Annotated in this window: 47 protein-coding genes, 7 tRNA genes and 2 pseudogenes (1 of these 56 running past the window's edge); 19 read left to right on the top strand and 37 right to left on the bottom strand. The window is 74.1% G+C overall.

Going from position 1 to position 55772, the window contains the following annotated elements; translation table 11 throughout:
* Positions 1 to 361, bottom strand: the beginning of a protein-coding gene (locus AB0M03_RS28550) for a phosphatidylinositol mannoside acyltransferase (protein WP_363496092.1). Its footprint begins 566 nt before the window's first position; 361 of the gene's 927 nt are visible here — the first part of the coding sequence; its start codon is at positions 359 to 361; its stop codon lies beyond the left edge, outside the window.
* Positions 358 to 1017, bottom strand: a complete 660-nt coding sequence (gene pgsA / locus AB0M03_RS28545) for a phosphatidylinositol phosphate synthase (protein ID WP_363496090.1) — start codon at positions 1015 to 1017, stop codon at positions 358 to 360. The genes AB0M03_RS28550 and pgsA overlap by 4 nt, the downstream gene beginning before the upstream one ends.
* A gap of 259 nt (positions 1018 to 1276) precedes the next feature.
* On the opposite strand from pgsA, the gene AB0M03_RS28540 reads away from it, so the two are divergent.
* On the top strand, positions 1277 to 3319 hold the full coding sequence (locus tag AB0M03_RS28540) for an elongation factor G (RefSeq protein WP_363496087.1): 2043 nt from the start codon (positions 1277 to 1279) through the stop codon (positions 3317 to 3319).
* Between the two features lie 35 nt (positions 3320 to 3354).
* Here the strand turns inward: AB0M03_RS28540 and AB0M03_RS28535 are convergent, their stop codons facing one another.
* The gene (locus AB0M03_RS28535; RefSeq protein WP_363496084.1) at positions 3355 to 3795 is read right to left on the bottom strand and encodes a DUF393 domain-containing protein; all 441 of its coding nucleotides are present in this window, start codon (positions 3793 to 3795) and stop codon (positions 3355 to 3357) included.
* 204 nt (positions 3796 to 3999) lie between these two features.
* On the opposite strand from AB0M03_RS28535, the gene AB0M03_RS28530 reads away from it, so the two are divergent.
* Positions 4000 to 5640: a hypothetical protein gene (locus tag AB0M03_RS28530; RefSeq protein ID WP_363496081.1), complete on the top strand. Its 1641-nt coding sequence runs from the start codon at positions 4000 to 4002 to the stop codon at positions 5638 to 5640.
* A gap of 72 nt (positions 5641 to 5712) precedes the next feature.
* Here the strand turns inward: AB0M03_RS28530 and AB0M03_RS28525 are convergent, their stop codons facing one another.
* Both AB0M03_RS28525 and thrS read right to left on the bottom strand, forming a co-directional pair.
* Entirely contained in the window at positions 5713 to 6273 is a 561-nt protein-coding gene (locus tag AB0M03_RS28525) for an HIT domain-containing protein (protein ID WP_363496078.1), read from the bottom strand.
* A 72-nt stretch (positions 6274 to 6345) separates the two neighbouring features.
* Positions 6346 to 8325: a threonine--tRNA ligase gene (gene thrS, locus AB0M03_RS28520; RefSeq protein ID WP_363496075.1), complete on the bottom strand. Its 1980-nt coding sequence runs from the start codon at positions 8323 to 8325 to the stop codon at positions 6346 to 6348.
* Between the two features lie 300 nt (positions 8326 to 8625).
* On the opposite strand from thrS, the gene AB0M03_RS28515 reads away from it, so the two are divergent.
* Complete coding sequence (locus AB0M03_RS28515) at positions 8626 to 9399, top strand: exonuclease domain-containing protein (RefSeq protein WP_363496072.1); 774 nt, start codon at positions 8626 to 8628, stop codon at positions 9397 to 9399.
* A gap of 74 nt (positions 9400 to 9473) precedes the next feature.
* Here AB0M03_RS28515 and AB0M03_RS28510 read toward each other — a convergent pair.
* The 3 genes from AB0M03_RS28510 to AB0M03_RS28500 form a co-directional block, all read right to left on the bottom strand.
* A tRNA-Val gene (locus tag AB0M03_RS28510) sits at positions 9474 to 9545 on the bottom strand.
* Between the two features lie 206 nt (positions 9546 to 9751).
* Positions 9752 to 9823, bottom strand: a tRNA-Val gene (locus AB0M03_RS28505).
* 54 nt (positions 9824 to 9877) lie between these two features.
* The gene (locus tag AB0M03_RS28500) at positions 9878 to 10297 is read right to left on the bottom strand and encodes a TIGR02611 family protein (protein ID WP_363496127.1); all 420 of its coding nucleotides are present in this window, start codon (positions 10295 to 10297) and stop codon (positions 9878 to 9880) included.
* Positions 10298 to 10540: 243 nt separating this feature from the next.
* Here AB0M03_RS28500 and AB0M03_RS28495 point away from each other — a divergent pair, with 243 nt between their 5' ends.
* The 3 genes from AB0M03_RS28495 (at position 10541) to AB0M03_RS28485 (ending at position 12355) form a co-directional block, all read left to right on the top strand.
* A complete protein-coding gene (locus AB0M03_RS28495; RefSeq protein WP_030268554.1) occupies positions 10541 to 10954 on the top strand; it encodes an SsgA family sporulation/cell division regulator in 414 nt (137 codons plus the stop codon).
* A 283-nt stretch (positions 10955 to 11237) separates the two neighbouring features.
* Complete coding sequence (locus AB0M03_RS28490; RefSeq protein WP_363496069.1) at positions 11238 to 11807, top strand: CGNR zinc finger domain-containing protein; 570 nt, start codon at positions 11238 to 11240, stop codon at positions 11805 to 11807.
* A 50-nt stretch (positions 11808 to 11857) separates the two neighbouring features.
* On the top strand, positions 11858 to 12355 hold the full coding sequence (locus tag AB0M03_RS28485; protein ID WP_363496066.1) for a DsbA family protein: 498 nt from the start codon (positions 11858 to 11860) through the stop codon (positions 12353 to 12355).
* Between the two features lie 21 nt (positions 12356 to 12376).
* Here AB0M03_RS28485 and AB0M03_RS28480 read toward each other — a convergent pair whose 3' ends face one another.
* The 3 genes from AB0M03_RS28480 to AB0M03_RS28470 all read right to left on the bottom strand — a co-directional run bounded on the left by AB0M03_RS28480 (position 12377) and on the right by AB0M03_RS28470 (position 15205).
* Complete coding sequence (locus tag AB0M03_RS28480) at positions 12377 to 13219, bottom strand: GNAT family N-acetyltransferase (RefSeq protein ID WP_363496063.1); 843 nt, start codon at positions 13217 to 13219, stop codon at positions 12377 to 12379.
* A gap of 93 nt (positions 13220 to 13312) precedes the next feature.
* Positions 13313 to 14128, bottom strand: coding sequence for an aminodeoxychorismate lyase (locus AB0M03_RS28475; protein WP_363496060.1), 816 nt, complete (start codon positions 14126 to 14128; stop codon positions 13313 to 13315).
* Positions 14129 to 14149: 21 nt separating this feature from the next.
* A complete protein-coding gene (locus AB0M03_RS28470; protein ID WP_363496057.1) occupies positions 14150 to 15205 on the bottom strand; it encodes a chorismate-binding protein in 1056 nt (351 codons plus the stop codon).
* A gap of 319 nt (positions 15206 to 15524) precedes the next feature.
* Between AB0M03_RS28470 and AB0M03_RS28465 the strand changes: the two genes are divergently transcribed.
* From AB0M03_RS28465 to AB0M03_RS28445, 5 genes are all read left to right on the top strand, one after another.
* Positions 15525 to 15597, top strand: a tRNA-Gly gene (locus AB0M03_RS28465).
* A 39-nt stretch (positions 15598 to 15636) separates the two neighbouring features.
* A tRNA-Cys gene (locus tag AB0M03_RS28460) sits at positions 15637 to 15710 on the top strand.
* A gap of 33 nt (positions 15711 to 15743) precedes the next feature.
* A tRNA-Val gene (locus tag AB0M03_RS28455) sits at positions 15744 to 15815 on the top strand.
* Between the two features lie 28 nt (positions 15816 to 15843).
* A tRNA-Val gene (locus tag AB0M03_RS28450) sits at positions 15844 to 15915 on the top strand.
* 28 nt (positions 15916 to 15943) lie between these two features.
* A tRNA-Val gene (locus AB0M03_RS28445) sits at positions 15944 to 16015 on the top strand.
* Between the two features lie 196 nt (positions 16016 to 16211).
* Here the strand turns inward: AB0M03_RS28445 and AB0M03_RS28440 are convergent.
* Positions 16212 to 16403, bottom strand: coding sequence for a hypothetical protein (locus AB0M03_RS28440; protein WP_363496054.1), 192 nt, complete (start codon positions 16401 to 16403; stop codon positions 16212 to 16214).
* Positions 16404 to 16935: 532 nt separating this feature from the next.
* Between AB0M03_RS28440 and AB0M03_RS28435 the strand changes: the two are divergent.
* A pseudogene (locus AB0M03_RS28435) lies at positions 16936 to 18219 on the top strand (protein kinase); the annotation flags it as partial.
* Between the two features lie 586 nt (positions 18220 to 18805).
* On the opposite strand, the gene AB0M03_RS28430 reads toward AB0M03_RS28435, so the two are convergent.
* The 17 genes from AB0M03_RS28430 to argC all read right to left on the bottom strand — a co-directional run bounded on the left by AB0M03_RS28430 (position 18806) and on the right by argC (position 39714).
* Positions 18806 to 19618 carry an RNA methyltransferase gene (locus AB0M03_RS28430; protein ID WP_363496051.1) on the bottom strand — a complete coding sequence of 271 codons (813 nt, stop codon included), beginning with the start codon at positions 19616 to 19618 and terminating at the stop codon, positions 18806 to 18808.
* Between the two features lie 116 nt (positions 19619 to 19734).
* Positions 19735 to 20970 carry a uroporphyrinogen-III C-methyltransferase gene (gene cobA / locus AB0M03_RS28425; RefSeq protein ID WP_363496048.1) on the bottom strand — a complete coding sequence of 412 codons (1236 nt, stop codon included), beginning with the start codon at positions 20968 to 20970 and terminating at the stop codon, positions 19735 to 19737.
* A gap of 92 nt (positions 20971 to 21062) precedes the next feature.
* Positions 21063 to 24665 carry a nicotinate-nucleotide--dimethylbenzimidazole phosphoribosyltransferase gene (gene cobT / locus AB0M03_RS28420; protein WP_363496045.1) on the bottom strand — a complete coding sequence of 1201 codons (3603 nt, stop codon included), beginning with the start codon at positions 24663 to 24665 and terminating at the stop codon, positions 21063 to 21065.
* A 363-nt stretch (positions 24666 to 25028) separates the two neighbouring features.
* Entirely contained in the window at positions 25029 to 26279 is a 1251-nt protein-coding gene (gene cbiE / locus AB0M03_RS28415) for a precorrin-6y C5,15-methyltransferase (decarboxylating) subunit CbiE (RefSeq protein WP_363496042.1), read from the bottom strand.
* A 135-nt stretch (positions 26280 to 26414) separates the two neighbouring features.
* Entirely contained in the window at positions 26415 to 27047 is a 633-nt protein-coding gene (locus AB0M03_RS28410) for a GNAT family N-acetyltransferase (RefSeq protein ID WP_363496039.1), read from the bottom strand.
* 186 nt (positions 27048 to 27233) lie between these two features.
* Positions 27234 to 28070 (bottom strand): MetQ/NlpA family ABC transporter substrate-binding protein, encoded by an 837-nt coding sequence (locus AB0M03_RS28405; protein ID WP_363496036.1) that lies wholly within the window; start codon positions 28068 to 28070, stop codon positions 27234 to 27236.
* A gap of 88 nt (positions 28071 to 28158) precedes the next feature.
* Complete coding sequence (locus tag AB0M03_RS28400) at positions 28159 to 28893, bottom strand: methionine ABC transporter permease (protein ID WP_363496034.1); 735 nt, start codon at positions 28891 to 28893, stop codon at positions 28159 to 28161.
* Positions 28890 to 29912, bottom strand: a complete 1023-nt coding sequence (locus AB0M03_RS28395; RefSeq protein ID WP_363496031.1) for an ATP-binding cassette domain-containing protein — start codon at positions 29910 to 29912, stop codon at positions 28890 to 28892. The genes AB0M03_RS28400 and AB0M03_RS28395 overlap by 4 nt, the downstream gene beginning before the upstream one ends.
* Before the next feature lie 471 nt (positions 29913 to 30383).
* A complete protein-coding gene (locus AB0M03_RS28390) occupies positions 30384 to 30884 on the bottom strand; it encodes a GNAT family N-acetyltransferase (protein ID WP_363496029.1) in 501 nt (166 codons plus the stop codon).
* A 323-nt stretch (positions 30885 to 31207) separates the two neighbouring features.
* Positions 31208 to 31735, bottom strand: coding sequence for a sigma-70 family RNA polymerase sigma factor (locus AB0M03_RS28385; protein WP_363496026.1), 528 nt, complete (start codon positions 31733 to 31735; stop codon positions 31208 to 31210).
* Between the two features lie 64 nt (positions 31736 to 31799).
* Positions 31800 to 33239 (bottom strand): argininosuccinate lyase, encoded by a 1440-nt coding sequence (argH, locus tag AB0M03_RS28380; RefSeq protein WP_363496024.1) that lies wholly within the window; start codon positions 33237 to 33239, stop codon positions 31800 to 31802.
* Between the two features lie 76 nt (positions 33240 to 33315).
* Complete coding sequence (locus AB0M03_RS28375) at positions 33316 to 34509, bottom strand: argininosuccinate synthase (protein WP_363496021.1); 1194 nt, start codon at positions 34507 to 34509, stop codon at positions 33316 to 33318.
* A gap of 275 nt (positions 34510 to 34784) precedes the next feature.
* Positions 34785 to 35333: an arginine repressor gene (locus tag AB0M03_RS28370; protein WP_363496018.1), complete on the bottom strand. Its 549-nt coding sequence runs from the start codon at positions 35331 to 35333 to the stop codon at positions 34785 to 34787.
* A gap of 23 nt (positions 35334 to 35356) precedes the next feature.
* Positions 35357 to 36556, bottom strand: coding sequence for an acetylornithine transaminase (locus AB0M03_RS28365; protein ID WP_363496015.1), 1200 nt, complete (start codon positions 36554 to 36556; stop codon positions 35357 to 35359).
* A complete protein-coding gene (gene argB / locus AB0M03_RS28360) occupies positions 36553 to 37485 on the bottom strand; it encodes an acetylglutamate kinase (protein ID WP_363496012.1) in 933 nt (310 codons plus the stop codon). Before argB ends, AB0M03_RS28365 begins: the two co-directional genes overlap by 4 nt.
* Positions 37486 to 37504: 19 nt before the next feature.
* Entirely contained in the window at positions 37505 to 38659 is a 1155-nt protein-coding gene (gene argJ / locus AB0M03_RS28355; protein WP_363496124.1) for a bifunctional glutamate N-acetyltransferase/amino-acid acetyltransferase ArgJ, read from the bottom strand.
* A gap of 26 nt (positions 38660 to 38685) precedes the next feature.
* The gene (gene argC, locus AB0M03_RS28350; RefSeq protein ID WP_363496009.1) at positions 38686 to 39714 is read right to left on the bottom strand and encodes an N-acetyl-gamma-glutamyl-phosphate reductase; all 1029 of its coding nucleotides are present in this window, start codon (positions 39712 to 39714) and stop codon (positions 38686 to 38688) included.
* Positions 39715 to 39974: 260 nt separating this feature from the next.
* Here argC and AB0M03_RS28345 point away from each other — a divergent pair, with 260 nt between their 5' ends.
* Complete coding sequence (locus tag AB0M03_RS28345) at positions 39975 to 41192, top strand: beta-ketoacyl-[acyl-carrier-protein] synthase family protein (RefSeq protein ID WP_363496006.1); 1218 nt, start codon at positions 39975 to 39977, stop codon at positions 41190 to 41192.
* Between the two features lie 136 nt (positions 41193 to 41328).
* On the opposite strand, the gene AB0M03_RS28340 is transcribed toward AB0M03_RS28345, so the two are convergent.
* Positions 41329 to 42477 carry a methyltransferase gene (locus AB0M03_RS28340; protein WP_363496003.1) on the bottom strand — a complete coding sequence of 383 codons (1149 nt, stop codon included), beginning with the start codon at positions 42475 to 42477 and terminating at the stop codon, positions 41329 to 41331.
* A gap of 43 nt (positions 42478 to 42520) precedes the next feature.
* Positions 42521 to 43666 carry an SUKH-4 family immunity protein gene (locus tag AB0M03_RS28335; protein ID WP_363496000.1) on the bottom strand — a complete coding sequence of 382 codons (1146 nt, stop codon included), beginning with the start codon at positions 43664 to 43666 and terminating at the stop codon, positions 42521 to 42523.
* 262 nt (positions 43667 to 43928) lie between these two features.
* Between AB0M03_RS28335 and AB0M03_RS28330 the strand changes: the two genes are divergently transcribed.
* Positions 43929 to 44393 (top strand): hypothetical protein, encoded by a 465-nt coding sequence (locus tag AB0M03_RS28330; RefSeq protein WP_363495997.1) that lies wholly within the window; start codon positions 43929 to 43931, stop codon positions 44391 to 44393.
* Between the two features lie 65 nt (positions 44394 to 44458).
* Here AB0M03_RS28330 and AB0M03_RS28325 read toward each other — a convergent pair whose 3' ends face one another.
* The 3 genes from AB0M03_RS28325 to AB0M03_RS28315 all read right to left on the bottom strand — a co-directional run bounded on the left by AB0M03_RS28325 (position 44459) and on the right by AB0M03_RS28315 (position 47571).
* Positions 44459 to 45028, bottom strand: coding sequence for a GNAT family protein (locus tag AB0M03_RS28325; protein ID WP_363495994.1), 570 nt, complete (start codon positions 45026 to 45028; stop codon positions 44459 to 44461).
* Positions 45029 to 45094: 66 nt separating this feature from the next.
* The gene (locus AB0M03_RS28320; protein WP_363495992.1) at positions 45095 to 45946 is read right to left on the bottom strand and encodes a hypothetical protein; all 852 of its coding nucleotides are present in this window, start codon (positions 45944 to 45946) and stop codon (positions 45095 to 45097) included.
* Positions 45947 to 45981: 35 nt separating this feature from the next.
* Entirely contained in the window at positions 45982 to 47571 is a 1590-nt protein-coding gene (locus AB0M03_RS28315) for a serine/threonine-protein kinase (protein ID WP_363495989.1), read from the bottom strand.
* 166 nt (positions 47572 to 47737) lie between these two features.
* On the opposite strand from AB0M03_RS28315, the pseudogene AB0M03_RS28310 reads away from it, so the two are divergent.
* Positions 47738 to 48250: pseudogene (locus AB0M03_RS28310) on the top strand (GNAT family protein); the annotation flags it as partial.
* Positions 48251 to 48377: 127 nt separating this feature from the next.
* On the opposite strand, the gene AB0M03_RS28305 reads toward AB0M03_RS28310, so the two are convergent.
* Positions 48378 to 49769, bottom strand: coding sequence for a PLP-dependent aminotransferase family protein (locus AB0M03_RS28305; RefSeq protein WP_363495986.1), 1392 nt, complete (start codon positions 49767 to 49769; stop codon positions 48378 to 48380).
* A gap of 97 nt (positions 49770 to 49866) precedes the next feature.
* On the opposite strand from AB0M03_RS28305, the gene AB0M03_RS28300 reads away from it, so the two are divergent.
* Both AB0M03_RS28300 and AB0M03_RS28295 read left to right on the top strand, forming a co-directional pair.
* Positions 49867 to 50832, top strand: a complete 966-nt coding sequence (locus AB0M03_RS28300) for a DMT family transporter (protein WP_363495983.1) — start codon at positions 49867 to 49869, stop codon at positions 50830 to 50832.
* Positions 50832 to 51485 carry a GNAT family protein gene (locus tag AB0M03_RS28295; protein ID WP_363495980.1) on the top strand — a complete coding sequence of 218 codons (654 nt, stop codon included), beginning with the start codon at positions 50832 to 50834 and terminating at the stop codon, positions 51483 to 51485. Before AB0M03_RS28300 ends, AB0M03_RS28295 begins: the two co-directional genes overlap by 1 nt.
* A 24-nt stretch (positions 51486 to 51509) precedes the next feature.
* Here the strand turns inward: AB0M03_RS28295 and AB0M03_RS28290 are convergent, their stop codons facing one another.
* Positions 51510 to 52067 (bottom strand): HD domain-containing protein, encoded by a 558-nt coding sequence (locus AB0M03_RS28290; protein ID WP_363495977.1) that lies wholly within the window; start codon positions 52065 to 52067, stop codon positions 51510 to 51512.
* A gap of 477 nt (positions 52068 to 52544) precedes the next feature.
* On the opposite strand from AB0M03_RS28290, the gene AB0M03_RS28285 reads away from it, so the two are divergent.
* Positions 52545 to 53540, top strand: coding sequence for a 2-dehydropantoate 2-reductase N-terminal domain-containing protein (locus tag AB0M03_RS28285; protein WP_363495974.1), 996 nt, complete (start codon positions 52545 to 52547; stop codon positions 53538 to 53540).
* A 287-nt stretch (positions 53541 to 53827) separates the two neighbouring features.
* On the opposite strand, the gene AB0M03_RS28280 is transcribed toward AB0M03_RS28285, so the two are convergent.
* A complete protein-coding gene (locus AB0M03_RS28280) occupies positions 53828 to 54646 on the bottom strand; it encodes an SDR family oxidoreductase (RefSeq protein ID WP_363495971.1) in 819 nt (272 codons plus the stop codon).
* A gap of 231 nt (positions 54647 to 54877) precedes the next feature.
* On the opposite strand from AB0M03_RS28280, the gene AB0M03_RS28275 reads away from it, so the two are divergent.
* Positions 54878 to 55772, top strand: an 895-nt coding sequence (locus AB0M03_RS28275; protein ID WP_363495968.1) for a 3-hydroxybutyryl-CoA dehydrogenase, incomplete at its 3' end; no start/stop codon positions are given.

The following is a 55772-nucleotide window of genomic DNA, read 5'->3' as shown; positions in this document are numbered from 1 at the left end:
TGTGCGGCAGCGCGAGGACCGCCCCGCGGCCGGCCGACATCGCCTCGTCGAGCTGTTCCAGGCCCTTGACCGGCATCGCGTCGGCGATCCGCTGCAGGCTCCAGGTGGGCAGCCGGAACGACTCCATCCAGTAGCGCATGTACGAGCGCATGCCGGCCCGGGACAGCTCGCGCAGCCGCGCCTCGTCCGCCTCGGGGTGCACCCGCCGCAGGTTGGCCTCCAGCTGCAGCACCCCCTTGCCTCGCCCGCGCCAGACCTTGTCCGCGATCCGCATGAACAGGGCGCGCGCCGCCCGCTCGGGCAGGTGCTTCACCACCGCCCAGCCGAGCGCGTACAGCCAGTCGACCAACCGGTCCTTCACGCCGCCCCCTCGACTCCCGCCGTCTCCCGGTCGGCCTCCTGGGCCTCCCGCCGCACCGTCAGGATGCGCTGCATCACCGTCACCAGGCTGCCCGCCGCGACCACCCACAGGGCGAACGGCAGCAGCCACTCCACGTACGGCAGGCCGAACGCGTGGAGCCCCGCCAGACCGGCCGCGACCAGGCTGATCACCAGCCGCTCGGCCCGCTCGACCAGCCCGGAGACGTCCACCGGGAAGCCCAGGCTCTCACCACGGGCCTTGGTGTACGACACCACCTGGCCGCTTGCCAGGCAGAACACCGCAACGGCGCAGAGCAGGTCGTTGTTCCCGGTGCCCGCGTACCACATCGCCAGACCGCCGAAGATCGCCGCGTCGGCGACCCGGTCCAGCGTGGAGTCCAGGAACGCGCCCCACTTCGAGGAGCGCCCGGCCTGGCGGGCCATGTTGCCGTCGACCAGGTCGGAGAAGATGAAGAGGGTGATGATGATCGTGCCCCAGAAGAACTCCCCGCGGGGGAAGAACACCAGGGCGCCCGCCACCGAGCCGGCCGTGCCGATCAGCGTCACCGCGTCGGGGCTGACGCCCCAGCGCAGCAGCATCGCGGCGAACGGCGTCAGAACACGTGTGAAGAAGGCACGCGCGTATTTGTTGAGCATGGCCTTCCCGACCGCTCCGATCCCACCGGTCTCCGCCCGCGGCCCCTGTGCCGCCGGGCGGCCGAGCGGATCGGCCCGCCCGGCCGGACAATGGTATCCACGCTGATCGCGGGGCTCCGCCGCCCCACGCCCCCGAGCAGCCCGCCGGCCCGACCGGCCCACCACGCACGGCCCCGCGGCACCGCCGCCGGGCCCGTGAGCACCGCTTGTGACCCGCGCGAGCGCGCCGCAGCCACCCGCGAACAGCAGGAGAGCAGCCATGGCGGACCGAGCAGCCACCCACACCGCGGCCCCCACCGTCGAACGACCCGACCGGCTCCGCAACGTCGTCCTCCTCGGCGGCACCGGAGCCGGCAAGACCACCCTCGTCGAGTCCCTCGCGCTGACCGCGGGCGCCGTCACCCGGGCCGGCAGCGTCCCGGACGGCACCACGGTCGCCGACCACGAGGAGATCGAGCACCAGCAGCAGCGCTCCGTGCAGCTCGCCCTGGTCCCGCTCGCCTGGCAGGACTGCAAGATCAACCTGCTGGACGCCCCCGGCTACGCCGACTTCGCCGGCGAGATGCAGGCCGCGCTGCGCGCCGCCGAGGCCGCGCTGCTGGTGGTCTCCGCCACCGACCCGGTCTCCGCGCCCACCCTGGCGCTGTGGCGCGAGGTCCGGCTCCGCAACCTGCCGACCGCGATCGTGCTGACCCACCTCAACGCCGTCCGCGTCCACCTCGACGAGGTGCTCGCCACCCTGCAGGAGGCCCTCGGCGAGGGCCACCCCGACACCGTGCTGCAGCTCCACGACAGCGCCCTGCGGGACGGCCGGCTGCTCGGCTCGGTCGAACTGCTCACCGGCCGCACCTACGGCGAGCCCGGCGACATCCCCGGCATCGAGGAGGACCGCAGCCACCTGGTGGAGGCCATCGCCGGCGAGGACGACGCCCTGCTGGAGCGGTACGTCGCCGGCGAGGAGCTGGACGCCGCCTCGCTGGGCGACGCGCTGCGCCGCGAGTTCCTGGCCGGCGCCGTACACCCGGTGCTCGCCACCGCTCCCCCGGCCGACCCCACCGGCACCGCCCCCGGCGCCGCCGAACTGCTCGACCTGATCGCCGCGGTCTTCCCCTCCCCGCTCGACCGCGCCGACGACATGCCGCCCTGCGACCCGGACGCCCCGCTGACCGCCCAGGTCGTGCACACCGGCGAGGACCCGTACGTGGGCCGGCTCAGCCTCGCCCGGGTGTTCTCCGGCACCCTGCGGCCGGACACCACCCTGCACGTGCCCGGCGGCGCGGACGAGAAGGTCTCCGGCCTGAGCTGCCCGTTCGGCAAGCAGCAGCGGCCCGTCCCGCACGCCCTGCCCGGCGACCTGGTCTGCCTGGCCAAACTGACCGGCGCCCGCACCGGCGACACCCTCACCGAGGGCACCGAGGCCCTCGAACCCTGGCCGCAGCCCGAGGCCCTGCTGCCCGCCGCCGTCGAGGCCCACAGCAAGGCCGACGAGGACAAGCTCGCCCAGACCCTCGGCCGCCTCACCGCCCAGGACCCGGCCCTGCGCGTCGAACAGAACCCGGACACCCACCAGCTGGTCCTCTGGTGCACCGGCGAGGCGCACCAGGCCGTCGTCCTCGACCGGCTGCGCAGCCGGTACGGCGTGCACGTCGACACGGTGGACTACCGGGTCGCCCTCCGCGAGACCTTCGCCGCCAGCGCCACCGGCCACGGCCGGCACGTCAAGCAGTCCGGCGGGCACGGCCAGTACGCGATCTGCGACCTGACCGTCGAACCGCTGCCGGGCGGCGGCTTCGAGTTCGTCGACAAGGTGGTCGGCGGCGCGGTGCCGCGCAACTTCATCCCCTCGGTGGAGAAGGGCGTGCGCGCCCAGCTCGCCCACGGCGTGCTCGCCGGCTACCCGATGGTCGACGTGCGGGTCACCCTCACCGACGGCAAGGCGCACTCGGTGGACTCCTCCGACGCGGCCTTCCAGACCGCGGGCGCACTGGCGCTGCGCGAGGCCGCGGCCAACGGCCGCATCCAGCTCCTGGAGCCGGTCGACGAGGTCCAGGTGCTGCTGCCCGACGAGTACCAGGGCGCCGTGCTCAGCGACCTCTCCGCACGGCGCGGCCACGTGCTCGGCACCGAACCCGGCGGGCCCGGCCTGAGCCTGGTCCGCGCCGAGGTGCCCGAACTCGAACTGGTCCGCTACCCCGTCGAGTTGCGCTCCCTCTCGCACGGCACCGGCCAGTTCTCCCGCAGCTACCTGCGGCACGCCCCGATGCCCCCCAACCTCGCCGCCCGCTACGAACACGCCTCGTAGGAGGACGAGCCAGGGGCGCGGGGGCCACCGCGCCCCTAGCTCTGCCTCTGCCGCCGCCGCGGCATGGCGCAGGCGGGTGTCCCGCCCGGTAGGGCGTGCCGGTTGCGGGCGATCCAGCGGTAGGCGGCTTCGGCGAGCGGCCTGACCGGGGGCAGCGCGAGCACTGCGCCCGCGTACGCCCAGGCGCCGCCGGAGCGCATCAGCAGCCGTGCGACCGCCTGTGCCCCTCCGTACACCCGGCCGCCGGGGGTGACCCACAGCACCTCCAGGCCGGCCCGCTCCTCGGTGACCAGGCCCCGCCCGCCGACCCGGGCGTCCAGCGCCGCGAGGTCCGCGAACTGGTACGGCACGGCCTCCCAGCCGGCCGAGGACAGGCTCGCCCGCGGGTAGCGTTCGGCCCAGGTCACGCAGCTGGTGCAGAAGGCGCAGTCCCCGTCGTAGACCAGTACCGGGTCGTGCGCGATGAACTCGGACATGCCCCGATCCTCCCGCACCCGCGGCCCGCCCCGGCACGCCCGACACCCCGGAGGATCGAACCGGCCGCGAAGTGGGCATGATCCCGGCACGGTACACGGTGTCAACCTGCTGACGCCGGTTCAGACGATCATGCCCACGGGCGGCCGACGGCGCGATAGCCTGCGGCTGACAAGGGGAGATCCAGGGGAGGAGGGGCAGCCGCCGTGACCCAGCTCGACATGACCCCGGGTGCGCAGATACCCCGCACGGACGTCGGCCCGCAGACCGCCGTCACCTCGGCGCTCTCCTCCGCCGCCTACCGCGACGGCAGTTTCCGCGAGCTCGGGGAGAAGCTCGGCGCCAAGCTCAAGGACGGCCGCTTCGAGCTGTTCCGGCCGAGCCTCGGCGAGGCGTTCAGCCGTGCCGTGATCGACCGCACGCTGCCCGCCAAGCGGAATCCGCTGGTGCCGTCGCACGGCACGGACGTCCGCATGGTGGTCGAGCACTGCCTGGCCGCGAACGAGCTCCGCAACGCCCGGGACCGCCAGCTCGCCCTGGTCACCGTCGTCTGCGGGCTGCTCTTCCTGCCCGGTGCGCTGATCTGGCTGGCCGCGTTCCAGGTGCGGGCGCAGCTGAAGAAGACCCACCCCGCCAGGGAGGGCTTCTACGGCACGCTGGCGCTGCTGGCGGCCTGCGGGCTCGCCCTGCTGTTCGCGATCCGTCCGCCGGTCGGCGGCCCCTGGTCGCTGTACTTCCGGCTGATGATGCTCGCGCCGGTGGTCGGCTGGTTCGTCGCCAAGCGGATCTGCCTGCGCAGCACGATCGACCTGCGGGCACGCTGGCAGGCGCTGCTGGACGGCGGCGCGGTGGCGGCCACGGTGCCGCAGGCCGTCCCGCGGGACGACCTCGACCGCAAGGCCACCGACCTGCGGGCCAGCCTGGAGCGACTGACGGCCGAGCAGGAGACCAACATCCACCACTACGCGGGCCGCAAGGGCGTGCTCGGTGCGGGTGCCCGGTGGATCGCGGTGGAGATGAACGAGGACCTGCGGCCGGCCGAGGGCCACGCGGACTTCCGGACCTTCCACCGCTGGGACCTCGCCCGCAAGATCGCCGAGCGGCTCGGTTCGGTGGCGGCGAGCGAGGTGCCGGGCGGCACCATGCCGCACGTCGCCGTGCACCACTGGGTGGTGCAGGACATCCCGGAGGGTGCGGACGAGATCGCCCGCCCGTCCACCCCCGAGATGGACGGCTACCGGATGCGGGACTTCGGCATCCAGCAGATAGCCAACCGGCAGACCATCGGCACGGACACCGACAACAGCGTGGCCGCGCAGCTGGTGATGCACAACGGCCAGGTGGTCGCGACCGTCATGGTCAAGATCACCGTGCTGGGCCGCAACCTCCGGGTCTCGGTCTACGGGCACGCCCTCGGGCCGCTCAACGGGCTGTTCACCACCAAGCCCAAGCCCAAGGAGCAGAACGTCCCGAAGACCGGCAAGTTCTGGGAGGAGAAGACGATCGTCCTGCCGCTGGTGGACGACGACGAGGTGGTCCGGCAGGCGGTCCGGGCGCCGTTCCACCGCATTCCCGGTCTGCTGAACTGGCTCGGCGGCTCGCTCGCCCTGCCGGAGCCGTTCTGCCTGCGCCAGGCCTGGGCGGACCCGACCTGGGCCAGCCGCGCCAAGAGCGACGCGGTGCTCTACAGCGCCCAGCCGATCTTCAACGCGGTGCAGGCCACCACGATCGAGTTCCTCGCCGACCACGACGTGGACGTGGAGCGCTTCACCAACCGCTCCAACATCAGCCGCTCGGAGAACCAGGCCGTCCGCCCGTTCAAGGCGGACGCCTACGACGCCGGCTGACACCGGCAACCGTCGGGCTGTGCAAGAAGGGGCGCGGAGATCCGCGCCCCTTCTTGCACGGCCCGACGGGTTCTAGCCCTGCGGCCAGGCGTCGGCGAGCATCTTGCGGGTGTCGGCGAGCAGTTGCGGCAGCACCTTGGTGTGGCCGACCACCGGCATGAAGTTGGTGTCGCCGCCCCAGCGCGGCACCACGTGCTGGTGCAGGTGGGCGGCGATGCCGGCGCCGGCCGCGGCGCCCTGGTTCATGCCGATGTTGAAGCCGTGCGCGCCGGAGGCGGCCCGCAGGGCCGTCATCGCGTGCTTGGTGAAGACGGCCAGCTCCGCCGTCTCGGCCTCGTCGAGGTCGGTGTAGTCGGCGACGTGCCGGTACGGGACCACCATCAGGTGGCCGCCGTTGTACGGGTAGAGGTTGAGCACCGCGAAGACGGCGGTGCCGCGGGCGATGACCAGGCCTTCCTCGTCGGTGAGCTTCGGGATGCTGCAGAACGGGCAGCCGTCGTCCGGGGACGGGCCGGTGGGCTTGTTCTCACCCTGGATGTAGGCCATCCGATGGGGGGTCCACAGGCGGCGGAAGCCGTCCGGCTCCCCCACGCCCCGCTGCAGTTCGGGCTCACTCGTCATGCCGATCAGCATATGCGTCCCGACAGGAGAGACGAACAGGCCGGGGCGGTCCGTGCGGACCGCCCCGGCCTGTTGCGTCCGAGGTCAGACCTGGATGCGGCGCTGGACCGCGTCCACGATCTCGGCGACCGCGTCAGCGACCGGCACACCGTTCTTCTGCTCGCCGTCGCGGTAGCGGAAGGACACCGCGCCCGCCTCGACGTCGTCGTTGCCCGCGATCAGCATGAAGGGGACCTTCTGCTTCTGCGCGTTGCGGATCTTCTTCTGCATGCGGTCGTCGGAGGTGTCCACCTCGACCCGGATGCCGTGCTTCTTCAGCTCGGCCGCGACGTCCAGCAGGTACGGCACGTGCTCGTCGGTGATCGGGATGCCGGTCACGGTGACCGGGGCCAGCCACGGCGGCATGGCGCCGGCGTAGTGCTCCAGCAGCACCGCGAAGAAGCGCTCGATCGAGCCGAACAGGGCGCGGTGGATCATCACCGGGCGCTGGCGCGAGCCGTCCGCCGCGGTGTACTCGAGGTCGAACCGCTCCGGCAGGTTGAAGTCGAGCTGGATGGTCGACATCTGCCAGGTGCGGCCGATGGCGTCCTTCGCCTGGACGGAGATCTTGGGGCCGTAGAAGGCCGCGCCGCCCGGGTCCGGGACGAGCGGCAGGCCCTGCTTCTCGGCCACGCTCGAGAGGACGGCGGTGGCCTCCTCCCAGGTCTCGTCCGCGCCGACGTACTTCTCCGGGTCCTTGGTGGACAGCTCCAGGTAGAAGTCGGTCAGGCCGTAGTCGCGCAGCAGGTTGAGCACGAAGGTGAGGGTCGAGTCGAGCTCGTCCGCCATCTGCTCGCGGGTGCAGTAGATGTGCGCGTCGTCCTGGGTGAAGCCGCGGGCGCGGGTCAGGCCGTGCACCACGCCGGACTTCTCGTACCGGTACACCGTGCCGAACTCGAACAGGCGCAGCGGCAGTTCGCGGTAGGACCGGCCGCGCGCGTCGAAGATCAGGTTGTGCATCGGGCAGTTCATGGGCTTGAGGTAGTAGTCCACGCCCTCGTCGAGCTGCATGGGGGGGTACATGCCGTCGGCGTACCAGTCCAGGTGGCCGCTGGTCTCGAACAGCTTCCCCTTGGTGGCGTGCGGGGTGTAGACGAACTCGTAGCCCTCCTCCTCGTGCCGGCGGCGCGAGTAGTCCTCCATGGCCCGGCGGATGATGCCGCCCTTGGGGTGGAAGACGGCGAGGCCGGAGCCGATCTGCTCCGGGATGGAGAACAGGTCGAGCTCGTTGCCGAGCTTGCGGTGGTCGCGCTTCTCGGCCTCCACCAGGAAGTCAAGGTGCGCCTTCAGCTCGTCCTTGCTCGGCCAGGCGGTGCCGTAGATGCGCTGCAGCATCGGGTTCTTCTCGCTGCCGCGCCAGTAGGCGGCCGCGTTGCGCATCAGCTTGAAGGCCGGGATGTACCGGGTGCTCGGCAGGTGCGGGCCGCGGCAGAGGTCGCCCCAGCACTGCTCGCCGGACTTGGCGTCCAGGTTGTCGTAGATGGTCAGCTCGCCGGCGCCGACCTCGACGTCGGCGCCCTCGCCGGCGGTCGCGGCGGAGCCCTTGAGGCCGATCAGCTCCAGCTTGTACGGCTCGGCGGCCAGCTCCTCGCGGGCGGCGTCGTCGGAGACCACGCGGCGGGAGAACTTCTGCCCGCGCTTGATGATCTCCTGCATCTTCTTCTCGATGGCCTTGAGGTCATCGGGGTGGAAGGGCTTCTCGACGTCGAAGTCGTAGTAGAAGCCGTCCTTGACCGGCGGGCCGATGCCGAGCTTGGCCTCCGGGAAGAGCTGCTGCACGGCCTGCGCCATCACGTGCGCGGTGGAGTGCCGCAGGATGTCGAGGCCGTCCTTGCTGGAGATCTCGACCGGCTCGACCTCGTCGCCGTCCTGCACGGCGTACGCGAGGTCCTTCAGCTGGCCGCCGACGCGGGCGGCGATGACCGTGCGGTCGTCGGAGAACAGGTCGGCGGCCGTGGTGCCCGTGGTCACCACGCGCTCTTCCCGATCGGGTTCGCGGTTGATGATGATCCGGACGTCGGTCACCGGTCTCTCCTGACATCTGTGGTCCGCAGCACTCTGCTGCGCCCCTCGATGGTACCGAGAGCTTCAGGTACGGTGCGCACCGCTCTCTCCCCCGCGCCGCGGCCGCCCCACCGGCCCGTCCTGCCCGGGCGGGCCCTTCTGCCGCAGTTCTGCCGCGCCCGTGCCGCCGCCTCTGCCGGGGAGTGCCCCGGCCTGCGGTTGAGCGGCCGTCAAGTGCGGTATCACCAGGGCAGAGCCCGGCGCGCCCCCGGTCCTCGGCGGCGCGCCGGGCAACACCCCGGCGGCACTTGAGGGGCAGACATGCAGCACTTCCGACCCTGGTACGAGGGCCCGATCGCATCGTTCGACACCGAGACCACCGGCGTCGACGTGGAGCACGACCGGATCGTCTCCGCCGCGCTGGTCCTGCAGTCCGCCGCCGGCACGGCTCCGGCCACCACAACCTGGCTCGCCGACCCCGGAGTTCCGATCCCCGACGGCGCCCGTGCGGTGCACGGCATCAGCGACGAGCAGGTCCGGCTGCACGGCCGCCCGGCCCGCACGGTGGTCGCCGAGGTGGCCCGGGCACTGGCCGAGCAGGCCCTGGCCGGCGTCCCGCTGGTGGTGATGAACGCCCCGTACGACCTGACCCTGCTCGACCGCGAGCTGCGCCGGCACCACGGCAGTTCGCTGGCCGCCGCCCTGGCCGGCACCGAACTCCTGGTGCTGGACCCGCGGGTGCTCGACAAGCACGTGGACCGCTACCGCAAGGGGCGCCGCACCCTCACCGACCTGTGCGCGCACTACGGGGTCCGGCTCACCGGTGCGCACGAGGCGGCGGCGGACGCGACGGCCGCCCTCGACCTGGTCCGCGCGCTCGGCGCCCGGTACCCGGAGCGGCTCGGCGCGATGAGCACCGGCGAGCTCCACCTGCGGCAGGCGGTCTGGCACGCCGCGCAGGCCCGCGGACTGCAGAACTGGTTCGACCGGGAGGGTGCCACCGAGCAGGTCGACACCTCGTGGCCGCTGCGCCCCGCCCGCTGCGGCTGCGGCCGCCGGCTCTCCGCGGAGCACAACTGCGAGGCCGCGGCCTGAGCCGGGCGCCCGCCCGACGCTCCGACAACGACAGAGGCCCCGGCCGCACTTGGCGGTCGGGGCCTGCTGCTCGGTGGGCGATACTGGGATCGAACCAGTGACCCCTTCGGTGTGAACGAAGTGCTCTCCCGCTGAGCTAATCGCCCGGGCAACGAGAAGAACAGTACCACCCCTGCGGCCGGGCTCCCTAATCGGTTCCCGGCCCGGCCCGCCCGACGCTCCCCCAGATCGCCCCCGCCGCAGCTTCGGTGATTAACCGTCAGACAGCCGGAACCGTTCGGAAATCATCGGAAAACAACATAAGGCCCGGACCGTAAATGGTCTGGGCCTTACGTCGTGCAATGCATTCCGGTGGGCGATACTGGGATCGAACCAGTGACCCCTTCGGTGTGAACGAAGTGCTCTCCCGCTGAGCTAATCGCCCGGGTGCAGGGAAAACATTACCCCATCCGCGGGGGTGCTCCGAACACCCTCCCGGTCAGTGCAGCTTCCACGGCAGCACCAGCCCGTACTGCGACAGGTACCAGCCCAACAGTGCGCCGATCACCACCAGGCCGATCACGGTCAACGTGATGTTGCGGCGGCGCACCCTCGGGTCCAGCGCCCGCTCCGCGGCCGCGGCCACCTTGCGCCGCGTCCAGCGCAGCACCAGCTGGGCCCAGACGAACTCGGTCGCCCAGATGCCCATGCCCAGGAAGATGACCACCCAGCCCGGCCCGGGGAGCGGCAGCATCACCACGCCGAGCCCGACCACGGCCAGGCCGATGAGGAAGATCACCACCTGCCAGCTGAGGTGCAGCGTCCGGTACCGCTTGATGAACTCCGGCGCCCGCGAGCCGAGCGGCCGGCCCCCGTCCTGCCGGTCGCCGCCCTCGCCCTCGCCGCCCTCCGACGCCATGGGTGCCCCGTCCTCGACCCGGTCAGGATTGTCGTTTCGTACAGCCATGCGGGAAAAGTACCCGAGATACCCACCGGTACGGGGCCCGACGCCCCGCCTCCGGCGATTCCGCAATGCGCCGGAAGGGGTACGACTCGGCGTTGAATCGGGACAGACGGGTTTACACCGGGCTTTCGGGTGGGATGGTCCGTTCGCCGACGTGCGATTCCCCGAGCGCACACTGAGCGAAAGGCCCTGGCGCTTATGAACACCACGGTCAGCTGCGAGCTGCACCTGCGCCTCATCGTGTCCAGCGAGTCCTCCCTGCCCGTCCCCGCGGGCCTGCGCTACGACACCTCGGACCCCTATGCCGTGCACGCCACCTTCCACACCGGTGCCGACGAGACCGTCGAGTGGGTGTTCGCCCGTGATCTCCTCGCGGAGGGGCTGCACCGACCGACCGGAACCGGCGACGTGCGGGTGTGGCCCTCGCGCAGCCACGGTCAGGGGGTCGTCTGCATCGCCCTGAGCTCTCCGGAAGGAGAAGCCCTGCTGGAAGCCCCGGCGCGGGCGCTCGAGTCGTTCCTCAAGCGCACCGACGCCGCCGTGCCGCCCGGCACCGAACACCGTCACTTCGACCTCGATCGGGAGCTGTCCCACATCCTCGCCGAAAGCTGACCTCGCCCGGGTGGGCCCGCCTCGGCGCGGCACGCCCACTGCGTCCGTCCTACTCGGGGGCACGGTCGCACACGCCGCCACGCACACCAGGCGGCCTCGGGGTCACCGCCGGTCCGTTCCGGACCCGGCGGTGGTGGCGCCCGGCGCTACGGCCGGCCATCCCTCACCGGGTGGCCGGCCGTAGTGCCGGGCGCCTTCCTTCGCTCGGGCGCCGCAGCCCGGTAGAGTCGCGGGTGACGACCGACGAGGGGCGGGTGCGCCCCCGCCGCGCGAGGAGCCCCACGTGCTGATCACCCATGACACCGAGTGCGCGCTGAGCATTCTGGTCGAGCTGCTCAACACCGCCCCGGAGGCGTGCGGCTCGGAGCAGCTGCCGGACACGGCCGCCCTCGACGCCTTCGTGGTGAAGCAGGAGATCAGCGAGATCGACTCGCTGACCGGCGCCGACCTCGCCGCCGTCCAGGCGCTGCGCGGCCGACTGCGCGAGGTGTTCTCGGCCCGCTCCACCGAGGAGGCCGCCGAGCTGGTGAACGCCGTGGTCGCAGCGGCCGGCACGACGCCGCGGCTGACCAACCACGACCACCACGACTGGCACATCCACTACTTCGCCCCGCACGCGGCGATCGGCGACCACCTCGCGGCCGAGCTCGGCATGGCGCTGGCCTTCATCGTGATGGCCGGCGAGCGGGAGCGGCTGCGCCGCTGCGAGGCGCCGGACTGCGAGCGCGTCTTCGTCGACCTCTCCCGCAACCGCTCGCGCCGCTACTGCGACAGCCGCACCTGCGGCAACCGGCTGCACGTCGCCGCGTACCGTGCCCGGCAGCGCTCGGCGGAGGCCGTCACGACGGGCTGACCGCCCACCGGACGGAACGCCGACCGTCCGCCGGATGGAACACTGGGGGCATGACCGACGCCTCCCTCCCCCGCCTCGAGTTCTGGTGCGACCTCCAGTGCCCCGACTGCCGCACCGCCCTGGACGACGTCCGGGCCCTGCGCGCCGGCTACGGCGACGAGCTCCGCATCGAGCTCCGGCACTTCCCGCTGGAGAAGAACAAGCACGCGTACGCGGCCGCGCAGGCCGCCGAGGAGGCGTTCGCGCAGGGCAGCGGCTGGCCCTACGTCGAGGCGCTGCTGGAGCGTACGGAGGATCTCGCCCGGGACGGCGAGAAGGTGCTGCTGGCGGTCGCCGGCGAGCTCGGTCTGGACGCCGACGAGATCGACACCGCCCTCGTCGACGGGCGGCACACCCTGCTGGTCGACGCCGACCAGGCCGAGGGCAAGGCCATCGGCGTCAGCGGCACGCCGACCTACGTGATCGCCGGGCAGCGCCTGGACGGCGGCAAGAGCCAGGCCGGGCTGCGCGCACGGATCGTCGAACTGATCGAGAAGAACCGGGGCTGAGCCCCTCCCGTCCGGCGGCCCTCACAGCAGCTGTTTGCCGAGGGTCCGCCGGGTGACCCGGTAGCCGAGCGAGTCGTACAGGGCCGTCGCCACCGTGTTCCGGCTGAACACGTTGAGGCCCAGGTCGTGCACGCCGTGGGCCAGGCACTCCCGCTCGGCGGCCAGCATCAGGGTGCGGCCGTGGCCCCTGCCCCGGTGGGCCCGGGCGACCTCCACCACCATCACCCAGGCGAGCGGGCTGCCGTCCGGCAGGAGGTCCTGGCGCAGGTGCAGCCAGAGGCTGCCGAGATCGCTGCCGTCCGCGTCGGTGAGCCGGCGCAGCGCGGCGCCCGGGGTGTCAGGGCCCTGCGGGAGGACCTGGCGGTGGTCGGCGTCCGCCTTGGCGACGGCCTGGCGCTCGGTGAGCCCGGAGCCCAGCAGGTCGTGCAGGTACCCGGATCTGGCACCGGCCAGCCACTCGGGGAACTCGGCCCGGCCGATCGGGCGCAGCGTCAGCCCGTCGGGCAGCTCCGGCGGCCGGTCCAGGTGCTTGGCCAGGTTCCGCATCCGCTCGGTGTAGCCGAGGGTGCCGGCCAGGGTAAGGGCCTCCCGGGCCTCCGCCGGGACGGTGACGTCGATCCGGCTGCAGCCCCAGCCGCGCAGCACCTCCTCCGCGGCCAGCGCGCCGACCGTGCCACGGCCCCGGCGGCGCCCCTCGGCGACCTCCAGTTCGGAGATCTCGCCCCACCACTCGTCGCCGCGCGGCAGCGCCGTGGTGCGCAGCCCGCCGACCGGCCGTCCGTTGACGCAGATCTGCCAGCGGCGGGTGCGGCCGCCGCCGGCCAGGGGCTCCTCGGCGCCCCCGGGGCGCAGCGTGGTCGTCATACCGGCTCCCCTGCCCAGGCGGTGGCGGCGCTACGCCTGCGGGGCGGACCCGCAGGCGTCGGCGTCGATGCCGGCTCGGGAGCCGGGGCCGGCTCAGGGGTCGAGGTCGTCCCCGCTGCGCTCGGCGAACTGGGCCATCGCCTTCAGGGTGACCGGGCCGGGGGCGGGCAGCTCGCGGTCGTCGACCCGGTGCACGCCCTGGACGTCGCGGAGGGTGGAGGTCAGGAAGACCTCCTCGGCGTCGAGGAGCGCCTCGAACGGGAGGTCGGCCTCCTCCGCTCCGCTCCACTCGACGACGAGCCGCCTGGTGATGCCGGCCAGGCAACCCGAGTCCAGGCGCGGGGTGAGCAGTCGGCCGCCGAGGACGACGAACACGTTGGAGCCGGTGCCCTCGCAGAGCCGGCCGGCGGTGTTGGCGAACAGCGCCTCGGAGGCGCCGGCCCGGTGGGCGGCGGCCAGGGCGACGACGTTCTCGGCGTACGAGGTGGTCTTGAGGCCGGCGACGGCGCTGTGCTCGTTGCGGCGCCACGGGACGGTGAGGACGGCGGTGGTGTCGGGGCGCGGCTTGGCCGAACCGAGGGCGACCACCAGTGTGGGGGTGTCCTCGCCGCGCTCGGAGCCGAGCGGGGAAATGCCGCCGGTGTAGGTGATGCGCATCCGTCCGAGCGGCATCGGGTTGGCCTCGAGGACCGCGGCGCAGGCCTCCCGGACGGTGTCGTGGTCCGGGTCGGCGAGGCCGAGGCCGCGGGCGGAGCGGGTGAGCCGGTCGAGGTGGCGGGTGAGTGCGAACGCCCGGCCGTCGACGGCCTTGACCGTCTCGAAGACTCCGTCGCCGACCGTGAGGCCGTGGTCGAGGACGGAGACGGCGGCGGCACCGTCGTCCACGAGGTTTCCGTTGACCCAGATCATCGAGGGCTGCTCCTGGGGTTTTCAGTGGGTGCTGGTGCCCGACGCTATCGCGACCAGGCGGGCGGCCTTGAGCTCGGTCTCGTCCCACTCGCGGTCCGGGTCGGAGCCCCAGGTGATGCCGGCGCCGGTGCCGAACCGCAGGACGGGCGCGCCGGTCGTCCGGTCGATCCAGAAGGTCCGGATGCCGACGGCGAGTTCGGCCTCGCCGCGGTCGGCGTCCACCCAGCCGACGGCGCCGCAGTAGGGGCCGCGCGGGGCGGTCTCCAGGGCCTCGATGATCCGCAGTGCACTGGACTTGGGCGCGCCGGTGACGGACCCGGGCGGGAAGGTGGCGGCCAGCAGCTCCGGCCAGCCGGCGCCCGCCCGCAGCCGTCCCTCGACGGTGGAGACGAGGTGGACCAGGCCGGGGTGCTTCTCCACCGCGCACAGGTCGGGCACGGTGACGCTGCCGGTCTCGCAGACCCGGCCGAGGTCGTTGCGGACCAGGTCGACGATCATCACGTTCTCGGCGTGGTCCTTCTCCAGCAGGTCGGCCTCGGTGCGGCCGGTGCCCTTGATCGGGCCGGAGGAGACGGTGCGGCCGGTGCGGCGCAGGTAGAGCTCGGGCGAGGCGGTGGCGATCTCCACACCGTGCTCGGGCAGCCGGATCGTTCCTGCGTACGGGGCGGGGTTGCCGCGGGCGAGCAGGCCGGTCAGCGCGTCGATGTCGCAGCGCGCCGGGTCGGGCAGCGGTGCGGAGAGCACCCGACAGAGGTTCGCCTGGTAGACCTCGCCGGCCGCGATGTGCTCGCGGATGCGCCGGACGCCGGCGGTGTACGCCCCGCGGTCGAGGGAGCTGCGCCAGTCCGCGGGTGCCGGGCCGAGCCACCGGTCGGTGGCCGGGGGCACCGGGTCGGGGCGCACCTCGTCGAACCGGGCGCAGGTGAGGCGCCCCTCGAAGTCGTACGCGACCGCCCAGAAGCCACCGCGCTCGAGGGCCGCCGGGTCCGAGGCGACCTCGCGCAGCCCGGTGGCGAGGCGGCCGCCGAAGCGGGCGATCGGCTGGTCGGGACTGAGGGGTGCGGTGCGGCCGGACACGGTTCTCCTGCGCGGGCTCGGTGCTGCTCCGCGCGGGTGTCGCGCGGGTGTGAAGGTGGGGGTATCGGTCCCAGAAGTGTAGGTCGGGCGCCCGTGCGGACCGCCGCGGGCGGACCCCCGGACCTGCGCCCCGGCCCCGCCCGGCGGGCGCTCGCAGACCCCCCGCGAGCCGCCCGGACGGCTGACGGAGCACCATCTTCCGGCCACCCCCGCGCCACGCTGCGGGAACGGATTTTTAGCTGGCCCGGGAATCCGCTAGAGTTCAACACGTCGCCGGGACGCGGAACCGAAGAAAAGCGGGGAAGCAGCCGGGAGACAGGCGGACGTGGCTCAGTTGGTAGAGCATCACCTTGCCAAGGTGAGGGTCGCGAGTTCGAATCTCGTCGTCCGCTCGATGGAGAACAGGGTAAGATCGTTCTCCGAAGTTGCCTGGTGGAGTGGCCGAGAGGCGAGGCAACGGCCTGCAAAGCCGTGTACACGGGTTCAAATCCCGTCTCCACCTCCAAGAGGTGCCCCCGGTTCGCCGGGAGCCCTCCCCGCGCGATTAGCTCAGCGGGAGAGCACTACCTTGACACGGTAGGGGTCACTGGTTCAATCCCAGTATCGCGCACTCGAACCCTTCGGGGATCGGCATCCCAGCGCGATTAGCTCAGCGGGAGAGCACTACCTTGACACGGTAGGGGTCACTGGTTCAATCCCAGTATCGCGCACTCGGGTCCTTCGGGACTTGACAACCCGGCGCGATTAGCTCAGCGGGAGAGCACTACCTTGACACGGTAGGGGTCACTGGTTCAATCCCAGTATCGCGCACCGAAGATCGAAGGCCGCGGTCCACCAGGACCGCGGCCTTCGTCGTGTGCTGCCTGTACGGAAAAGCAGGTGCCGGGTACGCACGCCCTCACCGGCGTCGCGCACCCGGCCCCTCCTCCTGCCGGGGTTGCACCGCATGTCCCGTCCACGTGTCCTGCGGTGCCGTGCCCGGCCGGCGCGGACCCCTCCCCTGGGGTCAGCGCCCGATCAGATCGGCGACGGCCTTGGCCTGTGTCGCCAGTTGTTCCCATCCGCCGAAGAGCGCCAGCAGCAGCACCGCGCACGGCACGGCGATGGCCAGCGCCACCGCGGGGTGCCTGTCGCCGGTGGGCGACTGGCCGCCGAACGGCCGGCGGCGGCGCCCGGTGCCGGTGATCTGCGTGGCCATGGTCGTCTGCTCCTGCTCGTCGCCCGGAGCGGCCGCGGGGCCGCGCGCAGGGCGGGTGGGTGGTCGGAACGGCGGGCCGGGACCTCGGGGGACGAGTAGCGGCCCGCCGTTGAGATCAACGTTAGGCGGCGCCGCGTTCCGGGGCGTCATGCCCGCGCACGGTTCTCCGGGCCTCCCGGAGGAGGAGGCCGCGCCGCGCCGCCTACTACTGGAGGGGGAGACGAAACCGATCACATCCCCGAGGCAACCCTGAGACCCACCCGGAGGGGGCTCTCGGCAGCGGGCGGGAGCCGCTCCCGGAAGGCCTGCGCAGGCCGGGCCGACCCGGCCGTTCGCGTGCGTCGGGCACGCCCGCGGGAAGGATCGTCCGGGTACCCCGCCGGGCCCGTCCGGCGGAGATCGGACAATCCGACCGCCCCTCGGGGTGTTGCGTGTCAGCGCAGCACTGCGGCCAGTCCGTAAGCTGTCCCGGACAGGATCTGACGACGGCCCATTCGACGGGGCCTCACTCCACGGGCTGACGGGGACGAGTATGGCGATGATGCGGCTGAGGCGTGAGGACCCCCGCATCGTCGGACCGTTCCGACTGCACCGGCGGCTGGGCGCCGGCGGCATGGGCGTGGTCTACCTGGGCTCCGACCGCAAGGGCCAGAAGGTCGCCCTCAAGCTGATCCGCACCGAGCTGGCCGGGGACGCCGAGTTCCGCACCCGGTTCGCCCGCGAGGTGGCCGCGGCCTCCCGCATCCGCGGCGGCTGCACCGCCCGCGTGGTCGGCTCCGACCTGGAGGCCGACCGGCCCTGGCTCGCCACCGCCTACGTCCCCGGGCCCTCGCTGTACAAGCGGGTCACCGACGAGGGCGCGCTGCCCTGGCCGGAGGCCGCCCGGATCGGTGCCGCGCTCGCCGACGGGCTGGTCAAGGTGCACGAGGCCGGGGTCGTCCACCGCGACCTCAAGCCCTCCAACATCCTGCTGTCGCCGCGCGGTCCGCGGATCATCGACTTCGGCATCGCCTGGTCCCGCGGCGCCTCCACGCTCACCCACGTCGGCACCGCGGTCGGATCGCCCGGCTTCCTCGCGCCCGAGCAGGTGCGCGGGGCGGCGGTGACCCCGGCCACCGACGTCTTCGCCTTCGGCGCGACCCTGGCGTTCGCACTGACCGGGGAGTCGCCGTTCGGCTCCGGCGCCTCCTCCGAGGTGATGCTCTACCGCGTGGTGCACGAGGAGCCGGACCTGTCCGCCGTGCCGCCGGTGCTCGCGCCGCTGGTCCGCGCCTGCCTGGCCAAGGAGCCGGCGGAGCGGCCCGCGGCGGCCGCCCTGCACGAGCGGCTGACCGAACTGGCCGCGCGGGGCACCCTGCTCGGCGGCGGGCGCTCGCGCGGGCCGGTGCCGCAGGGCGCCACCGGGCAGGGGCACGCATCGGGGCAGACGCCTGCTGCCGCGCAGGGGCATCCGTCGGGGCACGGGCATGCTTCCGGCCAGGGGCAGCGCCCCGGGCCCGGACCGGGCTCGGCGCACCCCGGGCGGGGTGGCGGGCCCACCTCCGGTGCCGGAAGGCGGCCGGTGCCGAACGGCAGGCCCGGACGCGCTCCCGGGCAGCCGTCGACGGCCGCCATGCCGCAGCCGGACACCCACGACACCCTGCGGGAACGGCACCGCACCCCGGCTCCCGGCCGCCCGCGGGACCGCCAGCACACGCCCGTGCCCGGCCGCACCTCGGCGGACTCCCGGCGCCGGCTGCTGCGCCAGCGCCTGGTCGTCTTCGTCACCGTCACCCTCGGCGTGGCCCTCGCCATCGCGACCGCCCAGGGCTGCGAGAACCGCAGCAGCCAGGGACGCGGCCCGGCCGCCCCGTCCTCCCCCGCCGTGGCATCTTCCGCCCCGGCGCTCTCCCTGGACGGTGCCACCCCGGCCGCGCAGAGCGGGGGAACGGCCACCGGCTTCGGCCCGGCCGCCGGGAAGCTGCCGGCCGTCGACTGGGCCAACCGCGGCTACGCCGACCCCGCCGGCGGGCCCGAGATCCAGCTGCGCGACGGGCGGGCCGGCGGCGACGGCGCGCAGATCGCGCTCAGCACCGTCCTGCCCACCCGCTACCGGGACGCGCCGGCAGCCCTCGTGGTGCTGCGGCGGACCGAGGGCTCCGTCCCGGTCGACCTGGTCGAGCTGTTCGGGTTCACCGCCGACGTGCCCGTCCTGGTCTCCTCCCGTGCCTCCGCGGCGGACCCGCTGGCCGCGGCCGCCTGGCGCCTCGAGAACGGGGCCCTCGTCCGCGAGGAGAAGGTCTCGCTGACCGGCGCCACCTCCTCCACCCGGTACACCGCGCGGGCGGACGGCGGGCTGGAGGAGTCCTGGCCGGGGGCCGGGGTGTCCGGCGGCAGTCGCTGACCCCCGGACCCGGGGTGTTTCAGGGGTTCCTGGGGCGGGTGGCGTAGAAGGCCACGGCCGAGGCGGCCGCCACGTTGAGGGAGTCGACGCCGGCGTCCATGGGGATGCGGACGTGGTCGTCGGCCGCGGCGAGCGTCCTGGGGGCGATCCCGTCTCCCTCGGTGCCGAAGACCAGGGCCAGCTTCCCGTCGTTGCGCGCGGCCAGCTCGTCCAGGGAGATCGCCTTGTCGCTCAGGCACAGGGCGGCGACGGTGAAGCCCGCCGAGCGGAGCGTCCCGATGTCCACCGGCCAGGACTCCAGGCGCGTCCACGGCACCTGGAAGACCGCCCCCATCGAGACCTTCACCGACCGCCGGTAGAACGGGTCGGCGCAGCGCGGGGTGAGCAGGACGGCGTCGACGCCGAGGGCGGCCGCGTTGCGGAACGCCGCACCGATGTTGGCGTGGTCGACGATGTCCTCGAAGACCGCGACCCGGCGGGCGCCGGGGAGGAGGTCGGCGGCCGGGGGCAGCGGGCGGCGCTCCATCGAGGCGAGGGCGCCGCGGTGCACGTGGTAGCCGGTCACCTGCTCGGCGAGGGCGGGCTCCACCACGTGGACGGGGGCGTCGGTGGCGGCGATGACGTCGCCCATGACGTCCAGCCACTTGGGGGTGAGGAGCATCGACCGCATCCGGAACCCCGCGTCGACGGCCCGGCGGATGACCTTCTCGCCCTCGGCGATGAAGAGGCCCTCGGCGGGTTCGCGGCGGCGGCGGAGTTCGACGTCGGTGAGGTCGGTGTAGTCGCCGAGGCAGGGGTCGGCGGGGTCGGTGACGGTGCGGGGTTCGGACACGGGGACGATCCTGCCGGGTGGGACGGGGCGGGGCCAAACCGGCGGGGCGGGGGCCGGGGAACCGGGCGGCCGCCAGGAGGGCGGCCGATCCCGGGTTTCCCGCGCCCCGGGTGTGTCTACTGCGGGGCGAGGACGTTGACGACGTCGCCGATGACGATGACGGCGGGGGGCTTGATGCCTTCGGCGGCGACGGTGGCGCCCACGGTCGCGAGGGTGGCGTCGACGCGGCGCTGGCCGGCGGTGGTGCCCTCCTGGACGACGGCGACGGGGGTGTCGGCCGGGCGGCCGCACTCGACGAGCTTGGCGGCGATCGCGCCGATCTTGTCGACCGCCATCAGCAGCACCAGGGTGCCGGTCATCCGGGCGACGGCGTCCCAGTTGGTGAGGGAGCGCTCGTCCGGGCCGACGTGGCCGGAGATCACGGTGAACTCGTGGGTCATGCCGCGGTGGGTGACCGGGATGCCGGCGGCCGCCGGGACGCTGATCGAGCTGGAGATGCCGGGGACGACGGTGACCGGCAGTCCGGCCTCGGCGCAGGCGAGCAGCTCCTCGCCGCCGCGGCCGAAGACGTACGGGTCGCCGCCCTTGAGGCGGACCACGAACTTGCCGGCCTTGGCGTGGTCGATGAGGGTCTGGTTGATCGCCTCCTGGGCCATGTAGCGGCCGTAGGGGATCTTGGAGGCGTCGATCACCTCGACGTGCGGCGGGAGCTCGGCGAGCAGCTCGCGCGGGGCGAGGCGGTCGGCGACCACCACGTCGGCGTCGGCGAGCAGGCGGCGGCCGCGGACGGTGATCAGATCCGGGTCGCCGGGGCCGCCGCCGACCAGGGCGACGCCGGGGGTGCGCTCACGGTACTGGCGGGCGGCGAGGGAGCCGTCCCGGAGGCCGTCCACGATGGCGTTGCGCAGGGCCGCGGAGTGCCGCGGGTCGCCGGTGAGGACGGCGACGGTGGCGCCGCCGTCGCGGCCGCTGGCCGGGGTCCAGGCGGTGGCGGCCGAGGCGTCGTCGCTGCGGGCGCAGAACACCCGCTGCCGCTCGGCCTCGGCGGAGACGGCGGTGTTGACCTCGGGGTCGTCGGTGGCGACGAGCGCGTACCAGGTGTCGGCGAGGTCGCCCTCGGTGTAGCGGCGCTCGTGCCAGGTGATCTCGCCCGCGTCGGCCATGGCGTGCACGGCCGGCGTGGTGGACGGCGATATCAGGTGGATGTCGGCGCCGGAGGCGATGAGGGCGGGCAGCCGGCGCTGGGCGACCTGGCCGCCGCCGACGACGACCACGCGGCGGCCTGCGAGCAGCAGGCCGACCGGGTACGGGGTCAGGCCCTCGGTGCTGGGGTGGGGTGCGGGCGCGTTCATGGGCAGGGCTCCTGGGTGGGGGGCGTGACGGGTGCGGCGAACCCCTCCCGCACCGGCGCGCCCTCGGGCCGGTGCGGGAGGAGCCGGACGGCTCATGCCTTCTCGGTGACCCCGGCGGAGTCGAAGGTGGCTACATCGTGCATCGCGCGGGCGGCGCTCTGCACCAGCGGGAGCGCGAGCAGCGCCCCGGTGCCCTCGCCGAGGCGCAGGTCCAGGTCGATCAGCGGGCGCAGGCCGAGCTTGGCGAGCGCGGCCTGGTGGCCGGGCTCGGCGGAGCGGTGGCCGGCGATGCAGGCGGCGAGCGCCTCCGGGGCGATGGCCTTGGCGACCAGCGCGGCGGAGCCGGCGATGACGCCGTCCAGGATGACCGGGGTGCGCAGCGACGCGGCGCCGAGCAGGAAGCCGGCGATCGCGGCGTGCTCCAGGCCGCCGACGGCGGCGAGGACGCCGATCGGGTCGGCCGGGTCCGGCTGGTGCAGGGCGAGGGCGGCACGGACGACCTCGACCTTGCGGGCGTGGGTGGCGTCGTCGATGCCGGTGCCGCGGCCGGTGACCTCGGCCGGGTCGGTGCCGGTGAAGACGGAGATCAGGGCGGCGGAGGCGGTGGTGTTGGCGATGCCCATGTCACCGGTGATCAGTACCTTGTTGCCGGCCGCGACCAGGTCGCGGGCGGTCTCGATGCCGACCTCGATCGCCTGGACGGCTTCCTCCCGGCTCATCGCCGGGCCCTGGGTCATGTCGTCGGTGCCGGGCTTGACCTTGCGCGGCAGCAGACCGGTGGTGCGGCCCTGCTGGATGGCGTCCGGCAGGTCGGCCTTGACGCCGACGTCGACCACGCAGACCTCGGCGCCGACCTGGGCGGCGAAGGCGTTGACCACCGCTCCCCCGGCGAGGAAGTTGGCGACCATCTGGCCGGTGACCTCCTGCGGCCAGGGGGTGACGCCCTGGGCGTGCACACCGTGGTCGCCGGCGAAGATCGCCACGCAGCCGGGCTCCGGGATCGGCGGCGGGCACTTGCGGGCGAGACCGCTCAGCTGGGCCGCGATGATCTCCAGCACGCCGAGCGAGCCGGCCGGCTTGGTCATCCGCTTCTGGCGGTCCCAGGCGTCGCCGAGCGACTTGGCGTCCAGCGGGCGGATGCCGCGCAGGGTGTCGGCGAGCAGGCTGTGCGGCTCCTCACCGGGCAGCGCGCGGTTGCCGTACTGCTCCTCGTGGACGACCCAGGACAGCGGGCGCTTCTTGGCCCAGCCCTGCTGCTGCAGCTCGGGCTCGTCCGGGAAGGCGTCGACGTAGCCGACGCACAGGTAGGCGACGACCTCCAGGTGCTCGGGCAGACCGAGCTCGCGGACCATCTCGTCCTCGTCGAAGAAGCTCACCCAGCCGACGCCGAGGCCCTCGGCACGGGCGGCCAGCCAGAGGTTCTCGACGGCCAGGGCGGCCGAGTACGGGGCCATCTGCGGCTGGGTGTGCCGACCCAGGGTGTGGCGGCCGCCGCGGGTGCGGTCGGCGGTGACCACGATGTTCACCGGGGTGTCGAGGATGGCCTCGATCTTGATTTCCTTGAACTGCTTGGCCCGGCCCTTGGGCAGCGAGTCGGCGTAGGCGTCGCGCTGGCGCTGGGCGAGCTCGTGCATCTTCCGGCGGGTCTTGCGGGACCGGATGACGACGAAGTCCCAGGGCTGCGAGTAGCCGACGCTGGGCGCGGTGTGGGCCGCCTCCAGGACGCGGAGCAGCACCTCGTGCGGGATCGGGTCCGGGCGGAAGCCGTTGCGGATGTCCCGGCGCTCCCGGATGACCTGGTGGACGGCCTCGCGGGCGGCGTCGTCCAGACCGGAGGCGGCCGGCGGGCGCTCGGGGTCGGCGGCGGGCGCCTCCGGCTCGGCGTCGCTCTGCTCGGGGGCCGCGGTCGGCTCGGCGGCGGCCGCTTCGGGGCCGGCCGCGGTCTCGGGCTGCGGTTCGGCGGCGGGCTGCTCGGGGGTGAGGGCCTCGGCGGCAGGGGCCTCGGCAGCGGCCGCGACCGGCTGCTCCTCGGGGGACGGGACGGCCTCGGGCGCTTCCGCCGGCTCGGCGGCGGGCTGCTCGGCATCGGCTGCGGGGACGGTTTCTGCCGCGGGGGCCGGCTGCGGCTCCGCGGCGGCGACGGGCTGCTCCTGCACGGCCTGGGCCTCGGCGGGCTCGGCGGCCGGGGCGGGCTGCTCGGCCTCGACGGGCTGCTCGGGTGCCGCGGCTGCGGGGGTCTCGGCGCCAGGAGTCTCGACGGCGGGCACCTCGGGGGCCTGGGCCTCGACCGGGGCGGCCTCGGCGGGCCGGGCGTCGGCGGCGGGGGCCTCGACGGCGGCCTGCGGCTCCTCGACCGGCGCGGGCTGCTCCTGCACCGGCTGCTCCTGGACGGGCTGCTGCTCGACGGCCTCCGGCGCGGCGGCCACGGGAGCCGCGGCGGGCACGGGCTCGGGGAGACCGTGCTGCGGGGCCGGGTCGGCCAGGAAGGCGGCGATCCGGCGCGGGGCACCGCCGGACTGGGCCGGAATCGCGGCCGGGGCACCCTCGGCGGGCTGCGCGGCCTGGACCGGTTCCATCGCGATGGCGACGGGCGCGGGCTGCGCGGCGGCGGCCTGCTCCACGGCGACCGGTTCCACCGCGATCGGCGCGACGGCAACCTGCTCCACGACGACCGGTGCCGCGGGGGCGGCTTCGGCGACAGGGGCCTCGGCGACCGGAGCCTGCTCCGCGACGGGCTCGGCCACGGCGGTCTGCTCCGCGACGGGCTCGGCCACGGCGGTCTGCTCCACGACGGGCTGCTCGACGACCACGGCCTCCGCCGGCCGGTCGGCGGGCAGCGGTTGGACGACGGCCTCGGCGGCCGGGGCCGGTACGGGGGCGGGCACCACCACGATCGGCACGCCGTGGGCGGGGGTGCCGCCGGGGACGGGCGCGGCGGACGGGCCGCGGTCGGCCAGCGAGCGCACCGGCACCTGGCCGGTCATCACGGACGGGTCCGGGATCGGCGGGCCGGCGTGCAGCGGACGACGGACGGGCTGAGGCTGCGTCAGCTGCTCGGCCGGGGCCGAGGCCGGAACGGCGATCGGCTGGGCCACCGCCTCCTGGGCGGGCGGCATCTCCTGGACGGCCTGCTCGGGCGCTCCGAGCCCGGGCGGCGCCAGCGGTGGCCAGGACGGCTCGACCGGCACGCCCGGGGTCTGCTCGGCGACGGCCTCCACGGGCGTGGCACCGGCGGCGGGGGCGAGGTCGGCGGGAACGGCGCTCTCCTCGACGGTGCGCAGGGCCATGGTGTCCACCACGGGCAGGTCCGCGGCAGGCTGGGCGACCGGCTGCTCGACGGCGGGCCCGGCGACCGGTGCGACGGTCGGCTCGAGGGCCGCCGGGTCCACGATCACCGTCTCGACGGCGCCGTGCACCGGGTCGCCCCAGGCGGTCTGCGGGCCGGGCATCAGCAGCTCGTCCTCGTCCTCGTCCAGCTGGTCGGGCTGGTCGAGGAAGGTGAAGGCCGGGCGGTGGCCGCCCTGCCAGGCGTCGGTGCCGAGGGGTGCGGCGCCGGTCGCTGCCAGGCCGGGCGCGACGGCCTCGATCGGCGCGGTCAGCGGGTCCGCGCCGGCCAGGTGGTCCGGTGCACCCGTGCCGTGGCCGCCCGGAGGTACGAGAGAGCCATCGCTCGGGAGGTGGCCGCCATCGGTCATGTCCAAAGCTCCTTCCAGGCCGCTTTCGCGCCCTCGGCGACGCGATCGCCGACCGCTGCCACCCTGCCCGCCACCCGTCCCGGGTGGCGCGCCATCAGAAATAACGACTAGCCGGGGCATCCGGCACGTCCGCGTCGGGCCCCAGCGCATTCTCCCGGCCCGGCGGGTGCCGCGTCGAATGCCCGCGAACTTCAACCCCTGGCGGTTGCGGCGCGTCGACGGGCACCGTCCGTACCGGATGGGCCCGGTGCACCGACGGCCGTGCGCAACCAGGACGCCACCCTATCGGTCGGTGCCGACGGGCTCTCGAATCGGTGTCCGGATGCGACGGGGATCACCCGTGGTTGTCCGGGATACGGACCGTCAGGGGGCGAGGCCGCCCCAGAGCACGATCGTCTGCGCGCCTTGTCCGAGGGCGAGTCCGGCCGGTCCGCCGGCGCGTGTGCCGAGCGGTGTGGACTGCAGCAGTGCACCGTCCACGCGGTATCCGGCGGCGGTGGCCGCCTCCTGGATCTCCTCCGCCTCGGTGAGGGTGTGCGCGACGGCGACGAGGCGCCCGGGGCGCCGCGCGAGCACCGCGCGCACCACCTGTGCGCCCCCGTGCTCCACTGCGACCGCATCGGGCTCCGGCAGGCCCCCCAGCACGTCCGTGCCCGCCCCCTGCACCACGTCGACCTCGACGCCGAAGCGGCGGGCGTTGACGCCGATCCGGGCGCAGGCTGCGCGGTCCTCCTCGACGGCGACCACGGCGGCGCCGAAGCGGGCGGTCTCGACGGCGAGGGCGCCGCTGCCGGCGCCGACCGTCCAGACCAGGTCGCCGGGGACGGGCCCGAGCCGGGCGAGGGCGAGGGCGCGGACGTGCGGGGGCAGCGCGCGCCCGCCGTCCACGGGCCGGCCCTCCGCGTCGGTGCCGGTGTACGCCTCCTCGGGCAGCGCCCAGCTGCGCTCGCCGCCGGGGAAGCCGACCGGGCGGCCGGCGAGCCAGCCCGCCGGCTCGTCGCTGCTCTGCGGGGAGCCGCCGATCACCAGGACCACGCTGGGGTCCCGCCAGTCGTGGTCGGGCACCCGGTCGGAGGTGAGGACGGTGACGTCCTCCTCGGGGGTGCCGAGCGCCTCGCACACCACGAAGGTGCGGTGGACGCCGCGGAGCATCAGGGCGAGCTCGCTGGGCCCGGCGTCGGCGGTGGTGAGGACGGCGACCTTGGGGTGGGCGCGGCAGACGTTGGCCGCGCGGCGCAGCCGTCCGCCGTGCGCGGAGACGACCTGGGCGTCCTCCCAGGGCATGCCGGCGCGGGCGAAGGCCGCGGCGACCGAGGAGACGGCCGGCAGGACTTCGAGTTCGAGCCCGTACTCGGGCCGGCGGAGGGTGCGGACGACGCCGAAGAACCCCGGGTCGCCCTCGGCGACCACGACGGCGGTGCCGCGGTGTTCGGCGATCCGCCGGGCGGCGGACTGGACGCTGCCGAGTGCGATGCGTTCGGCGCCGGCCGGGACCGGCAGTGCGGCCAGTTGGTACGGCGCCCCCGCGACCAGGGTCGCCCCGGCCAGTGCGCCGGCCGCCGCCTCCGTGAGCGGTGTGCCGTCCCACCCGATGACCGTGATCCGGTCAGCCATCTGCGGCTGTTCTCCCTCGCCCGAAAATCCGCCCCTGTGCGGACGGCGCGCGCCTGCGCGTCCACGTGCAGAGGCTACCGGGTGGGGCCTGTCGGACGGGCATCGCCGCCCCGCGGGGCGGGTGGCCGGTGGCGGTCAGTCGTGCAGGACGTACCGCTGCTCGGACCGGCTGTCGGTCTGCGGGGTGTCGAGGTCCTCGGGGAGGAGGCTCCACAGGATGAGGTCGGTGCGCGCGTCGGGGGCGCCGCGGTGGTCGGGCTCCTCGCCGCGGACTATGCCGGCGCTGCGCAGTACGCCCTCGCTGATCGCACCGATCTTCTGGGCGACCTGCTGGGCGGCGATGTTGCCGGCGGCGGTGCGCATCTCCAGGCGGAGGAAGCCGCGGTCCTCGAAGAGCCACTGGGCGACGCCGAGGACGGCCTCGGGGGCGTAGCCCTCGCCGCGGGCCCAGGCGGCGGTGATGAAGCCGATCTCGGTGGAGCGCAGCCGCCAGTCGGTGGAGCGCAGGTCGACCAGGCCGACCAGCCGCTGGGTGAGGTGTTCGGCGACGGCGAAGACGATGCCGCCGCCCTCGGCGCGGCGGCCGGGAGCGATGACGCGGATCAGGTGCCGGGCGTGGGCGTCGGTGAACGGCGAGGGGAGGGCCGTCCAGGTGTGCACCTGCTCGTCGGAGGCGAGGGCGGTGAGGCCCGCGGTGTCGCCGTCGTCGAGCGGGCGCAGCAACAGCCGTTCGGTGCTGATGGCTGTTTCGGGGAAGCTCGCTGCCATGCCGTCTCTCCTCGCCGGGTCGTGGACACACCGTACGCCCCGCCTCTCTTCGGGCGTGTCAGGGTACCGGCATTCCGGCGACGGGCCGTCAGATCGGCTGCCGACACGGCCGTGGTGGGCGCATACTGCGCGACCGGGCCCCGGCCGCGGGTGCGGCGGGGCCCGGTCGGTCCAGGGCAGTCAGGCTCAGAAGGCGGGGATCACCGAGCCGTTGAAGGTCTCGTCGATGTACTTCTTGACCTCGGCGGAGTGCAGCAGCTCGGCGAGCTTCTGGACGCGCGGGTCGGCCTCGCCGCCCTTCTTGACGGCGAGGATGTTGGCGTAGGGGTTGCCCTCGGCCTTCTCGAGGACGATGGCGTCGGTGGCGGGCTCGAGGCCGGAGTCGAGGGCGTAGTTGCCGTTGATGACGGCGGCGTCGAGGTCGCCGAGGGAGCGCGGCAGCTGGGCCGCCTCCAGCTCCTTGAACTTGAGGTTCTTGGGGTTGGTGGCGATGTCCTGGACGGTGGCGGTGGTGCCGGCGCCGGACTTGAGGGTGATGACGTTGTTGTCGGCGAGCAGCTTGAGCGCGCGGCCCTCGTTGGTGGCGTCGTTGGGGACGCCGACCTCGGCGCCGTCCTTGAGCTCGGCGACCGACTTGACCTTCTTGGAGTAGAGGCCGAGGGGCTCCAGGTGGACGGCCTGGACGGAGACGATGTCCGTGCCGTTCTTCTTGTTGAAGTCCTCGAGGTACGGAACGTGCTGGAAGTAGTTGGCGTCGGCCGAGCCGTCCTGCACCGCGGTGTTGGGGGTCACGTAGTCGGTGACCACCTTGACGTCGAGCTTGAGCCCGGCCTTGTCGGCGAGGTTCTTCTTGACGTAGTCGAGGATCTGGGCGTGCGGGGTGGGGCTGGCGATGACGGTCAGCGTCTTGTTCGGGTCGGCGCTCGCCCCGGCGGGGGCGGAGCTGTCGCTGCCGCAGGCGGCGAGGGTGAGGGCGACGCCGGCGGTGGCGAGGACGCTGGTGAACTTCAGGACGTTACGCACGAAAAGTGCCTTTCTCCGGTGGTGCGGTGGTCGGCGGGAGCCGTGGCTGCCGCCTGGTGCGGGCCGGGGTGTCCGGCCGCGGTCTGGGTCAGCGGGTGGAGGCGGGTTCCGCCTGCTCCTCGCCGGGGAGGTCGACGACCTCGGGGCGGAAGCGCCGGGGCACGGCGCCGCGGTGGCTCAGTCGACGGACGGAGTAGTCGCCGATCAGCTGGATGGCGGTGACGACGACGACGAGTTCGGCGATGATCACCCACATGAAGCCGGTCTCGAAGCGCAGGTAGCCGTAGCGGACGGCGAGGTCGCCGAGGCCGCCGCCGCCGACCACGCCGGCCATCGCGGAGTAGCCGATGAGGGCGATGACCGTGGTGGTGGCGGAGGCCACCAGTGCGGGCAGCGACTCGGGCAGCAGGGTCTTGCGGACGATGGTGCCGGTGGAGCCGCCCATGGACTGGACGGCCTCGACCAGGCCGCCGTCCACTTCGCGGACGGCCGTCTCGACGAGCCGGGCGAAGAACGGGACGGCGCCGATGGTGAGCGGCACGGTGGCGGCCTGCCAGCCGATGGTGGTGCCGGCGATCGCCTTGGTGAAGCCCTGCAGCGCCACCATGAGGATGATGAAGGGCAGCGAGCGGCCGATGTTGACGATCGCTCCGAGCACCCGGTTGAAGGGGACGTGCTGGAGCAGCCCGCCCTTGTCGGTGAGCACCAGCAGGACGCCGAGCGGCAGACCGAGCAGCACGGTGGCGACCGAGGAGACGCCGACCATCTGGAGCGTCTCCCAGGTGGCGGGCCACAGGAGTTCCTGCATCTGGTCCCAGGTCATGCCGCCACCCCCTCGGCGCCGACGAGGTCGACCTGCAGGCCCTGCTCGCGCAGGAAGCCGATCGGGACGACGTTGTCCTGGTGGCCGCCGGGCAGTTCGACGCGCATCCGGCCGACCATCCGGCCGGCGATGGTCTCCACCGCGGCACCGAGGATGTTGATGTCGATCTGGTAGGTGCGGGCGAGCTGGGAGACGAACGGCTGGGCCGGGGTGTCGCCCTGGAAGGTGATCTCGACGACGGTGTGGCCGCTGTGGCCGGAGGCGAACTCGCCGAGCGGGAAGAGGTCGCGGGCGATCCGGGAGTTGCCGTCGGCGAGCAGGTCGGTGAGCGCACCGGACTCGACGATCCGTCCGCCGCGCATCAGTGCCGCGGAGTCGCAGACGGACTTGATGACGTCCATCTCGTGCGTGATGAGCAGGACGGTCAGGCCGAGCTGCTTGTTGAGGTCGCGCAGCAGGGCGAGGATCGAACGGGTGGTCTCCGGGTCGAGGGCGCTGGTGGCCTCGTCGGAGAGCAGCACCTTGGGGTCGCCGGCCAGGGCGCGGGCGATGCCGACGCGCTGCTTCTGGCCGCCGGAGAGCTGCGCGGGGTGGTTGCGGGCCTTGTCGGCGAGGCCGACCAGGTCGAGCAGCTCGGCGGCCTTGCGGCGGCGTGCGGTGCGGTCGAGGCCGATGATCTCCAGCGGCAGCTCGACGTTCTGCTGGACGGTCCGCGAGGAGAGCAGGTTGAAGTGCTGGAAGACCATGCCGATGCGGCGGCGGGCCTCGCGCAGTTCGCGGCCTGCGCGGTTGTCGCCGCCGGGCAGGGCGGTCAGGTCGACGCCGTCCACCGTGACGGTGCCTGCGGTGGGCCGCTCCAGCATGTTCACGCAGCGGATGAGGGTGGACTTGCCGGCACCGCTGGTGCCGACGACTCCGTAGACCTCTCCCGGGCGGACGTGCAGGTCGACGCCGTCGAGGGCGGTGACCTCTTTGCCGCGTGAGCGGTAGACCTTGGTGAGGCCCTGGGTGGTGATCACGGCTGCTTTCCGTTGGTCGGGGGGCGGCGGCCTCGTGGGCCGGGCGCACCGGTGCGGTCGGCGGCGTACGGGGGCACGCCTGATGAGGGGGTGTCATGTGTGCCGTACGCCGATCGCGGCCGCCGGGCGGGGTGGACGCCCGCGGACGCGGTCCTGACGGGTCGTCAGTGAAGCTGTGGCGGTGGGGGCGCCGGGACGCCGGCGCGGGTGCTCGCTTCGGGGCGCGAGGAGGGGGACGAGGGCCCTCAGCAGTGACACATGCGACAGCACATGCGGCGCTCGCCGCCCGGCACGGTGCCGGTGGGGGTGCATGTCGTGGTCGCAGTCATGGAAGACAGTTAATCAGACCTTCGGACACGATCCCAATAAACAGGAAGGCGAGTCCGAAATACGGACACGACCCTTGTGTCGCAAGGCCGACGGCGCCCGCCCCCTCAGCGGGGGCGGGCGCCGTCGGCGGAGCGGGGCGGGTCAGGCGGAGGCCGCCAGCGGGGCCGGGACGGACTTGCCGAGCGTCACCACGGACAGCCGGCCGGAGACCTCCTTGACGTCGGTCTGGACGTAGCCGTGCCGGGCGTACAGCCGCAGGTTGCCGAGGCTGCGGTGGCCGGTGAACAGTTCGAAGCCGTAGACCTCGTGCGCGGCCTGCAGGCGCTGCTCCACGGCGTCCAGGAGGCGGCCGCCGAGGCCGTGGCGCTGCATCCGCGGGTGGACGACCAGCCGGCCGATCCGCGCGATGCCGTCGGCGTCCACCCTGCCGCGGACGGTGCCGACCACCTCGTCGCCGAGCCTGGCGACCAGGAACTCCTGCTCGCCGAGCTCGGCCCGCAGGCTGTCCAGGGTCTGGGTGAGGGGTTCGAGGGACCAGTCCCCGTAGAGCTCCGCCTCGTCCTGGTAGCCGAGGTACTGCAGCTTGAGGATCTGTTCCGCGTCGTCCTGCGTCGCCGGCGAGATGATCACACTCATGCCCATGTGCGGGGTCTCCCCATCGTTAGTGCCCGGTGCGCGGTCGAGGGTGAGCACCGGTGCCCGGCCTGAGGTCCCGGACGGGGATCGGCCCGGCCGGGAAGAGGGTCGAACGGCTCCCTCGGACGGCAGTGCCGCAACGCTGCGGCCGGACCGGCACACGGGGGCGCGCCGGCGCACGGCACCGGGAGAGACGTTCGCCACCGCTCTACCCCGGCGTCGCCGGATCTCAACCTTCCGGACGCCGGACGTGGCGAGCGTCACGTTCTCGACCGTACGCGGTCACTCACCGTGCAGTCACTCCGCCGTCCGACTGCTCTCCAGCGCCGTCACTCCCCCGTCCAGTCCTTGCGGCGGGCCGCCAGCAGTGACCGCAGGCAGGCCAGGCAGCGGGACCTGGTCGGGCCGATGCTGCCGCGGGGCACGCCGGTGCGGGCGGCCAGCTCGGTGTAGGTGAGCTCCGGCGACTCGGCCAGCGACAGCAGCAGCTCCGGGCAGCGGCCCGGCAGCTCGGCCAGCGCCCGTCGGACGGCCCGGCCGAGCTCGGCGGCCAGCAGCTCCTCGTGCGGCTCCCGACGGGCCCGGGCGGGGCGCGGCACCGGTGTCTCCCTGGCGGCGGCCGTCCGGGCGGCCAGGGCGGCGCGGACGGCCCTGGCCCGCAGCCAGCCGCGCGGGTCGCGGGGCAGGCCGGGGCCGGCCGCCCGCTCGGCGGCGTGCAGCCAGACGGTCTGTTCCAGGTCCGCGCCGTCCGGCCGGCCGCCGGGCAGTGCGGCCCGGGCGAGGACGGCGACGAAGGGGGTGAGGTCGCGGCGCAGCTCCGCGACGGGGAGGTCCAGGCCGGGACGGGCTTCGCTCACACCTGCCGCAACGAGCGGGGGCGCGCCGGGTCACCCGGCGCGCCCCTCACGGCTCGAAGGGCCGTCAGCCCTGCAGCCACTCCTGCTGGACGGCGAGGTCGGCCTTCACCTCGGCGAGCTGGGCGGCGACGGCGCTCGGCGCGGTGCCGCCGCGGCCGCTGCGGGAGGCGATGGCGCCGTGCACGCTGAGCACCGAGCGGACCTCGGGCGTCAGGTGGCCGGAGATCTCCGCGAACTGCTCGTCCGTCAGGTCCCACAGCTCGATGCCCTGCTGCTCGCAGGTCTTGACGCAGGCTCCGGCGACCTCGTGCGCGACGCGGAACGGCACGCCCTGCTTGACCAGCCACTCGGCGATGTCGGTGGCGAGCGAGAAGCCGGCCGGGGCCAGCTCCTCCAGGCGCTCGCGGTGCACGGTCAGGGTGGCCATCATGCCGGTGAAGGCCGGCAGCAGGACCTCGAGGGTGTCGCAGGAGTCGAAGACCGGCTCCTTGTCCTCCTGGAGGTCCCGGTTGTAGGCCAGCGGGAGCGCCTTGAGGGTGGCGAGCAGGCCGGTGAGGTTGCCGATGAGGCGGCCGGACTTGCCGCGGGCGAGCTCGGCGATGTCCGGGTTCTTCTTCTGCGGCATGATCGAGGAGCCCGTGGAGAAGGCGTCGTGCAGCGTGATGAAGCCGAACTCCTTGGTGTTCCAGATGATCACCTCCTCGGCGATGCGCGAGAGGTTGATCCCGATCATGGCCGTGACGAAGGCGAACTCGGCGACGAAGTCGCGCGAGGCGGTGCCGTCGATGGAATTGCCGACCGAGCCGCGCTCGAAGCCGAGGTCGGCGGCGACCGCCTGCGGGTCGAGGCCGAGCGAGGAGCCCGCCAGCGCGCCGGAGCCGTACGGGGAGACGGCGGTGCGGGTGTCCCACTGGCGCAGCCGCTCGGCGTCCCGGCCGAGGGCCTGCACGTGCGCGAGGACGTGGTGCGCGAAGAGCACCGGCTGGGCGTGCTGCAGGTGGGTGCGGCCCGGCATGGCGGTGTCCGGGTGGGCCTCGGCGAGGCCGACCAGCGCGTGCTGGAGGTCGAGCACCAGACCGCCGATGATCTTCGCGTGGTCGCGGAGGTACATCCGGAAGAGCGTGGCGATCTGGTCGTTGCGGGACCGGCCGGCCCGCAGCTTGCCGCCGAGGTCGGGGCCGAGGCGCTCCAGCAGGCCGCGTTCGAGGGCGGTGTGCACGTCCTCGTCGGCGATGGTGCCGGTGAAGGCGCCGGACTCGACGTCGGCGAGCAGGCCGTCCAGGCCCGCCAGCATGGCGGCGAGCTCGTCGCTGCTCAGCAGGCCGGCCTTGTGCAGCACGCGGGCGTGCGCCTTGGAGCCGGCGATGTCGTACGGCGCGAGGCGCCAGTCGAAGTGCACCGAGGCGGAGAGCCTGGCCAGCGCCTCGGACGGGCCGTCGGCGAAGCGCGCACCCCAGAGGCGCAGCTCAGGATTGCTGCCGGCGGCGTTCTGGTCGGCGGTCATCGCGTGGGCTCCTTGCTTGCGGGTGGGGTGGGCCCCGGCTGCGGGGAGAGCCGCCGGGGCCCGGGGGGCGTGCGGATCAGGCGAGGTCGCGGCGGGCGGCGATCTTCGAGGACATGCCGAAGATCTCGATGAAGCCCTTGGACATCGACTGGTCGAAGGTGTCGCCGGTGTCGTAGGTCGCGAGGTTGAAGTCGTACAGCGACTGGTCCGACTTGCGGCCGTTGACCACCGCGCGGCCGCCGTGCAGCACCATCCGGATGTCGCCGGAGACGCTCTGGTTGGCCTCGTTGACGAAGCCGTCCAGGGCGCGCTTGAGCGGGGAGAACCACAGGCCGTCGTAGACCAGCTCGGCCCAGCGCTGCTCGACCTGCCGCTTGTAGCGGGCCAGCTCGCGCTCGACGGTGACGTTCTCCAGGGCCTGGTGGGCGGTGATCAGGGCGATCGCGCCGGGGGCCTCGTAGATCTCGCGGGACTTGATGCCGACCAGGCGGTCCTCGACCATGTCGAGGCGGCCGATGCCCTGGGCACCGGCCCGCTTGTTCAGCTCCTCGATGGCCTGCAGGACGGTCACCTTGCGGCCGTCGATCGCGACCGGCACGCCGGCCTCGAAGGTGATGACGACCTCGTCGGCCTCGCGCGGGTCGGCCGGGTTCTGGGTGTACTCGTAGACGTCCTCGATCGGGGCGTTCCAGATGTCCTCGAGGAAGCCCGTCTCGACGGCGCGGCCGAAGACGTTCTGGTCGATCGAGTACGGCGACTTCTTGGTGGTCGCGATCGGCAGGCCCTTGGACTCGGCGAAGGCGATCGCCTTGTCACGGGTCATCGCGTAGTCGCGGACCGGGGCGATGCACTTGAGGTTCGGCGCCAGCGAGTTGATGCCGACCTCGAAGCGGACCTGGTCGTTGCCCTTGCCGGTGCAGCCGTGGGCGACGGTGGTGGCGCCGTGCTTCTGCGCGGCGGCGACCAGGTGCTTGACGATCACCGGGCGGGAGAGGGCCGACACCAGCGGGTACTGGCCCTGGTAGAGGGCGTTGGCCTTGAGAGCCGGCAGGCAGTACTCGTCGGCGAACTCGGTGCGGGCGTCCGCGACCTCGGCCTCGACGGCGCCGCAGTCCAGCGCGCGCTGGCGGATGACGTCCAGGTCCTCGCCGCCCTGGCCGACGTCGACGGCGACGGCGATGACCTCGGCGCCGGTCTCCTCGGCGATCCAGCCGATGCAGACGGACGTGTCCAGACCGCCCGAGTAGGCGAGTACGACGCGCTCGGTCACGGCTTTCTCCTTCACAAACGGTGCGAACAGGGCGGAGCTCACAGCGGGGCGAGTCCCATACGGCGTTAGGCATAAGTATGCACTACCGCGTATGGATTTCAAAACGCGGGCCGGCCGGGGCCGGGCTCGCGGCCAAGGTAGGCCCGCCCCCGGGCCGGGTCAACGACCGTCCCGGCGCCGCGCTGGACACGAATTGGACCGGCCGGTCTTTCTCCAGAACGCACACCGCCCCGGTGACCTCGCGGGTCACCGGGGCGGTGGAGAGGCTGCGGGTGCTACTGCGCCTTCGCCTGTGCCAGCTGCATCAGGTGGTCGGCCAGTGCCTGGCCGCCGGCCGGGTCGCGGCTGATCAGCAGCACGGTGTCGTCGCCGGCGATGGTGCCGATGATCTCGTACGTCTCGGCGGCGTCGATCGCCGAGGCGAGGAACTGAGCGGCGCCCGGCGGGGTGCGCAGCACCACCAGGTTGCCGGAGGCCGTCGCGGAGACCATCAGCTCGCCCGCCAGCCGGGCCATCCTGGCCTCGCTGGCGGACTCCCCCATCGGCGCGCGCGGCGTGCGGTCGCCGCCCTCGGCGGGCACGGCGTAGATCAGCGCGCCGTCCCGGTTGCGGATCTTCACCGCGCCCAGCTCGTCCAGGTCCCGCGAGAGCGTGGCCTGGGTGACCACCAGTCCGTCGTCGGCGAGCAGCTTCGCCAGCTGGCTCTGCGAACGGACGGGCTGACGGGTCAACAGGTCCACGATCCGCCGGTGGCGTGCGGTCCGGGTCTGCGGGACCTGCGGCGTCGCCCCGGGGGCGGGCTGGTCGGACTGGGGTGCGGTCATGTGATGATTCTCCCGGACTCCGCTCAGCTGTTCGCGTCGGGGGTTTCGTCGCGGACGGACCGGACGATCTCCGGCAGCGCCGTGAGGAAGGAGTCCGCCTCCTGCTCGGTCAGCACCAGCGGCGGCACCAGCCGGACGGCGTCCGGCACGGCCGCGTTCACCAGGAACCCGGCCCGCTGCGCCGCGGCCTGCACCTTCGCGGAGACCGGCTCGGTCAGCACGATGCCGAGCAGCAGCCCGGCGCCCCGGACGTGGCTCACCAGCGGGTCGCCGATCGCCTCGATGCCGTGCCGCAGCTTGTCGCCGATCTTGCGGACGTGCTCCAGCAGCCCCTCGGACGCGATGGTCTCCAGGACGGCCAGGCCCGCCGCGGCGACCACCGGGTTGCCGCCGAAGGTGGTGCCGTGGTGGCCGGGGTGCAGCAGGTCGGCGGCCGGGCCGAAGGCGACCGTCGCACCGATCGGCAGGCCGCCGCCGAGGCCCTTGGCGAGCGTCACGACGTCCGGCTCGACGTCCTCGTACGCCTGGTGGGCGAACCAGTGGCCGGTGCGGCCGATGCCGGTCTGGATCTCGTCGAGGACGAGCAGGGTGCCGGTGGCGCGGGTGATCTCCCGGGCGGCCCGCAGGTAGCCGTCGGGCAGCGGGATCGCACCGTTCTCGCCCTGGATCGGCTCCAGGAAGACGGCGGCGGTCTCGGTGGTGACGGCGGCCCGCAGCGCCTCGACGTCGCCGAACGGCACGTGGGTGACGTCGCCGGGCAGCGGCCGGAACGGGTCCTGCTTGGCGGGCTGGGCGGTGAGCGCGAGGGCGCCCATCGTCCGGCCGTGGAAGCCGCCCTGCAGCGAGACCAGGTGGGTGCGGCCGGTCAGCCGGCTGATCTTGAACGCGGCCTCGTTGGCCTCGGCGCCGGAGTTGCAGAAGAACACCCGGCCGGGGCGGCCGAACAGCTCCAGCAGCTTCTCCGCGAGGCGTACGGTCGGCTCGGCCATGAACAGGTTGGAGACGTGGCCGAGGGTGGTGATCTGCCGGGTCACCGCCTCCACCACGGCCGGATGGGCGGTGCCGAGCGCGTTGACGGCGATGCCGCCGACCAGGTCGAGGTACTCGTTGCCGTCGGCGTCCCACACCTTGGCGCCCTCGCCGCGGACCAGCGGGATGCGCGGGGTGCCGTAGTTGTCCATCAGCGCGTGCTGCCACCGCTGGGTGAGTTCGCTGTTGCTCATGCCAGGCCCCCGATCACGGTCGTTTCGTCGTCGGGCACGACCATGGTGCCGACGCCCTCGTCGGTGAAGATCTCCAGCAGCAGGCTGTGCTGCACCCGCCCGTCCAGCACGCGGGCGGTGCCCACGCCGGAGCGGACGGCCCGCAGGCAGCCCTCCATCTTGGGGAGCATGCCGGTCGCCAGGGTGGGCAGCATCTCCTCCAGCTCGGAGGCGGTCAGCTGGCTGATCACGTCGTCCGAGTCCGGCCAGTCCTTGTACAGGCCCTCGACGTCGGTCAGCACGACCAGCATCTCCGCGCCGAGCGCGACCGCGAGGGCGGCCGCGGCGGTGTCCGCGTTGATGTTGTAGACGTGGCCGTCGGTGCCGCGGGCGATCGAGGAGATCACCGGGATGCGGCCGTCGCCGATCAGCGCCTTCACGGCGCCGGCCTCGATGTTGACGATGTCGCCGACCAGGCCGATGTCGACCTGCTCGCCGTCCACCACGGCATACCGCTTGACGGCCGTCATGGTGTGGGCGTCCTCGCCGGTCATGCCGACCGCGAACGGGCCGTGCCCGTTGAGCAGGCCGACCAGCTCGCGCTGGACCTGCCCGGCGAGCACCATCCGGACGACGTCCATGGTCTCCGGGGTGGTGACCCGCAGGCCCGCGGTGAACGAGGACTCCAGGCCCAGCTTGTCGAGCTGGGCGCTGATCTGCGGGCCGCCGCCGTGCACGACGACGGGGTTCAGGCCGGCGTAGCGCAGGAAGACCACGTCCTGGGCGAAGGCGGCCTTGAGATCCTCGTCCACCATGGCGTTGCCGCCGAACTTGATCACGACGGTCTTGCCGTGGAAGCGCTCCAGCCACGGGAGCGCCTCGATGAGGGTGCGGGCCTTGGGCAGCGCGGCGTTGCTGCGGGCCTGTTCACCCTTGGGTGCGATCTTCACGGTCTGTTGTCCCCCGGGATCAGGTCGAGTAGGCGCTGTTCTCGTGCACGTAGTCGGCGGTGAGGTCGTTGGTCCACACGGTGGCGGCGGCCGTGCCGGCGTTGAGGTTCGCGGTGATGACGACCTCGCGGCCGGCCATGTCGACCAGGTCGCGGTCCTCGCCGACGCTGCCGCCGCGGCAGACCCACACCCCGTTGATGGCGACGTCGAGCGCGTCCGGCTCGAAGGCGGCGGAGGTGGTGCCGATCGCGGCCAGCACCCGGCCCCAGTTCGGGTCCTCGCCGTGGATGGCGCACTTCAGCAGGTTGTTGCGGGCGACGGTGCGGGCCACCTCGACGGCCTCGTCCTCGGTGGCGGCGCCGGTGACGTCGATCCGGATGTCCTTGGAGGCGCCCTCGGCGTCGCCGATCAGCTGCCGGGCCAGGTCGGCGCAGACGGTGCGGACGGCCTCGGCGAACTCGGCCGTGTCCGGGGAGACCCCGGAGGCGCCGGAGGCGAGCAGCAGCACGGTGTCGTTGGTGGACATGCAGCCGTCGGAGTCGACCCGGTCGAAGGTGGTGCGGGTGGCGCCGCGCAGCGCGGCGTCCAGCTCGGCGCTCTCCACGGCGGCGTCGGTGGTGACGACGACCAGCATGGTGGCCAGGCCCGGGGCGAGCATGCCCGCGCCCTTGGCCATGCCGCCGACCGTCCAGCCGGCCGGGCTGGTGGCCTGCGCGGTCTTGTGCACGGTGTCGGTGGTCTTGATGGCGATCGCGGCGGCCTCCCCGCCGTCCCCGCTGAGCGCCTTGACGGCCTGCTCGACACCGGGCAGCAGGATGTCCATCGGCAGCCGGACGCCGATCAGGCCGGTGGAGCAGACGGCGACCTCGATCGCGCCCACGTTCAGCTCGGCGGCGACCTTCTCGGCGGTGGCGTGGGTGTCCTGGAAGCCCTCCGGGCCGGTGCAGGCGTTGGCGCCGCCGGAGTTGAGGACGACCGCGGACAGCGAGCCGGTCTTCAGCACCTGCTCGGACCAGAGCACGGGGGCGGCCTTGACCCGGTTGGAGGTGAAGACGCCGGCCGCGGCGAACTGCGGGCCGTCGTTGACCACGAGGGCGAGGTCGGGGGTGCCGGAGGCCTTGATGCCGGCCGTGACGCCGGCCGCGCGGAAGCCCTTCGCCGCCGTCACGCCGATGTTCTGCTGGTCCGTCACGGGCTGGCTCACGGTGCGACTCCGTTCAGCGGGAGGCCGAGCTCCTCGGGCAGGCCGAGGGCGATGTTCATGGACTGCACCGCGCCGCCCGCGGTGCCCTTCACCAGGTTGTCGATCGCGCTGATGGCGATCACCCGCCCGGCGTGCTCGTCCAGTGCGACCTGGACGAGGGCGGCGTTCGAGCCGTACACCGAGCTGGTCTGCGGCCACTGGCCCTCGGGCAGCAGGCGGACGAAGGTCTCGCCGGCGAACGCCTCCTTGTAGGCGGCGCGCAGCGACTCGGCGGTGGTGCCGGGCTTCGCCTTGGCGCTGCAGGTGGCGAGGATGCCGCGGGGCATCGGGGCCAGGGTCGGTGTGAAGGAGACGGTGACGTCCTCGCCGGCCACCGGGCCGAGGTTCTGCGCCATCTCCGGGGTGTGGCGGTGCACGCCGCCGACGCCGTACGGGCTCATCGAGCCCATCACCTCGCTGCCGAGCAGGTGCGGCTTGACCGCCTTGCCGGCACCGGATGTGCCGGACGCGGCGACGACCACGGCCTCCGGCTCGACGAGCTTCGCCGCGTAGGCGGGGAACAGCGCGAGGGAGACGGCCGTCGGGTAGCAGCCCGGGACGGCGATCCGCTTGGTGCCCTTGAGCGCTGCGCGGTGGCCGGGCAGCTCGGGCAGGCCGTAGGGCCAGGTGCCGGCGTGCGGGGAGCCGTAGAACTTCTCCCAGGTCGCGGCATCCTTCAGCCGGAAGTCGGCGCCGCAGTCGACGACCAGCACGTCCTCACCGAGCGCCTCGGCGACGGCCGCGGACTGGCCGTGCGGCAGCCCGAGGAAGACCACGTCGTGCCCGGCCAGCACCTCCGGGGTGGTGGGCTCGAGCACGCGGTCGGCCAGCGGCAGCAGGTGCGGCTGCAGGGTGCCGAAGACCGCCCCCGCGTTGGAACCGCCCGTCAGCGCCCCGATCTCGATCTCCGGGTGCCCGAGCAGCAGGCGCAGCACCTCACCGCCCGCATACCCGCTCGCTCCGGCGACGGCGACTCGCAATGCCATGGCGTCCTCCTTCGTTAAGCATGAATATACGCACCTTGGAAATTTCATGCAAGGAGCTCCGGGCACCCCCGACCAGCCTGCCCGATCCCCGCCCCCTGGCGCCGCCAACCATCCGAACCCTCCAAAGTTCAGCAGCCGGACTCGGTGCCGACCAATGCCCGAAGCGGCAGCATTCCCTTGGCAGAGTGACAATCAGGCCCGACCGGCGGCACCTCCGCGGCGGGCACGGTGTTGTGCCCCTTTCACAAAGGAGTTCACCAGTGAGTGCACAGACCGACGTGGTGGTCACCGGACTGGGAGCCACCACTCCGCTCGGCGGGGACACCGCCTCGACCTGGGCGGCGATGCTGGCGGGACGGTCCGGGATCACCGCGATCGAGGAGGAGTGGGCGGCCGGACTGCCGGTGCGGATCGCCGGACGGCTCGCCGTCGAGCCCACCGAACTCCTCGACCGGGTGCAGGCCCGCCGGATGGACCGCTGCGAACAGGTCGCCCTGGTCGCCGCCCGGGAGGCCTGGGCCGACGCCGGCCGCCCGGCCGTCGAACCCGAGCGGCTCGCCGTGGTGATCGGCACCGGCACCGGCGGCGCACTCACCATGCTCGGCCAGGACGACGTGCTGGAGGCCGCAGGAGTCCGCCGGGTCTCCCCGCACACCGTGCCGATGCTGATGGCGAACGGCCCCGCCGCCTGGGTCAGCATCGACCTCGGCGCCCGCGGCGGCGCCCACACCCCGGTCAGCGCCTGCGCCTCCGGCGCGGAGGCGATCGCCCTCGGCCTGGACCTCATCCGGCTCGGCCGCGCCGACGTCGTGGTGGCGGGCGGCGCCGAGGCCTGCATCTGCCCGCTCACCCTGGCCGGCTTCGCCCAGGCCAAGGCGCACTCCACCCGCAACGACGCACCCCGGCAGGCCTCCCGCCCGTTCGACGCCGACCGGGACGGCTTCGTGATCGGCGAGGGCGCCGCAGTCGTCGTCCTGGAACGGGCCTCCTTCGCCGCCGCCCGCGGCGGCCGCCCCTACGCGGCACTCGCCGGGGCCGCCGTCACCTCCGACGCCCACCACATCACCGCCGCCAACCCGGAGGGCCAGGTCAGGGCGATGCGGCAGGCCCTGGCCGCCGCCGACCTCTCCCCGCTCGCGGTCGACCTCGTGCACGCCCACGCGACCTCCACGCCGCTCGGCGACCTCGCCGAGGCGCAGTCCGTCACCGAGGCGGTGGGCACCCACCCCGCCGTCACCGCGACCAAGTCCATGACCGGGCACCTCTTCGGCGCGGCCGGAGCGGTCGGCGCCGTGGTGGCCGTCCTCGCCGTGCGGGACGGCATCGTCCCGGCGACGCAGAACCTCGACACCCCCGACCCGGCGGTCAAGCTGGACGTGGTCACCGGCGGCCCGCGGACGGGTGCCGTCGGCGCAGCGATCACCAACGCCTTCGGCTTCGGCGGCCACAACGCCACGCTGGTGTTCACACCTGCATAGGCGGCCAGCCGATAGGGGCGCGGGGAACTGCGCGGTTTCGGGGCGCCCGGATCACACGGCTCGCCACATCCGAATTGCGCAGTTCTCCCCCAGCCTTCGGCCGGGAGGTGCCCCCACGCGCCCCTACTGGCCTGCCCTAGTTCTTGACGCTGCGGAGGAGGACGAACTTCGGGTCGCCGGCGACGGTGCGGCAGTTGCCGAACAGGCGGCGGAGTTTGACGTGGTAGCCGAGGTGGCGGTTGCCGACGACCCAGAGTTCGCCGCCGGGGCGCAGTGCACGGCGGGCGCCGGTGAACATCCGCCAGGCCGTGGCGTCGGTGAGCGCCTGGTGGCTGTGGAACGGCGGGTTGTTGAGGACCAGGTCGACGCTGCCGGGTGCCACCCCGGCCATGCCGTCGCCCGCCTCGAAGCGGGCCGGTGCGTCCGGGCCGAGGTTGGCCCGGAAGGTCGCCTCGGCGGAGGCGACGGCCTGGTACGACTCGTCGAGGAAGACCACTTCGGCGGCCGGGTTGGCGAGGGCGGCGGCGGTGCCGACGACCCCGTTGCCGCAACCGAGGTCGACCACGGTCTCCGGGCCGTGCCGTTCGGGGAGGTGGCCGAGCAGGAAGCGGGTGCCGATGTCGAGGCGGTCGGCGCAGAAGATGCCTGCGTGGTTGTGGACGCGGTGCCCGGAGGCGGCGCCGATGCCGTCGGGCAGCAGGTAGCTCTGCGGCCACGGGCTGCCGGTGCGGGCGATCGCCGGGTCCGGGGTGCAGAAGATCAGGCGGGCCTTGCGGACGGCCAGCGAGGTGCGGGTGGCGCCGAGGATCGACTCGAACAGCTTGAGCGTGGAGGTGTGGATCTCGGTGACCATGCCGGTGCCGACCACCACCGTGCCCTCGTGCACGGCGGGGGCGAGCCGGTGCAGCTGGTCCTCCAGCAGGGCCAGGCTCTTGGGCACCCGGACGAGCAGCACGTCGATGCGGTCCGGCGGGGTGTCGCGGGTGGACAGCAGCCGGACGGCGTCCGCGTCCGTGGGGTGGTTGCGGGCCAGGTTGGCCTCGGTGGCACGGCGGCCGAGGTAGGAGTCGCCGATCTGCACGGGGTGGTGCGGGGCCAGGGCGGTGGCCAGGGCCCCCCAGCGGTCGCCGACCACGACCACGTTGCCGGACAGGTCGGTGCCGCTCTCCGCCAGGTGCCGCAGCAGGTAGTCGTCGGCGGCGTCCCAGGCGCGCAGCCGGTCGCGGGGGTCCTCGGGGAAGCGGGTGAGGTCGATCTCGCCCCACGGCGTGCTCAAACGGTTCATCGCGCCCCAGGCTAGCCGACCGGGGGCACCGCCCCGGACCGGCTCAGCCGCCGAGCAGGCCCCCGGTGTACGGGTCATCGGCCAGCTGCCGCCAGGAGTGGTCGGCGGTGGCGAACGACTCCGGGTCGACCGCCTCGACCACGGCGTCGACCACGCCGTGCAGCACCGCCCTCGGGTCGAACGCCTGCCACGGGTGACCGTCCTCCTCCGCCCGGTACCAGGCGGCGCGCAGCCGCTCGTACGTCCAGCAGGCGTACAGCAGTGCGGACAGGTCGCGGTGGAGGTAGCGGGCGGGCCCGCCCTCCTCGTACCAGGCGGGGAGCTCCAGGCGGCCGGTGGCACCGTCGAGGGCGACCGGCAGGTCGTGCGGCCACCAGCCGATCGCGAGGAAGCCTGCCTGGTCGGAGCGGTCGTGCGGAACGGCGAAGCCCTCGGGGTGGGACTCGGCCATGGTGCGCAGCGGCCCGTCGCCGGCGACGCCGAACATCTCGTACTGCAGCGGCAGGCCGTGCTCGGTGAGCAGCCTGCGGGTCGGCGCGTGGGTGATCGCCGCGGGCAGCTCCTCCGGGCGGAAGCGGCGGACGGAACCGCCCTCCCCGTAGGCGGCGAGGTCGGCCAGGTCGTCGACCAGGCCGGGCTCGAACTCGTACGCGGGGCCGTCCGGGCCGCCGGGGCGGGCGCCCCAGGCGAGGCTGCGGAGGAGCAGTTCGGTCTCCCAGTGGGCGGGGCGGCCGCCGTCGGCGAACAGCTGCGGGTCGATGGCGCGCAGCCGGGCCGTCGCCGCGGTGACGACGGCGTCGGCCGCGGACGGACCGCGCCGGCCGCCGTACGCCGCCGGGTCGGGGCGGGTCCCGCTCTCGACCGCGTCGACCAGGGCGGTCAGCTTGGCCAGGTCGGAGGCGAGCGGGTCGCTCGACAGGCTCTGCCCGGGGCGGTCGGCGAGGCGGATCTCGCCGGTGGCCCCGACGATGACGACCTCCCCGCAGGTGCTGCCGGACCCGAGCCGGTGGACGCCCTCGGCGACGGCGGGCAGCGGGCCGTCCGCGGTGGGCGTGAAGTCCAGGCCCGCGCCGGAGGCGGGCAGCCCGTGGCGGAGCAGGTGGCGGCGGCTCGGGCCGTGGGTCAGCCCGGCGGGAAGCTCGGCCTCGGTGAGCGGCCGACGGCCTGTCGGTTCGGTCTGCACTGCCATTCCGCTCCCCCGTTGACGGTGCCTCGGATTCCCGGCGAGCGTATCGGTGGGCGCCGACAGCGGGCCTGTCGGGCGGTGTTAGCCTGCGGCGGAGCGGCGCCGGGGGGCGCCCGCCCGGGGTACGGGGGACGTGGTGGCGGGGGACGACAGGGCGGCCGGGCGCGGGTGGTGGCCGGCGGGGGCTGCGGCGGGAGCGTCGGTACTGCTGGTCGCGGCGTACGCGGCGGGTTCGTGGTCGGCCCGGTCGGGCGGTCGGGTCCGGGTGGCGGAACTGCTGGACCGTCCGGTGCTGCTGCTCGGCGGGGCCGTGCTGCTGCTGGTGGCGGCGCTGCTGCTGGCGCCGAAGCGGCCGGGCCGCGGGCTGTTCACGGCACCGGGGGTGCTGGTGGCCGGGGTGCTGGCCCTGCGGGTGCTGATCGGGGCACTGGACGTGGTGGGGCCGCCGCGGCAGCACACGGTGCTCAGCTCGGTGGCGCCCGACCGGGCCGACCGCATCCTGCTGGTGGTGCGGCACGCCGTCGGCCCCTGCTGGTCCGTGGAGGTGGAGACCGGCGGCGGCTGGTCGGCCCGCCGCTGGCTGCTCGGCGTCTTCGACCACGGCCCGGCGGGCGGCGGCCCGGTGGACGGTCACTGGGCGGGCCCCGACCGGGTCGTCGTCCGGGCCGCCGACGGCGACCACGTCTTCGACCTCCCGGCCGACCCGGACTCCGCACCCCGGCGGCGCTGACCTTCTGCGTTCGGACAGCGCGTACCCGGGGGCCTGCGCCCATGGGTGGGCCCGGAGTCGCTTCGTCAGGGGCGGCCGTGGTGGTCGGCCCATTCGGGGGCCAGGACGGACATGACGGTGGCGTCGACCCAGGTGTCGCCGTCGCGGAGGGCCTGGCGGAGGACGCCCTCCGCCACGAAGCCGACCTTCTCGTAGACGCGGCGGGCACGCGGGTTGAAGGCGTACACCTCCAACGAGACGCGGTGCAGGCCGAGGTGGTCGAAGGCGTGGCCGAGGACGAGCCGGAGTGCTTCGGTGCCGAGGCCGCGGTTCCGGCCGGCGGGGCCGATCAGGGTGCGGAAGTTGCAGCTGCGGTTGGCCTCGTCCCGTTCGTTGAGCACGACCTCGCCGACGCAGCGGCCGGTCGCCAGGTCGGTGACGGCGAGGTCGAGCCGGTCCGGCTGCTCGTTGCGGGAGCCGTACCAGCGGGCGAGCGCGTCGGGGTCGTGCGCGGGGTGCCCCTCGCTGCCGGTGAGCCGCCGCACTTCGGGATCGTCGAGGGCGGCGGCGATGTCGGGCAGGTCCTCGGGCCGGAAGGGTCGCAGCCGGACGAGGTCGCCGGTGAGTACGGGCTTGTGGCTGAAGTCGGCGGTCATCCGGGGATTCTCGGCGGCGGCGCCGGGCCGGGCAACGTGATTTCGGGGCCGGTCGGGGCGGACGGCTCAGCCCCACAGCTCGGCGTCGAGCCAGCGGTTGCCCTCGATGCGGCTGTAGCGCAGGTACTTGGTGCCGCCCTGGGCGATCCGGAAGGGCTTGCCCTGGTCGTCGATGGTGAGGGTGCGGGTCTTTCCCTGGTCGACGTAGCTGAGTTCGGCCGCCCAGGTGCAGTCGCACTTCTTGCTGAGGGCGGTGATCTCGAAGGTGACGGACTGGTTGGGGTCGACGGAGAGCTTCAGGGAGTTGAGGTTCACCGGGGTGTCGTCGGCGCGCTTGCCCTTGACGGCGGGCGGGTCCTGGTCGAAGTCGACGGTGACGTAGACGATTTCGCGCGGGCCGCCGCCGCACTGCGGGTCGATCAGCACGCTGACCATGGTGCCGGTGACGGCGGTCTTGCGGCTGACCGCGTTGATGGCGAAGCGGCGCAGGTCGATCTGGCGGCCGGCGGTGCTCTGGACCACCGCCTCGGTGGTCGACTGCCCGGCGATGGCGCCCTGGTGGCCGAGGGCCCAGCTGTCGGCCGGGTTGCCTGGGGCGTCCAGGCGGCGCACTTCGGCCGGGGCGAGCGGCAGCCGCCACATGCCGTTGCCGTCGCAACTCGGCTTGATCACTTCGGTGTTGGCGAGCAGCGGGCCGTCCGGGGGTGCCGCGGCGGCCCCGCCGACGGCCGCGGCCGAGGCAGAGGTGGAGGTGGACGGGAGGGCGCCGGGGCTGCTCGCTGCCGCGGCCGGCCTGCCGCCGGCGGCGGTCTTCGAGGCGGGCCACAGCGAGGGGACGGTGATCCAGGTGAGGGCGAAGGCTGCGGCGGCGCTGCCGGCGCCGACCGCGAACAGTCGGCGGCGGGCAGCGGCGGTCATGGAAGACCTGCCGGCGCGGGGTGCGAGAAGTGTCATCAACCGATCCTGAATCCGCCGCAGACGCTGGAGACGAGCGATCCGTCCGGCCGGATCTTGTAGTAGACCACCGTCCAGTCGCCCTTCCGGTCGAGCGCTGCGGCGCCGGGGAAGTCCTCCGGGTAGGCGATGTAGCTCTCCGGGGGCATGCCGCCCTCCGGGCTCGCCACCTTGAGCACCTTGCTGATCTGGGCGGCCGGGTGCTCGTGGGCGGCCGCCTGCGCGGGGCTGCGGATCTCGACCACGGTGTACTCGGGCTTGCCGTCCTCGCTCTTGCGCGAGGAACCGAAGCGCCACTTGCCTTCCAGGTCGGGCCGGACCTGGATCATCCAGTCGCCGGTGTAGGGGCCGTCGATCGGCGTGCCGTCCCCGGTGGCGCGGTGGTTGCAGCCGGCGGAGGCGTACACGAGGTCGCGGTCGACGGCGGGGATGCGTTCGGGGCGGACCGGACCGGGTTTTCCGTCGGCGCCGATCAGCGGCCCGGCGGAGGCGGAGCCGGAAGCCGCGGAACCGGAGGGCTCGGGCGCGGTGGTGGCCGTCGTGGTGGCGCCGGCGGATGCGGCGGCCGCGTCGGCGGCGGCGGGCGGCAGCCGTCCGGCAGCCAGGGAGAGGACGAGGGCGAGGGCCGCACCGGCGATCGCGGAGGAGGCGCCGACGGTGGCGGTCAGCCGCCCGGGCGGGCGGACGCGGACGGTGCGGGGGATGCCCGGCTGCGGGGTGTCCGGTTCCGGGCCGGGTGCGGCGCCGATGAGTTCGCGGTAGACCGGGTCGTCGACCAGGGAGACGGTGGTGTCGAGTTCGCGGACGACGGCGGCGGCGGTGGGCCGTGCGGCCGGTTCGCGGGCGGCGCAGCGGCGCAGCAGGTCGGCGAGGTCCGGTTCGACGCCGTCGAGGTCGAGTCCGCCGGAGAGGGCCTGGACGAGCAGGGCGGCCGGGCCGCTCCCGCTGAACGGGGGGCGGCGGGTCGCGGCGAAGGCGGCGGTGCCGGCGAGGGCGAAGACGTCGGCCGGTTCGGCACCGCGTTCCTGGCCGGAGAGGACTTCGGGGGCCAGGTAGCCGAGGGTTCCGGCGATCGCCTGGAGGTCGCCGGTGCGGGTGTGGGCGGGGCTGCGGGCGATGCCGAAGTCGATCAGGCGGGGGCCGTCGGCGGCGAGGATGACGTTGGAGGGTTTCAGGTCGCGGTGGAGCACGCCCTGGCGGTGCGCGTCGGCGAGCGCCTCGGCGAGTGCGGCGAGCAGCCGGCGGCAGGTGCCGGCGGGCAGCGGCCGTCCGTAGGCGGTGACGGCCGCGTGGAGTGTCGGGCCCGGCAGGTACTCGGTGGCCAGCCAGTACGGGGCGCGCTCGGTCTCGGCGTCGACGAGGGCGGCGGAGAAGGCGCTCCGCATGGTGCGGACGACGGCGACTTCGCGGCGGAACCGGGGCAGCGCCTCCGGGTCCTCCTGCAGGTCGGGGTGGACGATCTTGAGGGCGACCTGGCGGCCTCCGGGCGACCTGGCGAGGTAGACCTCGCCCATTCCTCCGGCGCCGAGTCTGCGGAGCACCTCGTAGTGGCCGATCCGGCGGGGTCCTCCCCCGCGGAAGTCCTGCATGAGCCGGCGGCCCCCCGCTGTCGTGCCTGTCCTGCCGTGGTCGGCCGCATGTGGGGCCGGGCGACAGTATGCCGGTGCCGGGGCCTGCGCGGTGGCCGGTCCGGCCAAGTCGCGGCGGATCTCTTGACGGGACGTCACCGGGGCCGCGGGCGGGTAGCGTTCCTGCATGCAGACCAGGCCGACCCTGCCCGGCGCCGCCGTCCTCCTGCGGCCGGCGACGCCCGCCGACGTGCCCGCGCTGGCGGAGATCCGTGCCACGCCGGAGGTGCGGGCACGCTGGCGGGGCGGGCCCGACATGGTCGCGGAGGTGCGCTCGGACCTCGCGGACGAGCGGACGCCCACCCTGGCCGTGGAGTACCGGGGGCAGGTGGTCGGGGCGATCCAGTGGCACGAGGAGGACGAGCCGGACTACCGGCACGCGGGCATCGACGTGTACCTCGACCCGTCGGTGCACGGCCGCGGTCTCGGTACCGACGCCGTCCGCACCCTCGCCCGCTACCTGACGGCCGAACTCGGCCACCACCGGCTGGTCATCGACCCGGCGGCGGACAACGCGCCCGCCATCGCCTGCTACCGCAAGGTCGGCTTCCGGCCGGTGGGTGTGATGCGGCAGTACGAGCGCGGGCCGGACGGCACCTGGCACGACGGGCTGCTGATGGACCTGCTGGCGGACGAGCTGGCGGACGAGCCCCCCGCTGCCGGTCGGCGGCGCCGGGCCGCCCGGGCGCTGCGGCGCCGGATCAGGATCCTGCGCCGGCCGCGGCCCTGACGCCCCGGCCGCTCTCCGGGGCGTGCCCGCGGCCGGTTCAGAGGTGCTGCCGGGACTCCGCGACGGCCTCGGCCAGGAGGGCGGCGGCACGGACGAGGGCGCGTTCGGGCAGGCCGGCGTAGCCGAGCACGAGGGCGGGCGGCACGGGGGCGGCCAGCCTGGTCGGGGCGACCGGTTCGACCCGCAGGCCGCGGGCGGCGGCGGCCGCCACCACGGCCTCCTCGGAGCACCCGGCGGGCAGGTCGAGGTACAGGTGCAGGCCGGCCGCCACGCCGCGGACGGCGGCGCCCGGCAGGTGCTCGGCGAGGGCGGCGGCCAGGGCGTCGCGGCGGGAGCGGTACCGGGCCCGGACGGCGCGCAGGTGCCGGTCGTGGCCGCCGTCGGCGAGCAGCCTGGCGAAGGCGAGCTGGTCGAGGGCGGAGCAGCCGAGGTCGGCGTACTGCTTGTCGGTGCGGAACTCCCCGACCATCGGTTCCGGCAGGACGGCCCAGCCCAGCCGCAGCCCGGGCGCGAGCGACTTGCTGAGCGAACCGAGGTGGACGACGAGGTCGGGGGCGAGCCCCTGCAGGCAGCCGACGGGCTCCCGGTCGTAGCGGAACTCGGCGTCGTAGTCGTCCTCGATCACCACCGCGCCGGTGCGGCGGGCCCAGGCGACCAGCGCTGCGCGGCGTTCGGGGGCGAGCACCACGCCGGTCGGGTACTGGTGCGCCGGCGTGACGAGGACCGCGCGGGCGCCGGTGGCGGCGAGTGCGCCGACGTCCAGGCCGTGCGCGTCGACCGGGACGCCGACCGGTTCGATGCCGTGGGAGCGCAGCAGGCCGAGGGTGCCGGGCGAGCCCGGGTCCTCGACCGCGATGGTGCGGTGGCCGTGCCGGACGAGCCGGCGGACCGCCAGCGCGAGTCCCTGGGCGACGCCGCCGACCACCACCACCTGCCCGGGGGCGGCCGCGGCGGCGCGGACCCGGCCCAGGTAGGCGGCGAGTTCGGCCCGCAGCCCGGGGTGCCCGGCCGGGTCGCCGTAGCCGAGGGCGGTGTGCTCGGCGGCGGCGAGGGCGCGGCGCAGCGCGGCCTGCCAGGCGGCCCGCGGGAAGGCGGAGAGGTCCGGGGTGCCGGGCTTCAGGTCGTAGCGGACGGCGGGGGTGTCCGCGCTCGGTGCGGCGGCGGGCGGGCTCGGCGCGATGCCGTCGGCGACCCGGGTGCCGGCCCCTCGGGCGCTCACCAGGTAGCCCTCGGCGACGAGTTGGGCGTACGCCTCGACGACCGTGCCGCGGGAGACGCCGAGGTCGCGGGCGAGAGCGCGGGTGGACGGCAGCCGGCCGCCCGCCGGCGGGCGGCCCTGCCGGACGGCCTCGCGCAGGGCCCGGGTGAGTGCGGCGGTGAGGCCGCCGCCGTCCGCGGACGGGTCGAGGACGATCAGGAGTTCGGCCATGCCGGGAGGGTACCGGGGCCGCTGCCGGAAGTGGTCCACTCATTGGGCGGGGAAGTGGACCTGTCGGGTGGACCATCCGCTGCCTAGCGTGGCAGGCATGCCCCTCTCCCCCACCGCCTCCGGCGGTCTGCGCGGCGCGGCCGCGATGAGCCTGCTCGGCTGTTCCACCGGTGTGAGCGCCGCGTTCTCGGCCTACCCGCTGCTCGGCGGGCAGGCGCTGCGCTACCTGCTGGCGTCCGTGCTGCTGGTGCCGATCGCCCTCCGGAGTTCCGGGCACTCGGGCGGTGACCCGGGCGCCCGGCTGCCGACGGGGCGGGAGTTCGGGCGGTTGGTGGCGCTGGCGGGTACGGGGCTGGTCGGGTTCAACGTGCTGCTGGTGCAGGCGCTGCGGCATTCGGGGCCGGCCGCGGTGGGCAGTGTGGTGGGTGCGGCGCCGCTGGTGATGGCCGTCCTCGGGCCTCTGCTGGCCGGCCGGCGGCCCGGGGCGGCGGCGGTGACCGCGGCGGCGGTGGTCGCCGCCGGGGCGGCTGCCGCGCAGGGGTTCGGCACGGGGGACGCCGCCGGTACCGTTTTCGCCCTGGGGACGCTCGGCTGCGAGGCGGCGTTCTCGCTGCTCGCGGTGCCGCTGCTGCCGCGGCTGGGGCCGGTCGGGGTGTCGGCCTGGGCGACGGTGCTGGCGGTGCCGATGTTCGCCGTGGCGGCCGTGCTGGCCGACGGGCGGGCGGCGCTGCGGCGGCCGGACGGCAGCGAACTCGCCGCGCTGCTCTACCTGGCGGTGCTGATGACCTGTGTGGCGTTCCTGCTCTGGTACCGGGCGCTGGAGCGGCTGGGTCCTGAGCGGGCGGGCCTGTTCGCGGGGCTGGTGCCGATCACCGCGGCGCTGTCGGGCGCCGTCCTCGGCGAGGGGGTGCCGGATGCGGGAGAGCTCTTCGGCGCGGTGCTGGTCGGCTGCGGGGTCTGTCTGGGCCTGCGCGGCCCCCGCCGGGCACCCGCCGGCCCGTCCGTGCCCGGAACACCGGAATCAGGGGTGCGACCGGGCCGACGGTCCGTCACAATGCGTTGATGCTGACCGACCACTGGCCGCTGCTGGGGCTGCGGCTCGTCACCGAACGGCTCGAACTGCGGCTGCCCTCCGAGGATGAGCTGGCCCGGCTGGCGGACGTCGCCGCGGAGGGCATCCACGAGCCCGACCGCATGCCCTTCATCAGCGCGTGGACGGACGTCCCTCCCGCGCAGCGCGCCCGGTCCGTGGTGCAGCAGCACTGGAAGTGCCGCGGCGCCTGGTCGCCGGAGAACTGGGTGCTCACCCTGGTGGTGTTCGCCGACGGACAGCCGGTCGGTGTGCAGGCCGTCAGCGGCAAGGACTTCGCCGTCGTCCGCGAGGTGCGCACCGGTTCCTGGCTGGGCATGGCGCACCAGGGCCGCGGGATCGGCCGGGAGATGCGCTCGGCGGTGCTGCACCTGGCGTTCGCCGGGCTGGGTGCGGAGGAGGCGGCCTCCGCCGCGTTCGTCGACAACCCCGCCTCGCTCGGCGTCTCCACCCGCCTGGGCTACCGGCCGGACGGCGTCCAGCGGGACAACGTCCGCGGCCGGGCGGCCGTCTCGCAGCGGCTCCGGCTGACCCGCGCCGACTGGGAGCGGACGGACCGCCCGCCGGTCGGGATCACCGGCCTCGGGCCCTGCCTGCCCGACTTCGGCCTGCCCGCCGCCGGCTGAGAGCGGGTTGCCCCGCACCGCCGCTCAGCGGGCCGGGAGCGGGAAGGAGGCCTGGTGGGCGAGCCGGGCGTCCGCGTCCTGCGCCAGCGCGGCCAGCAGGTCGTCGAGTTCGAGGAACGCCTCCCAGCGCGGCACGCCGCGCGCCGCGGCCAGCCGCTCCGTGACGAGGTCCTCCAGGTCGGCCTGCCGGCGGCCCTTCCAGACCTTGTCGGCGAGGCTCACCAGGAGTTCCTCGGTGCTGATGCCCGGAAGCGTCCAGGAGGCGTGGGTGCCGGCGAAGCGGGCCCGCCCCGGCGGGACGCCGCGGGCGAGCAGCAGGGCCCGGCCGGCCTCCTCGTGCAGCGAGCCGGGTGCGGACAGCTCCTCGGGGTGCAGCACCTTGCCGATGTCGTGGGTGGCCGCGCCGTACCGGACCTCCTCGGCATCGGCCCCGAGCACCTCGCCCCACTCCGCCAGCAGCCGCAGGGCGACGTCGTGGACGAGGCGCAGGTGGGCCACCAGCCGGGGCGGCGCGCCGAGTTCCTCGAGCAACGCGGCGGCGTCCGCGGGCAGCTGGTCCGGCTCGAACTGACGATCGATCATGCCCTCAGTGTGCCTCCCCTGCTGAGCCACGACCTCGTCGGGCGGTACCTGACCTGCACCGCCTCGGCCTGCCGCGCCCTGCCGCTCCGACCGCCGCCGCGCCGGCCGCCCTGCACCGCGCCCACGTGGAGCGGGTGCCGTACGAGGACTTGGAGATCCAGCTGGGGCGGCCGACGACGGTCGACCCGGTGGAGTCCGCGGAGCGGATCGTGCGCGGTCGGCTTCGACGTGACCCGGCACCTGGCCGGGGTACAGCGGCAGGTGGACCAGGAACCGGTCGGCGCCGCCGGCAACCACATGGCGCTCACCGTCCGCTTCGGGTTGGACCTCTCGGACGTGAGCCCCGAGGGCCCGCGCCGCACTCCGGCAGAAGGTGCACGGCGCCCACCTGGCCCGGAAGGCCACCCGGCCCCGGCGTAGGCGCACCGCACGGCGGGCCCTGGCGTCGGCGGCAGCGGCCGTGCCAAGGTCGGGGGCATGCGATACATCATCATCGGCGCCGGCGCGGTCGGCGGGACGATCGGCGGCAGGCTCCACGAGAGCGGGCGCGAGGTGGTGCTGGTCGCCCGCGGCGCGCACCTGGAGGCGCTGCGCAAGGACGGCCTGCGGCTGGCCACCCCGGAGGGCACGCGGACGCTGTCCGTCCCGGCCGTCGGCGGTCCCGAGGAGATCGACCTGCGCGACGGGGACGTGCTGGTGCTGGCGGTGAAGACGCAGCACTCCGTGCCGCTGCTCGACGCCTGGGCCGCCCGGCCGGTGGCCGGCGGCGGCACGGCCGGCGAGGTGCTGCCGCTGCTCTGCGCACAGAACGGCGTCGAGAACGAGCGGCTCGCGCTGCGCCGCTTCCGCCACGTGTACGGGGTGTGCGTGTGGCTGCCGTCCACCCACCTGGAGCCGGGGAAGGTCTCGGCGGCGGGCAGCCCGCTGACCGGCATCCTGCACATCGGCCGCTGCACCGGCGGCAGCGACGCCACCGCCGAGCAGGTCGCCGCCGACCTGGCGGCCGCGCACTTCGGCGCCCCGGTCAGCGAGGACGTGATGCGCTGGAAGTACGCCAAGCTGCTCGGCAATCTGAACAATGCGCTGGAGGCCGTCGGCGGGCCGATCGACGGCGGCCTGCGGCTGGCCCTGGCCGAGCGGACGTCCGCCGAGGGCCGGGCCGTGCTGGAGGCCGCCGGGATCGGCCACGCCGGTGCGGAGGAGCAGCGGGCGGCCGGCCGCGACCGGGTCGTCCTGCTGCCGATCGACGGGGAGGAGCGGGGCGGCGGCTCGTCCTGGCAGAGCCTGGCACGGGGCTCCGGCGACATCGAGGCGGACTACCTGAACGGGGAGATCGTGCTGCTGGGCCGGCAGTACGGCGTGCCGACCCCGCTGAACACGGCCCTGCAGCGGCTCGCCAACGCCTTCGCCCGCGAGGGCCGGGCCCCGGGCAGCCTGCCGGAGCCTGAGCTCGCGGCACTGCTGGAGTCGTGACCCGGAGGCGAGCGGGCAGCACCCGCCCCGAGCCGAAGGGCCCGCCGGTACCGAAAGCGAGGAGTGAGGGAGCGCCTCCGCCCCGAGCCGAAGGGCCCGCCGGTACCGAAAGCGAGGAGCGAGGGAGCGCAGCGACGGAGCATGGGGGCACCTCCCAGCCGCCGGGCTGGGGGAGAGTGTCGGCGCCGGGTTCAGAGGGCCCGGAGGCGAGCGGGCGAGTTACAGCAGCGACGAGTGTCGGCGCCGGGTCGGAGGGCCCGAAGGCGAGCGGGCGAGTTACAGCAACCTCAGGCCACCGGGTCGTCCGGTCCGTACGGGCGCAGCCGGAGGGTGCGGGCGTCGGCCTCGCGGATGTCCCCGGCGCGGGCGCACAGGGTCTCCAGGTCGTCCCGCCCGGCGTGGACGAACCGGCCGTGCAGGGCGTCGAAGCGGCCCCGGGCGGCATCGACGACGACGGCCACCATGTACGGGATGGAGCCCCAGTCCTTCTTGTCGGCGAACATCGGCATGGCGGCGGTCATGTCCGTCCTGACCGCGCCGGGGCTGATGTCGAGGACGACGACGTGGTGCTCGGCGAGCGAGTCGGCGATGTTGTCGGAGAGCTTGAGCAGGGCGCCCTTGGAGGTGGCGTAGGCGGTGTAGCGGCCGTCGGGGCGCAGGGCGAAGCCGGAGTTCAGGTTGACCACCCGGCCGCCGCCGCGCTCGACCATGCCGGGGAGCACGCTGCGCAGCATGTTGAAGGGGCCGCGCAGGTTGGTCTCCACGACGTGCCACCACTGGTTGGGGTCGGCCTCCCAGAGCGGCACCTCGACGTGGTCGATCTCGCCGGCGTTGTTGACCAGCAGGTCGATCTGGCCGAGGTCGCGCTGGACGGTGCGGACGGCCTCCCGGACGTTGCCGGGGCGGGTGACGTCGGCACTGACCGCGACGCCGCGGGCGCCGTGCTTGACGCACTCGCGCAGGGTCTCGGTGAGCGTGGCGTGCGTACGGCCGACCAGGCCGAGCATCATCCCCTCGGCGGCCAGTCCGATGGCGATCTCCCGGCCGATGCCGCGGCCGGCCCCGGTGACCAGGCCGACCTGGCCCGCCAGTGATCCCGTCCCCATCGCGTGCTCCCTCCTCGGCTGCCCTGCATTCTGGTCCGGCGGCGGCGCGGGGCCGGGCAGCCCAGCCGAACGGCGGCCCGGGGTCATCCGAACGGCCCAGCGCGTCCGCGCGGTGCCCGGGAGTAGTACGGTCGACCAGGACACGCGTGTGGGGCCCACCGAGCCCCGGCGCCGGCCCGCTGAACAGCACCTCGCCGGGCAACCCCCGGCACCACCGTGAAGGGCAACTGAGTGAGTGACATCGCGCGCGTCGGAGTGATCGGCTGCGGCCTCATGGGGTCGGGCATCGCCGAGGTCTTCGCCCGCTCCGGTCTGGACGTCCTGGTTGCCGAGGCGACCGGCGAGGCCCTGGAGCTCGGCCGCACCCGGCTGACCAACTCGCTGGAGACCGCGGTCAAGCGCGGCAAGCTTTCCGAGGAGCAGCGGGACGCGGCGCTGGCCCGGCTCTCGTTCACCGTCGACCTCGCCGACTTCGCCGACCGCGACCTGGTGGTCGAGGCGGTCGCCGAGCGCGAGGACATCAAGGTGCAGATCTTCGAAACGCTGGACCGCGTGATCGAGCGCCGCGACGCGATCCTGGCCTCCAACACCTCGTCCATCCCGATCGTGAAGCTGGCGGCCGCCACCTCCCGCCCGGAGCAGGTCATCGGCCTGCACTTCTTCAACCCGGCCCCGGTGCAGAAGCTGGTCGAGGTCATCCCGACGCTGACCACCTCCGCCGAGACCACGGCGCGGGTGGAGGAGTTCACCGTGCAGGCGCTCGGCAAGGAGCCGATCCGCGCCCGCGACCGGGCCGGCTTCGTGGTGAACGCCCTGCTGGTGCCGTACCTGCTGTCCGCGGTGCGCATGTTCGAGTCCGGGGTGGCGACCGCGGCCGACATCGACAAGGGCATGGAGGCGGGCTGCGCCCACCCGATGGGCCCGCTGCGGCTGTGCGACCTGATCGGCCTGGACACCATCGTGTCGATCGCCGACTCGATGTACGACGAGTACAAGGAGCCGCTGTACGCGGCGCCGCCGCTGCTGTCCCGGCCCAGGTGCAGCGGGTGGGCGACGCGGACGGTCGCGTCGTCGGCGAGGGTGAACGCGTCGTCCTCGGCGTCGGCGAAGGTGCGGTCCTCGGCGA

It is taken from the genome of Kitasatospora sp. NPDC051914 (genome assembly GCF_040680995.1).
Taxonomy (GTDB): Bacteria; Actinomycetota; Actinomycetes; order Streptomycetales; family Streptomycetaceae; genus Kitasatospora.
The sequence above is the reverse complement of the archived record's forward strand: the minus strand, read 5'-3'. Positions and strand labels throughout refer to the sequence as shown.

What these genes read in the sequence shown, in the direction of transcription:
- AB0M03_RS28525 (WP_363496078.1), bottom strand. Translation starts at nt 6,273, where the DNA reads ATGCTGATCGGCATGACGAGTGAGCCCGAACTGCAGCGGGGCGTGGGG.
- AB0M03_RS28390 (WP_363496029.1), bottom strand. Translation starts at nt 30,884, where the DNA reads ATGGGCATGAGTGTGATCATCTCGCCGGCGACGCAGGACGACGCGGAA.
- AB0M03_RS28320 (WP_363495992.1), bottom strand. Translation starts at nt 45,946, where the DNA reads ATGACCGCCGCTGCCCGCCGCCGACTGTTCGCGGTCGGCGCCGGCAGC.
- argC (WP_363496009.1), bottom strand. Translation starts at nt 39,714, where the DNA reads ATGGCATTGCGAGTCGCCGTCGCCGGAGCGAGCGGGTATGCGGGCGGT.
- cobA (WP_363496048.1), bottom strand. Translation starts at nt 20,970, where the DNA reads ATGAACGCGCCCGCACCCCACCCCAGCACCGAGGGCCTGACCCCGTAC.
- AB0M03_RS28475 (WP_363496060.1), bottom strand. Translation starts at nt 14,128, where the DNA reads ATGATCTGGGTCAACGGAAACCTCGTGGACGACGGTGCCGCCGCCGTC.
- AB0M03_RS28500 (WP_363496127.1), bottom strand. Translation starts at nt 10,297, where the DNA reads ATGGCGTCGGAGGGCGGCGAGGGCGAGGGCGGCGACCGGCAGGACGGG.
- cobT (WP_363496045.1), bottom strand. Translation starts at nt 24,665, where the DNA reads ATGACCGATGGCGGCCACCTCCCGAGCGATGGCTCTCTCGTACCTCCG.
- AB0M03_RS28370 (WP_363496018.1), bottom strand. Translation starts at nt 35,333, where the DNA reads ATGACCGCACCCCAGTCCGACCAGCCCGCCCCCGGGGCGACGCCGCAG.
- AB0M03_RS28440 (WP_363496054.1), bottom strand. Translation starts at nt 16,403, where the DNA reads ATGGCCACGCAGATCACCGGCACCGGGCGCCGCCGCCGGCCGTTCGGC.
- argH (WP_363496024.1), bottom strand. Translation starts at nt 33,239, where the DNA reads ATGACCGCCGACCAGAACGCCGCCGGCAGCAATCCTGAGCTGCGCCTC.
- AB0M03_RS28495 (WP_030268554.1), top strand. Translation starts at nt 10,541, where the DNA reads ATGAACACCACGGTCAGCTGCGAGCTGCACCTGCGCCTCATCGTGTCC.
- AB0M03_RS28280 (WP_363495971.1), bottom strand. Translation starts at nt 54,646, where the DNA reads ATGGGGACGGGATCACTGGCGGGCCAGGTCGGCCTGGTCACCGGGGCC.
- AB0M03_RS28365 (WP_363496015.1), bottom strand. Translation starts at nt 36,556, where the DNA reads ATGAGCAACAGCGAACTCACCCAGCGGTGGCAGCACGCGCTGATGGAC.
- cbiE (WP_363496042.1), bottom strand. Translation starts at nt 26,279, where the DNA reads ATGGCTGACCGGATCACGGTCATCGGGTGGGACGGCACACCGCTCACG.
- AB0M03_RS28485 (WP_363496066.1), top strand. Translation starts at nt 11,858, where the DNA reads ATGACCGACGCCTCCCTCCCCCGCCTCGAGTTCTGGTGCGACCTCCAG.
- AB0M03_RS28290 (WP_363495977.1), bottom strand. Translation starts at nt 52,067, where the DNA reads ATGATCGATCGTCAGTTCGAGCCGGACCAGCTGCCCGCGGACGCCGCC.
- AB0M03_RS28480 (WP_363496063.1), bottom strand. Translation starts at nt 13,219, where the DNA reads ATGACGACCACGCTGCGCCCCGGGGGCGCCGAGGAGCCCCTGGCCGGC.
- AB0M03_RS28315 (WP_363495989.1), bottom strand. Translation starts at nt 47,571, where the DNA reads ATGCAGGACTTCCGCGGGGGAGGACCCCGCCGGATCGGCCACTACGAG.
- AB0M03_RS28340 (WP_363496003.1), bottom strand. Translation starts at nt 42,477, where the DNA reads ATGAACCGTTTGAGCACGCCGTGGGGCGAGATCGACCTCACCCGCTTC.
- AB0M03_RS28335 (WP_363496000.1), bottom strand. Translation starts at nt 43,666, where the DNA reads ATGGCAGTGCAGACCGAACCGACAGGCCGTCGGCCGCTCACCGAGGCC.
- AB0M03_RS28410 (WP_363496039.1), bottom strand. Translation starts at nt 27,047, where the DNA reads ATGGCAGCGAGCTTCCCCGAAACAGCCATCAGCACCGAACGGCTGTTG.
- AB0M03_RS28285 (WP_363495974.1), top strand. Translation starts at nt 52,545, where the DNA reads ATGCGATACATCATCATCGGCGCCGGCGCGGTCGGCGGGACGATCGGC.
- AB0M03_RS28295 (WP_363495980.1), top strand. Translation starts at nt 50,832, where the DNA reads ATGCTGACCGACCACTGGCCGCTGCTGGGGCTGCGGCTCGTCACCGAA.
- AB0M03_RS28515 (WP_363496072.1), top strand. Translation starts at nt 8,626, where the DNA reads ATGCAGCACTTCCGACCCTGGTACGAGGGCCCGATCGCATCGTTCGAC.
- AB0M03_RS28305 (WP_363495986.1), bottom strand. Translation starts at nt 49,769, where the DNA reads ATGGCCGAACTCCTGATCGTCCTCGACCCGTCCGCGGACGGCGGCGGC.
- pgsA (WP_363496090.1), bottom strand. Translation starts at nt 1,017, where the DNA reads ATGCTCAACAAATACGCGCGTGCCTTCTTCACACGTGTTCTGACGCCG.
- AB0M03_RS28540 (WP_363496087.1), top strand. Translation starts at nt 1,277, where the DNA reads ATGGCGGACCGAGCAGCCACCCACACCGCGGCCCCCACCGTCGAACGA.
- AB0M03_RS28300 (WP_363495983.1), top strand. Translation starts at nt 49,867, where the DNA reads ATGCCCCTCTCCCCCACCGCCTCCGGCGGTCTGCGCGGCGCGGCCGCG.
- AB0M03_RS28400 (WP_363496034.1), bottom strand. Translation starts at nt 28,893, where the DNA reads ATGACCTGGGACCAGATGCAGGAACTCCTGTGGCCCGCCACCTGGGAG.
- AB0M03_RS28325 (WP_363495994.1), bottom strand. Translation starts at nt 45,028, where the DNA reads ATGACCGCCGACTTCAGCCACAAGCCCGTACTCACCGGCGACCTCGTC.
- AB0M03_RS28535 (WP_363496084.1), bottom strand. Translation starts at nt 3,795, where the DNA reads ATGTCCGAGTTCATCGCGCACGACCCGGTACTGGTCTACGACGGGGAC.